Consider the following 57,671-nt stretch of genomic DNA (forward strand, 5'->3'; position numbering starts at 1 on the left):
AACGTCTACGCCCAGGACAACGAGACCTCCTGGATCGACTGGGGCCTCGACGCCGACCAGCGCGGGCTGTTGGAGTTCACCTCCGGCGCCATCGCCCTGCGCAAGGCCCACCCGGTGCTGCGGCGACGCCGCTTCTTCGCCGGCGACGCGAGCCACGGCGGGCAGAGCGCGCTCGGCGACATCGTCTGGCTCAAGCCGGACGGCACCGAGATGAACGACGCGGACTGGCAGACCGGCTACTCGCAGTCGCTGATGGTCTTCCTGAACGGTGACGCGATCCCCGAGCCGGACAACCTCGGGCGGCGGATCAGCGACGACCACTTCCTGCTGATGTTCAACGCCAGCGCCGACGAGATCGAGTTCACGACCCCGGCGGACGTGTACGGCGACAGCTGGACCGTGCGGCTCGACACCGCGACCGGCGGCGTGGACCCCGGCGTCGAGCCGTGGACCTCGCGCACCCGGCACGCCGTCCCCGGGCACTCGATGGTCGTGCTCTCCACCGCGGCGGTGCCCGAGTCGGCGCGCCAGGAGGCCGAGCGGCGGGCCGACGAGGTGCGCCCGACGTTCGCGAAGGTGTCCGGCCAGGCCTGACCCGGTCGTCGCCGGGGCGAGTGCGCCCTCCCTTCGGGGAGGGTGCACCCGCCGACTACGTTGGGTTGCTGCTGCGCGCCGAGGACCGGCGCCGCGCTTCCCGACGCTAGGAGCCACGCATGACCGACGTCCCCGACGTCTCCCTGAACGACGGCCGCACCATCCCGCAGCTCGGCTTCGGGGTGTTCCAGATCGACCCGTCCGAGACCGCGCAGGCCGTGCGCACCGCGCTCGAGATCGGCTACCGCCACATCGACACCGCCGAGATGTACGGCAACGAGGCCGAGGTCGGCGAGGGCATCCGCACCTCCGGGCTCGACCGTGACGACGTCTTCGTCACCAGCAAGCTGAACAACGGCTTCCACGCGCCCGACGACGCCCGTCGCGCCTTCGACGAGACCCTGTCCAAGCTGGGCACCGACCACGTCGACCTGTTCCTCATCCACTGGCCGCTGCCGACCCGCTACGACGGCGACTTCGTGTCCACGTGGAAGGTGCTCGAGGAGTTCTACCGCGACGGCCGCGCCCGCTCGATCGGCGTCTCCAACTTCACCCCGCACCACCTGCGCCGCCTGGCCCGCGAGACCGACGTCGTCCCGGCGGTCAACCAGGTCGAGGTGCACCCGTTCTTCACCAACGACGAGGTGCGCGCGTACGGCGCCGAGCACGGCATCGCCACCGAGGCCTGGTCGCCGATCGCCCAGGGCGGGGTGCTCAAGGACCCGACCATCTCCACCATCGCCGAGCGCGTCGGCAAGAGCACGGCCCAGGTCACGCTGCGCTGGCACGTCCAGCTCGGCCACGTCGTCTTCCCCAAGTCGGTGACGCCGGAGCGGATCCAGGCCAACTACGACATCTTCGACTTCGAGCTCACCGACGAGGACCTCGCGCTGATCAGCGCCCTCGACCAGGGCGAGAAGGGGCGTACGGGCCCGAACCCGGACGTCTTCGACTACATCCCGGACTGACGCGGCGACCGCGGGAGCACCGCGGCGCGTCCACGAGGCGTACCCACCTCCGTCGCGCGCACCCTGCAGGGTGCGCGTCGCGGAGCAGGGTGCGCCTCGTGCCGTCTAGCGGTGCCCCCTGTGAGACCCGGCTGCTCGTGCGGAACCTGAAACAATCCTGAACACCGCTGGAACCTGCTCGGAACAGCCCCTCGACAGGCTCGTGCGCGACCACCTCTAGTCAGGAGCGCGCATGACCCAGGAGCTCACCCCCCGGCTGACCGAGACGCCGCCCGGCGAGACGGCGCACACGCCGGGCAGCGCCACCCGGGAAACGCTGGAGGACTACACCCTCCGCTTCGCCCCGCGGCACTACCGCCGCTGGTCGACCGGCGTCGTCGCCGTCTCCGCGCTCGGCGGGATCGCGTACCTCGCCGACTTCGCCATCGGCGCGAACATCGGCATCTCGTACGGGACCACGAACGCGCTCTGGGGCATCGCCGTCTTCGCGGTGGTGATCTTCCTGACCGGGTTCCCCGTCGCGTACTACGCGGCGCGCTACAACCTCGACCTCGACCTGATCACGCGGGGGAGCGGTTTCGGCTACTACGGCTCGGTGGTCAGCAACGTCATCTTCGCGACGTTCACCTTCATCTTCTTCGCCCTCGAGGGCTCGATCATGGCCCAGGGCCTCGAGCTCGGGCTCGGGGTGCCTCTGTGGGCCGGCTACGCGGTCTCGACGTTGATCATCTTCCCGCTCGTCGTCTACGGGATGAAGGTGCTCTCCAAGCTGCAGCTGTGGACGACGCCGCTCTGGCTCGTGCTCATGGTGCTGCCGTTCGCGTACCTGCTGATCAGCCACCCGGAGTCGGTCGGCTCGTTCTTCGCCTACCAGGGCGAGGACGGTGCGGGGACGCCGAACATCGGTTCGGTGATGCTGGCCGCCGGCGTCTGCCTGTCGCTCATCGCGCAGATCGCCGAGCAGATCGACTACCTGCGGTTCATGCCGGCGCGCACGCCGGAGAACTCCGGCAGGTGGTGGCGCGCCATGATCATCGCCGGTCCGGGCTGGGTCGTCTTCGGGGCGATCAAGCAGGTCATCGGTCTCTTCCTCGCCGTGTACATCATCGCGAACGTCGCCGACGGCGCGGCCGTGGCCAACCAGCCGGTGCACCAGTTCCTCGAGATCTACCGCGACATCATGCCGGCGCCGGTCGCCCTCGGCCTCGCGGTCGTCCTCGTCGTGATCAGCCAGGTCAAGATCAACGTGACCAACGCGTACTCGGGCTCGCTCGCCTGGACGAACTCGTTCACCCGCGTCACCAAGCGCTACCCGGGCCGGCTCGTCTTCGTCGGCGTCAACCTGCTCGTCGCGCTCGTGCTGATGGAGGCGAACATGTTCGACTTCCTCAACACGATCCTCGGCTTCTACGCCAACTGCGGCATGGCCTGGATCGTGACCGTCGCCTCGGACATCACGTTCAACAAGTACCTGCTCAAGCTCTCGCCCAAGCAGCCGGAGTTCCGTCGCGGGATGCTGCACGCGGTCAACCCGGTCGGGTTCGGCTCGATGCTCGTTGCCGCCGGCGTCTCGATCGTCTGCTTCTTCGGCGGCCTCGGCGCCGGCCTGCAGCCGTTCTCGCCGCTCGTGGCGATCGCGCTCGCGCTCGTGCTCCCGCCGGTGCTCGCCCTCGCGACGAAGGGGCGGTGGTACCTGCGCCGCACCGACGACGGGGTCGCACTGCCGATGCTCGACGACTTCGGCAACCCCTCGGACGTGATGCTCGACTGCCACGTCTGCGGCCAGGCGTACGAGCGCCCGGACATGTGCGCCTGCGAGGCGCACGACGCCTTCGTCTGCTCGCTCTGCCTGAGCACCGACGCGCGGGCCGAGCACGTCCTGCCGGCGCAGACGGCGATGGAGGCGGCGCCAGGCCGATAGAGTGGGCCCTCGCCGGTCGACGACTCCTCGCGGGGTCGTCGGCTGTGCCGGGGCGTAGCGTAGTGGCTAGCGCGTCTGCTTTGGGAGCAGAAGATCGCAGGTTCGAGTCCTGTCGCCCCGACCGGTAGAGTTCCGGCTCGGCCACCGGTCGTGCGGATGTAGCTCAATGGTAGAGCCCCAGTCTTCCAAACTGGCTACGCGGGTTCGATTCCCGTCATCCGCTCCAGGCCCCTCGTCATCGGGGCCTGAGCCACTCAGGCCAGCGCCCGCTCCAGGGCGGCGTACGTCTCCTCGACCGCTCCGGCGGTGCTGCGCAGGACGACGGCGCCGGGCCGGGCGGCGAGGACCTCGAGCAGCGCGTCGTACATCGCCCCGAGGAAGTCCGCCCCGCCGAGGGCGGCGACGACCTCGCGGTTGTGGCGGTTCCAGGCCGAGTCGTCGGTGCGCGTCTCGAAGCGGGCGAGCGCGGCGTCGCGGTCGTCGAGGAGGACGACCTCCCGGAAGTCCGCACCCCGGGCGTGCGCGATCTCCTCGAACGCCTCGACCTCGCTCAGCCGGGTGATGTTCTGGGGCATGACGACGTCGTGCCCCGAGCCGAGGTGGCTGGCGGCGAGCGCCTTGCCCAGCGGCCGGGCCAGCGCGTGCGTGTCCTGCCCCGGGTCCCGCCACCCGCCGATCAGGGGGTGCAGCTGGTCGATGTCCAGGTCGAGCGTGCCCGGGTGCCGATCGGCCCAGAGGCTGGCGAGCGTCGACTTGCCGATGCCGGGCGGCCCGTTGAGGTGGAGGAGCGTCGCCACCCGGCGACCGTAGCGGCAGGTTCGCGTACGCCGCCTGCGCGGACCCGTCCTGCCCCTACGATGCGCACTCGGGCGGATACGCCTGACGCGCGCACGAAGGAGGTGGCCGGCATGACGCTCTTCCTCGTCCTGGGCGTGGTCGGCCTCGTCCTGCTCGGCGTCTCGCTCCTGCTCGGCGACCTGTTCGACGGGATCTTCGACGCCCTGCCCTCCGACGTCTTCTCCAGCGCCGTCATCGGCGGCTTCGTGTCGGCCTTCGGCTTCGGCGCGGCGCTGAGCGACGGCCTGGGCACCCCGACCTGGCTCGCCGTGGTCGTCGGCGGCCTCGTCGGGGTGGTCTTCGCCTGGTTCGCCGGCTGGCTCACACGCGTGGTGCGTGGCGGCGGCAGCGACGACACCGTGACCACCGAGGACACCGTCGGTCGCGACGCCAAGGTCGTGACGGGCATCCCCGAGGGCGGGTTCGGCGTCGTCCGCGTGCTCGTCGGGGGCCACTCCCTGCAGCTGAACGCGCGCGCCGACGGTCCCGTCGAGCCGGGCACGGAGGTCTACGTCACCGCCGTGCTCTCGCCGACCGCGGTCGCGGTCGCCCCTGTCCACCGCGAGCTCGGATGAGCGCCCCGACCGTCGTCGCGGTGACCCTCCCGCACGCGACCCTGGACCCCAGCACCGCCACCTCCGCCACCTGAGCGGACCCACCCCGAGAGGCCCCACCCGTGCCCGTGCCCGACCTGCTGCTCCCCATCGGCGGCCTCGTCGTCCTGGTGATCCTCCTCGTGCTGCTGGTCACCAGCCGCTACAAGGTCGCCGGGCCCAACCAGGCCTTCATCGTCACCGGACGCAAGGGCAAGGCGGTGCTCAACCCGGAGACGGGCCAGCTCACCACCGACCTGTCGGGGCAGAAGGTCGTGCTGGGCGGCGGCTCCTTTGTAGTCCCGTTCGTGCAGCGGCTGGCGACCATGGACCTGTCGAGCCGGCGGATCTCGGTGCAGATCCGCGGCGCCGTCTCGGGTCAGGGCATCAAGCTCAACGTCGAGGGCGTGGCCATCGTCAAGGTGGGCGGCAACGCCGACCAGATCCGCCTGGCGGCCCAGCGCTTCCTGTCCCAGCAGAACGAGATCGAGCCCTTCACCCAGGAGGTGCTCGCCGGTGCGCTGCGCTCAATCGTGGGCGGGCTGACCGTCGAGCAGATCATCCGCGACCGCGCGGCCTTCGCCCAGCGCGTGGCCGACGAGAGCGAGAACTCCCTCACCGGCCAGGGCCTGATCCTCGACACGTTCCAGATCCAGGACGTCACCGACGACGGCAGCTACCTCGCCGACCTCGGCCGGCCCGAGGCCGCGCGCATCGGCCAGACCGCTGCGATCGCCGAGGCGAACGCCCGCCAGGCCGCCGAGCAGGCGCGCATCAAGTCGGAGGAGGAGATCGCGGTGGCCCAGCGCCAGCTCGCGCTGCGGCAGGCCGAGATCAGGTCCGAGACCGACGCGGCGTCCGCCCGCGCCGCCTCGGCCGGTCCGCTCGCGCAGGCCGACCGGGACCAGGCGATCCTGCTTGAGCAGGAGAAGGTGGCCGTCCGCCAGGCCGCGCTCACCGAGCGCCAGCTGGAGACGCAGGTCCGCAAGCCCGCCGACGCCAACCGCTACAAGGTGGAGCAGGAGGCCGCGGCCGCACGCAACGCGCAGATCGCCGCCGCCGAGGCGCGCAAGGCCTCGACCATCGCCGCCGCCCAGGCCAAGTCCGAGGAGGACCGCCTGACCGGTGAGGCCGAGCGGGCGCGGCGCTCCTCGCTCGCCGAGGCCGAGGCCATCGAGGGCGCCAAGCGCGGTGAGGCGGCCAAGGCCCGACGCGTCGCGGAGGCGGAGGCGACCCGGGCCGAGGGCGAGGCGAACGCCGCGGCCACGCTGGCCGTCGGCAACGCCGAGGCCGAGGCGATGAACAAGCGCGCGGAGGCCTTCGCGCAGTACAACGAGGCCGCCGTGCTGCAGATGCTCATCGAGGTCCTGCCACAGATCGCGAAGGAGGTCGCCGCGCCGATCAGCGCCATCGACCAGCTGACCGTCATCTCCACCGACGGCGCCGGCGCCCTGCCCCGCCAGGTCACCGACAACGTGACCCAGACGCTGCAGATGCTCAAGTCGGCGACGGGCCTCGACCTCGAGACGCTGATCGAGCGCTCGGCCGGACGTGTGAGCCAGAGCCTGGCCGGCCCGGCGGGTCACGTCAGCGGCAACGGGACGGGCGGCTCGCAGGCCTGACGGGGCGCCTGCCGCAGGCGGATTGGTGCGCCTGCGGCAGGCCCCCGTACGCTGGACCGTCGAGCCGGAGCGCGACGCGTACCGATCCGTCGGTCCGACGCGCCGTCCCGCCAGCCAGCCACAGACCTTCCAGGAGTCCCAGCACCGTGCCCAGCACCGTCGAGCAGCTCAGCCCCACGCGGGTCAAGATCACCGTCGAGATCCCCTTCAGGGACCTCAAGCCCAGCCTGGACAAGGCGTACGCCGACATCGCCCGCACGATCACCGTGCCCGGCTTCCGCAAGGGCAAGGTCCCCCCGATGGTCATCGACCAGCGCTTCGGGCGCGGAGTCGTCATCCAGGAGGCGTTCAACGACTCCTGGTCGCGCTTCTACGGCGCGGCGGTCACCGAGAACTCCCTGACGCCGCTGGCCCAGCCCGACGTCGAGGTCACCAAGCTCGAGGACGGCGACCTCATCGAGTTCACCGCCGAGGTCGACGTCCGTCCCGAGTTCGAGGTGCCGGACACCTCGGCGATCTCGGTCCAGGTGGGCGCCCTCGAGGTGGCCGACGGCATCGTCGACTCCCAGATCGACGTCCTGCGCAGCCGCTTCGGCAGCCGGACGACCGTCGAGCGCGGTGCCGCCGAGGGTGACCTCGTCACGCTGAGCCTCACCGCCAGCAACGACGGCGAGGCCCTGCCCGACGCCACCGCCGAGGACCTCGAGTACACCGTCGGCTCCGGCCAGATGCTCGACGGCCTGGACGAGGCCATCACCGGTCTGTCGGCGGGGGAGTCGGCGACGTTCCGCTCGACCCTGGTCGGCGGCCCGCTGAAGGACGAGGAGGCCGACATCGAGGTCACCGTCGCCAAGGTGCAGAGCCAGGAGCTCCCCGAGGCCGACGACGACTTCGCCCAGGAGGCGTCGGAGTTCGACACCATCGAGGAGCTGCGCGCCAGCATCGAGACGATGGCCACCAACGCGGCGCGGCTCGAGCAGGCCACGCAGGCCCGCGACGCCGTGCTCGAGGCGCTCGTCGACTCGATCGACGTCGCCGTGCCCGAGAACCTCCTCACCAACGAGCTCGAGGGTCGCCGCCAGCAGATCACCGGCCAGCTCGCGCAGGCCGGCCTCACCCTCGAGCAGTACCTCGCCGACAGCGAGGAGGACCAGACCGAGGAGGAGTTCTGGGCCGACGTCGAGCGTCGGGCGAACCAGTCGCTCAAGGCCCAGATGGTCCTCGACAAGGTCGCGGAGACCTCCGAGATCGGCGTCGACCAGAACGACCTGACGCAGCACATCCTGCGTCGCGCGCAGGCCGAGGGCACCGCGCCGCAGCAGATCGCGGAGCACCTGCAGGAGCACCCGCACCACATCGAGGAGTACATGGTCGAGATCCGGCGCGGCAAGGCGCTGGCGAGCATCGTCGAGGCCGCGACCGTGACCGACTCCAACGGCGGCACCGTCGACCTGAGCTCGATCCGTGAGGACGGCTCGCTCGGCTCGCCCGAGGACGACGCGCAGGACGAGGCCGCCGCGGCGGCCGTCCTCGCCGACGCCGAGTCCGCGCAGGACGAGCAGCAGGACGAGGACGCGCAGCAGTCCTGACCAGGACGCAGGGCGGTGCTCGCCGAGGCAGACTTGAGACAGTTCTGACGCCTCGTAGAGCCGAAGACGAGTTTCGCCCTGCACACTGGTGAGACCCAGGCACGACGGTCGGGGAGCGGCTCGGGGGAGCACCACCGTTCGTCGTCGCACGGGAGCGGAGGGCGGTTCCGGTCATCTGACCGGGCCGTCCTCCGGCCTTTCCGGGCCCTGCTGCCCGAGCACCCGGCGGTGGTCGACGGCTCATGAGGTCCGTCCCGGTCCTTGCAGGACCGTGCAGCCGTACGAGCGGTGCGGGTGGTGCGTGCACGACCGCTCAGGCGGTGCGTCCGGCCACTGCGCCGACAGCGAACAGCAGCGACGGCCCACCCGAAACGTCGGTGGCGCCGGGTAGGTTCGGCTCCGTGAACGCCTCCTTCAACTCACCCCTCGGCGCGGTCGAAGCCCCTCGCGCGGCGGCGCGTGGCGGGATCGGGCTGGACGACAACGTCTACCAGTCGCTCCTGGCCAACCGCATCATCTTCCTCGGCTCCGAGGTGCGCGACGAGAACGCGAACGCGATCTGCGCGCAGATGCTGCTGCTGAACGCCGAGGACCCGCACAAGGACATCTACCTCTACATCAACAGCCCCGGCGGTTCCGTCGACTCGGGCATGGCGATCTACGACACGATGAACTGGATCTCCAACGACGTCGCGACCGTGGCCATGGGCCTCGCGGCCTCGATGGGGCAGTTCCTGCTCTGCGCCGGCACCAAGGGCAAGCGCTACGCCCTGCCGCACAGCCGGATCATGATGCACCAGCCCTCCGGCGGCCTCGGCGGCACGGCGAGCGACATCCGCATCCAGGCCGAGCAGTCGCTGCACATCAAGAACGTCATGCAGAAGCTGATCGCCGAGCACACCGGTCAGACGCTCGAGCAGATCGAGTCGGACTCCGACCGCGACCGCTGGTTCACCGCCGACGAGGCCCTCAAGTACGGGCTGATCGACCGGGTCTACACCTCGGCCGCGCAGATCCCCGACGCCGCCGACGCGCCTAACTCCTGACCGCCCCGACACGTACGAAGGAACACCGATGAGCAGCAAGTTCGGAGCGCCGTTCGCCGAGGGGCAGCCGTTCGCCCCCCAGATGGACTACTACATCCCGCAGTGGGAGGAGCGCACGTCCTACGGGATGCGGCGCATCGACCCCTACACCAAGCTGTTCGAGGACCGCATCATCTTCCTCGGCACCCCGATCAGCGACGAGATCGCCAACGCGGTCATGGCCCAGCTCCTCTGCCTGCAGCAGATGGACGCCGACCGTGACATCGAGATCTACATCAACAGCCCCGGTGGCTCGTTCACCGCGCTGACGGCGATCTACGACACGATGCGCTACATCAAGCCCGACGTGCGTACGGTCTGCCTCGGGCAGGCCGCGTCGGCCGCCGCGGTGATCCTCGCCGCCGGCACCAAGGGCAAGCGTCTCGCGCTGCCGAACAGCCGGATCCTGATCCACCAGCCGGCGACCGAGGGCGGTTACGGCCAGTCCTCCGACATCGAGATCCAGGCCCGCGAGATCCTCCGGATCCGATCCCTGATGGAGGACATGCTCTCCACGGACACGGGCAAGTCCACCGACGAGGTCAGCCGCGACATCGAGCGCGACAAGTACCTCACCGCCGAGCAGGCGCTCGAGTACGGGATCATCGACGAGATCCTGACCTCGCTCAAGGCCGTCCCGGCCTGACGACCGCTGGGTCCCGGCTGCGGTGCGCCGCAGCCGGGACTCGCGATTTATCCCCCCATCCTCGAGGCTCGGGGCTTAGGGTGTGGGGACCACGAAAGCCCCCGACCGGGCACGGACGTGCCGTGTGTGTGCAGCAATGTGAGGAGATGGCGTGGCCCGGATCGGTGAGAGCGGCGACCTCCTCAAGTGCTCGTTCTGCGGCAAGAGCCAGAAGCAGGTCAAGAAGCTGATCGCAGGCCCCGGGGTCTACATCTGCGACGAGTGCATCGACCTGTGCAACGAGATCATCGAGGAGGAGTTTTCCGAGACCGGTGAGGTCGGGCTCCTCGACGAGCTGCCCAAGCCGCACCAGATCAGGCAGTTCCTCGACGGCTACGTCATCGGCCAGGGCAACGCCAAGAAGGCCCTCGCGGTCGCGGTCTACAACCACTACAAGCGGGTGCAGGCGCAGGCCAACGCGCCCGCCCGTCGCGGTGAGGACGACACCGTCGAGCTCGGCAAGAGCAACATCCTCCTGATCGGCCCGACCGGCTGCGGCAAGACCTACCTGGCCCAGACGCTGGCCAAGATGCTGAACGTCCCCTTCGCGATCGCCGACGCCACGGCGCTGACCGAGGCCGGTTACGTGGGCGAGGACGTCGAGAACATCCTCCTCAAGCTCATCCAGGCCGCCGACTTCGACGTCAAGAAGGCCGAGACCGGCATCATCTACATCGACGAGGTCGACAAGATCGCCCGCAAGAGCGAAAACCCGTCGATCACCCGCGACGTCTCCGGCGAGGGCGTGCAGCAGGCGCTGCTCAAGATCCTCGAGGGCACGTCGGCCTCGGTGCCGCCGCAGGGCGGGCGCAAGCACCCGCACCAGGACTTCATCCAGATCGACACGACGAACGTGCTGTTCATCGTCGGCGGCGCTTTCGCCGGCCTGGAGCACATCGTGTCCTCGCGGGTGGGCAAGCGGCCGCTCGGCTTCAACAACAGCGTCGACTCGCGCAAGCCCGACAGCGAGGACCCGTACGCCGACGTGCGTCCGGAGGACCTGGTGAAGTTCGGGCTGATCCCCGAGTTCATCGGGCGCCTGCCGATGATCTCCTCGGTCGCCCCGCTCGACCGCGACGCGCTGATCCGCATCCTCGTCGAGCCGAAGAACGCGCTCATCAAGCAGTTCCGCAAGCTCTTCGAGCTCGACGGCGTCGACCTCGAGTTCACCCCGGACGCCGTCGAGGCCGTCGCCGACCTCGCGCTGCTGCGCGGGACGGGCGCCCGCGGTCTCCGCGCGATCCTCGAAGAGGTCCTGCTCAACGTCATGTACGACGTCCCGAGCCGCGAGGACGTCGCCCAGGTCGTCATCACCGGCGAGGTCGTCCGCGACGCGGTCAACCCGACCCTCGTCCCCCGCGAGAAGTTCGCCAAGCGCGAGCGTCGCGAGAAGTCCGCCTGACCCTCCTTACGCCTCTCTGCGGGGAGGCCTGACGCTGCGGGTTCCGTGAGTGACCACTGGTCACTTGTGGTCGTTCTTGAGGCTCGCTAGCGACCCCTAATGACCACTGGTCTCCCGGACGACACGGGCAGATCGGCGTTGAGTACGGCTACACCTCAGGCCAGGCCCCAGCGTCGGAGGACTCGCTGTCGTCCGGCGGGTCTGAGCATCGAGGCGTTGAGCAGGCCCTCCCAGGCCTGCAGCCGGCAGACGTCCCAGGGCCGCCCGAGCAACTCGTCGCTCGCCCGGACGATCGAGGCGCCCTCGTGGAGCAGGTGCCGCTTGGTGAAGCCGTGTCGCTCCCAACCCGCGAGGGCCATGGCACGGTCGCGGCTCAAGTCCGAGGCGTGAGTCAGCGGCTCGCGGTGGATGCCACCGTCGTACTCGTGGACGCGTCGCGTGCCGCAGATCCAGAGATCAGCGCGAGCCACGAAGCGTCCGTGCTTGTCCGTCAGCTCGTGCTGCGGCTCCACGGGGATGTCCGCAGCGTCGTGAAGCATGCGCATCACGGACTCCCAGGCCGACTCGCTCCGCGGGTCGATCAGCGGGATCAACGCCCTCAGCGCAGGCGCACCGCGGCGGCGGGTGCCAGACGACACCTGGGCCAGTTCCTCGACGGTCACGTCGCCCTGGCGGACCGCTGAGTCCGCGAGCACGATCACGTCCAGCGGCGTGAGGTCGCGAGCGAGGGCGAGCAGGGTCTCGGCCGGTGTGGTCAGACGTAGCCCGCGAAGGTCACGCATCTCCGGAGGGTGCGGATGGCGGTAGACGAGTGCTCCGGGCCGCCGCGGTCGGGGTTCCGAGGAGGGCATAGCCGCGAAGACCGGGTGCGGTGGCGCCTCCGGCAGCCACCAGCCGTACGCATTGGCGGCGGTCAGATGGGTGAAGCCCGCCGTCGCCGGCAGGACGAGCGTCCATGCACGAAGCAGGTCGTCGCCGGCGAGCGTCGTGCCGCGCGGAGTCCACAGCCCGCGCGCCACGCGGTCCCAGGTCCGCCGCGGAGCCTTGCCGAGTACGAGATCCACACCAAGGTCGTAAGGAGGACGCGCGGATCGTGCCGGTCCGACGGCGGACTGTGGACGAGGCCGCCGGCCGCCTGTGGAGAAGCCCCGCTCGTCGACCGACCACTGGTCAGTAGAGGGCGGTTTCGCCACTCAGGAGCGACCACAGATGACCAGTGGTCGTTCCAGGGAGGCGAAGTGACGAGCGGGCAGGGCGCGGACGCGAGGTGGCGGGGGACCAGGGTCAGGGACCCAACGGTCAGGCGCGCAGGGCCTTCTCGACGTCGGGCTCGAGCTTGTCCGGGGTGGTGGTCGGGGCGAAGCGGTCGAGGACCTGGCCGTCGCGGCCGACGAGGAACTTGGTGAAGTTCCACTTGATGGCGCCGCCGAGCAGGCCGGAACGCTCGTCCTTGAGCCAGCGGAAGAGCGGGTGGGCGTCCTCGCCGTTGACGTCGACCTTGGCGAACATCGGAAAGCTGACGCCGTAGTTCATCGTGCAGAAGTCGGAGATCTCCTCCGCCGAGCCCGGCTCCTGGTGCGCGAACTGGTCGCAGGGGAAGCCGAGCACGACCAGGCCCTCGTCCTTGTGCTCTCGGTAGAGCTGCTCGAGGCCCTCGTACTGCGGCGTGAGCCCGCACTTGGAGGCGGTGTTGACGACGAGCACGACCTGCCCGTCGTACGTGGAGAGCGGGGTCTCGACGCCGGTGAGCGAGGTGGCGGTGAAGTCGGAGAGGGGCACGTACCGATCGTAGGTCGGGACTAACCAGCGCGGGCGACGCCTTGTCACCAGCATGAAGAGCATCGTCTACCGCACCACCGGCGACCCGTCCGTCCTCGAGCTCGTCGAGCGTCCCGTGCCCGAGCCCGGTCCGGGCGAGGTCCGCGTGAACATCGCGGTCTCCGGGGTCAACCCGACCGACTGGAAGTCGCGCGTGGGCAGCAAGCCGGGCGAGGACCTGCCGTTCGCCGAAGTGACGCCCAACCAGGACGGCGCCGGCACCGTCGAGGCCATCAGCCCCGAGGCCGCCGAGCTCAACCCGCAGCTCGAGGTCGGCGACCGGGTCTGGATCTTCCTGGCCCAGCATCAGCGCCCGACGGGCACGGCGCAGGAGTACGTGACCGTCCCCGTCGAGCACGTCGTGCGTCTGCCCGACGGCATCTCCTTCGACGTCGGCGCCTCGCTGGGCGTCCCGGCGATGACCGCCCACCGCGCGCTGACCGTCGCCGAGGGGGGCCCGACCCGCCTCCACCCGGGTGCGCTGGAGGGCCGTACGGTCCTCGTCGCCGGGGGAGCGGGCGCCGTCGGCCACGCTGCCATCCAGCTGGCCCGCTGGGCGGGCGCGACGGTGGTCACCACCATCAGCAGCGACGAGAAGGCCGCGCTGGCCACGGCCGCCGGCGCGCACCACGTCGTGAACTACCGCACCTCCGACGCCGCCGCCGAGATCCAGCGCGTGGCGCCCGACGGCATCGACCTCGTCGCCGAGGTGGCGCCGGGCCCGAACGCCCAGCTCGACCTCGCGGTCCTGAACAACCACGGCACGATCGCGGTGTACGCGAACGACGGTGGCGAGAGCGTCACCTTCGACATCATCCCGTTCTTCGCGCGCAACCTGCGCTTCCAGGGCCTGCTGCTCTACACCGTCGGTGAGGACGCGCTCCAGGTCGCCGCCGAGGACATCACGGCCGCGCTCGTCGACGGCGTGCTCGGCGTCGGCGAGGAGCACGGCCTGCCGCTGCTGCGCTTCCCGCTCGAGGAGACCGCCGCCGCGCACGAGGCGGTGCAGTCCGGGGCCGTCGGCAAGGTCCTCATCTACGTCGCCTGAGCCACTGACTGACCCGGTCGGCGGGCAACCCGCCTGGCACGATGAAGGCCACGATCCGTACGACCCGAGGAGCAGCCGTGACGAACCCCGACCCCCGCGAGGGCCTCGACCATGATCACCCGGGCGGTCTGATCGAGGGCGGCCAGGCCGACGTCCCCGGCGTGCAGGACCGCGGGCCGGCCGACGCCGACGAGGAGGCCGAGACGGGCGCGCAGAGCACGACGGGCGGGACGGCCGAGGCCGCTCCGCCCGCCGACGAGGAGTAGGGCCCCACGGGGCCGGGTGTCCGTGGAGGCTCAGCCCTCCGCGGGCACCAGCTCCACGTCCAGCACCAGCGGCGCCTCGCCGGCGGTCCAGACGACGTCGCCGGTGACCCGGCCGACGGCCCGGAGGTCGGCCTCGACGCCACGGAGCCGCTCCAGCGAACCCTCCGGCCCGCGCAGCTCGACCCGGGCGACCTCGGTCTTCATCGAGACCTTGGCCGAGGACTTGGCCCCCCGCAGCCCGGCGAGCGCCGTCGCGACGTCGGCCATCAGCGCGGCGTCGCCCTCGACGGCGAGCTCGCCGGCGCTCGGCCAGGCCGCGTGGTGGATCGAACCGTCCTGCCACCACGACCACACCTCCTCGGTCGCGAAGGGCATGATCGGCGCGAGCAGCCGCAGCAGCGTGTGCAGCGCCAGCCCGAGGGCCGCACGGGCCGAGGCCGCGGGCTGCTCGCCCTGCGCCCCGTACGCGCGCTCCTTGACCACCTCGAGGAAGTCGTCGCAGAAGGCCCAGAAGAAGGTCTCGGTCACCTCGAGCGCACCGGTGTAGTCGTACGCCTCGAAGGCCGCGGTCGCCTGCTCCACCACCTGCGCCAGCCCGACGAGCAGCGCCCGGTCGACCGGCTCGGTGACCAGCGAGCGGTCCAGGGTCTCGGGGCCGACGCCGAAGCCGAGCACGAACTTGCTCGCGTTCAGCACCTTCAGCGCCAGCCGGCGCCCGACCTTCATCTCCCGCTCGTCGAAGGGGGAGTCCATGCCCGGCCGGGCCTTGGCCGCGCGCCAGCGGACCGCGTCCGAGCCGTAGCGGTCGAGGATCTCGGTCGGCACGACGACGTTGCCCTTGGACTTGCTCATCTTCTTGCGGTCGGGGTCCATGACGAACCCGCTGACCATCGAGCGCGCCCAGGGCAGCGAGTGGTTCTCGTAGTGCGCCCGCACGACCCGCGAGAACAGCCAGGTGCGGATGATCTCGTGGGCGTGGGTGTTCAGGTCCATCGGGAAGGTCATCGCGAACAGCTCCGGGTCGCGCTCCCAGCCGCACACGATCTGCGGCGTGAGCGAGGAGACCGCCCAGGTGTCCATCACGTCGGGGTCGGCGACGAACCCGCCGGTCTGCCCGCGCTGGTCCTCGGTGTAGCCGTCGGGCACGTCGCTGCTGGGGTCGACCGGCAGACGGTCCTCGGCCGGCAGCAGGGGGTGCGCGTAGTCCGGCTCGCCGTCGGCGTCGACCGGGTACCAGACCGGGAACGGCACGCCGAAGAAGCGCTGGCGCGAGACGAGCCAGTCGCCGTTGAGCCCGTTGACCCAGTTGTCGTAGCGGTACTTCATGTGCTGCGGCACCCAGGCGAGCTCCTCGCCGCGGGCCACGAACGTCGCCTTGAGGTCGGCGTCGCGCCCGCCGTTGCGGATGTACCACTGCCGCGTCGAGACGATCTCGAGCGGCTTCTCGCCGCGCTCGTAGAAGTTCGCCTTGCGCTGCGTCGGGGTCGGCTCGCCGTCGAGGGCACCCGACTCGCGGAGGGCGGCGACCACGGCCTCGCGCGCCGAGAAGGTCGTCTTGCCCGCGATCGCCTCCCACGTGGCCGGGTCGGCGATCCACTCCGGCTGCTCGCGCAGGATCCGGCCGTCGCGACCGATGATCACGCGGGTGGGCAGCTGCAGCTCGCGCCACCAGGTGACGTCGGTCAGGTCGCCGAACGTGCAGCACATGACCAGGCCCGAGCCCTTGTCCGGCTCGGCCGCCTCGTGCGCGACCACCGGCAGCTCCACGCCGTAGAGCGGCGAGGTCACGGTCTGCCCGAACAGGTCGGCGTAGCGCTCGTCGTCGGGGTGGGCGATCAGGGCGACGCAGGCGGCGATCAGCTCGGGGCGCGTCGTCTCGATGTACGCCGGGTTGCCGTCGGCCTTGGTGAACGCGACCTTGTGGTACGCGCCGGGGTAGTCGCGGGCCTCCAGCTCGGCCTGCGCGACCGCGGTCTGGAAGGTCACGTCCCACAGCGTCGGCGCCTCCGACAGGTACGCCTCGCCGCGCTGCACGTTGCGCAGGAACGCCGTCTGCGCGACGGCCTGGGAGTCGTCGGAGATGGTCGTGTAGAGGCTCGACCAGTCCACGCTCAGGCCCACGCGGCGCCACATGTCCTCGAAGACCTGCTCGTCGAGGTTCGTCAGCTCGTGGCACAGCGCGACGAAGTTGCGCCGGCTGATCGGCACCTGGTTCTTCGGGTCGGGCTTGGCCGGCGGGGTGAAGTCCGGGTCGTACGCGACGCTCGGGTCGCAGCGCACGCCGTAGTAGTTCTGCACGCGGCGCTCGGTCGGAAGGCCGTTGTCGTCCCAGCCGATCGGGTAGAAGACGTGCTTGCCGGTCATCCGCTGGTAGCGGGCGACCAGGTCGGTGTGGGTGTAGGAGAAGACGTGGCCCACGTGGAGCGAGCCCGAGACCGTGGGCGGCGGGGTGTCGATGCTGTAGACCTGCGCGCGAGCCGCGGCCGGGTCGCCCTGCGGGCGGACGAAGGCGTACGTGCCGTCGGCGCGCCAGCGCTCGAGCCAGCGCCCCTCGAGGCCCTCCAGCGCCGGGCGGTCCGGGACCAACGAGATCGTGCGGGGGTCCGTGGCGGTGGTGGTCACGAGCGTCGATCTTAGTGGTGGCGGTGGGCAGAACTAGACTCGTGAGGCCATGCCTGACACCGCCCTGACCGCGCCCGGAACCGACGAGACCCGCACCCACGCCGACGTCGTCCGCGACCTCACGAGCCGGTGGCCCGAGCACCGCGTCGCGCCGTCGCTGGGCCGCATCACCGCGCTGACCGAGCTGCTCGGCGACCCGCAGCGCGCGTACCCCGTGATCCACGTGACCGGCACCAACGGCAAGGGCAGCACGGCGGCGATGACCGAGTCGCTGCTGCGCGCCGCCGGCCTGCGCACCGGGCGCTTCACCAGCCCGCACCTGACCGCGCTCACCGAGCGGATCAGCATCGACGGCGAGCCGATCTCCGACGAGCGCTTCGACGAGGTCTGGGCCGAGCTCGAGCCGTACGTGGCGATCGTCGACGAGCAGCGTATCGACGGCGTCGTGTGCACCTTCTTCGAGATCATGACGGCGATGGCCTTCGCGGCCTTCGCCGACGCCCCCGTCGACGTCGCCGTGATCGAGGTCGGGCTCGGCGGCACCTGGGACGCGACGAACGTCGCCGACGGCGGGGTCGCCGTGATCACCCCGATCGACCTCGACCACACCCACCTGCTCGGCTCGACGGTCGCCGAGATCGCGCGCGAGAAGGCCGGGATCATCAAGCCCGGCGCGCACGCCATCCTGGCCGGCCAGCCCCTGGAGGCCGCGCAGGTGCTGCTCGAGCGCTGCGCCGAGGTCGGCGCGCTGCCGCAGCGGGAGGGCATCGACTTCGGCGTCCTCGGCCGCCAGCTCGCGGTCGACGGCCAGCTGGTCCGTCTCAACGGGGCTGAGGGCCCGGTCGAGGACGTGTTCGTGCCGCTCCACGGGGCGCACCAGGCGTCGAACGCCGGCCTCGCCCTCGCCGCGGTCGAGGCGTTCCTCGGCCTCAAGGCGCTCAACCCCGACGTCGCCCGCGAGGGCTTCGCGCAGGTCACCGTGCCCGGCCGGCTGGAGGTCGTCCGCCGCTCGCCGACCGTCCTGCTCGACGCGGCGCACAACCCGCACGGCGCCGCCGCGGCCGTCGCCGCCCTGGACGAGGCCTTCGACCTCACCCCGCTCGTCGGCGTCCTCGGTGTGATGGCCGACAAGGACGTCCGCGGCCTGCTCGAGACGTTCGAGCCCGCGCTCACCCACGTGGTCGTCACCCAGGTCGCGTCCAGCGGCCGGGGGATGCCGGCCGAGGAGCTCGGCGAGCTCGCGGCCGAGGTCTTCGGCGCCGAGCGCGTCACCGTCGCCCCGCGCCTCGACGACGCGCTCGAGACGGCCGTCGGGCTCGCCGAGGGCGACGGCGCCGGTTCGTCGGGCGTGATCGTCAGCGGTTCCGTGGTGCTCGTGGGCGAGGCGAGGGGCCTCCTGGTCGGGAACGGCCAGGCCGGCGCCGGCTCGCCGAACCCGGGCGAGGAGGCCGACGGCGACGACGACTGGGACCCGCTCGAGGCCGACCTCGGCGGCGACGAGCCCACCGACGAGGAGCGGGAGAGCTGGACGTGACGTCCTCCACCCCGGCCGTCCCGCCGAACGCGTCGCCGGTCACGCTGAGCCCCAAGAACCCGATGCGGGTCGTCCTGTTGTCGGTCCTGCTGTTCGAGGTCATCGTGTTCGCGCTCGCGATCCCGGTGATGATCCTCGTCTCCGACGTCGACCCCCTGCCCGCCGCGCTGCTCGGCAGCGGTTCGGCGGTGCTCGCGCTCGTGGCCGCGGGGCTGCTGCGCAAGCCGCTCGGCTACCCGATCGGCTGGCTCGCCCAGCTCGCCGGGCTGCTGCTCGGCCTGCTCACGCCCTCGATGTTCATCGTCGGCGGCATGTTCGCCGCGCTCTGGGTCGTCTCCTTCGTCCTCGGCAAGCGACTCGACGCACGTCAGGCGCCCGCGGCGTCCTGAGAGGCCGCTGAAGGAGGACGTAGCGGAGCCGTAACTCCGAGGTGCTCCCGTCGGCGGCGGACGAGCACTACGGTGCTGCCACCGGACCGCGGGCACAGGCCCGCGCAACGCTCCGGCGGGCGGGAGAGAGCCGGATGATCGACTGGTCGACCGAGTGGTACCGCACGCTGCTCTGGCTCGCGGGCGCCTACCTCCTCTGCGCCATCGGGGCCTTCGTCCTCGGGGTCGTCCTCTGCCGCAGGACGCGCTTCGGACGGCAGTTCTGGCGGTTGGCCGGGCCCTACTTCACGCCCCGGCGAGGCGACCGCAGCAGCGTCAGGCCGCTGCTCACCGTCCTGCTGCTGCTGTTCTTCACGGTCTTCGGCGTGCGGCTCAGCGTGCTGGCCTCCAACAACGGCAACGCGCTCTACACGGCCCTGCAGGAGAAGGACCCGCCCACCTTCTGGAGGGCCATCGCCGCGTACGCGGTGCTCGCCCTCATCGCGGTGGCTCAGGCGGTCGTCGTCTACTACGTGAGCTACCTGCAGACGATCCGCTGGCGCCAGTGGACCAACCGCCAGGTCGTCACCGACTGGTTGAGCGGCACCGCGTACCACCGCGGGCGGTTCATCGCCGAGCCGGTCGACAACCCCGAGCAGCGCATCCAGGCCGACGTGTCGTCCTTCACCAGCGACACCCAGACCCTCGTGCTCGGTCTCATCGGCGCGATGCTGACGCTCGTCTCCTTCACCGCCATCCTGTGGCGCCTGTCGGGGCCGGTCGACGTCGGCGGGATCACCGTGCCGAAGGCGCTCGTGATCATCGCCTACGCCTTCATCCTGGTCGCGACCTGGTTCGCCATCAGGATCGGCCGTCCGCTGATCAGGCTGAACTTCCTCGCCGAGCGGCTCAACGCCTCCTACCGCTACTCGCTGACGCGGGTGCGCGACAACTCCGAGGCGATCGCGCTCTACGGCGGCGAGGGCGTCGAGGAGGGCGGGCTGCAGACGCGGTTCTCCGCCGTCATCGCCAACCAGTGGGCGCTGGTCTGGCGGAACCTCAAGTTCCAGGGCTACAACGTCCTCATCAGCCAGGTCGTCGGGATCATCGCCGTCCTGGTGCAGGCCCCGCGCTACTTCGCGGGCCAGATCACCTTCGGCGACCTCACCCAGTCCGACACCGCCTTCGGCAACGTCGCCGGCTCGCTCTCCTTCTTCCGCAACGCGTACGACGACTTCGCCTCCTACCGCGCCACGCTCGACCGCCTCACCGGGCTGCTGGACGCGAACGCCCAGGCGAGGGCCCTGCCGGTGCCGCTGCGCTCGGGACGCTCGAACGGGCTGGAGGTCGAGGGCCTGGACGTCTTCCGCCCGGGCGGCGAGCCGCTGGTCAGCCGGCTCGACCTGAGCCTCGTACCGGGGGAGTGGCTGCTGGTGCGCGGCCGCTCGGGCAGCGGCAAGACGACGCTGCTGCGGGGCCTTGCCGGCCTGTGGCCCTACGTGCGTGGTGTCGTCTCCCGGCCCCAGGGCCAGGTCGTCTTCTGCGCGCAGCAGCCGTACCTGCCGCTGGGCACGCTGCGCTCGGCGATCACCTACCCGGCGCCGGAGGACGCCTTCCCCGACCACGCGGTGCGTCGCGTGCTGGCCGACGTCCAGCTCGGGCACCTCGCCGAGCACCTCGACGAGACGAAGGACTGGATGACCACGCTGTCGCCGGGCGAGCGTCAGCGGCTGGCGTTCGGGCGGGTGCTGCTCCTGCAGCCCGACCTCGTCTTCTTCGACGAGAGCACCTCGGCGCTCGACGAGGGCATGGAGCACGCGCTCTACGCCCTCGTCCGCGAACGGCTGCCGCGCACCTCGGTGGTTAGCGTGGGGCACCGCAGCAGCCTGGGCGCCTCGCACCGGCGCGAGCTGGTCCTGCTCGGGCAGGGCGCGTGGACCAGCGGCTCGCTGGTTCGCGACAGCGCGTCCTGACCCTGGTTGGCGGCGGTGCCCCCGGCGTCCGGCCGATAGGGTTCCGGCCATGACCACCACGCCGCCCGAGGCCCCGACGCAGCGCTCCTTCGTCCTCATCAAGCCCGACGCGGTGCGCCGCGGCCTCGTGGGTGCGGTGCTGGCGCGCTTCGAGGGCAAGGGCCTGCGGATCGTGACCATGGAGCTGCGCCAGGTGACCGGCGAGGAGTCCGACCAGCACTACGCCGAGCACGTCGACCGCCCGTTCTACCCGCCGCTGCGCGCGTTCATCACCTCCGGCCCGTCCGTCGCCCTGGTGCTCGAGGGCGACGAGGCGATCGAGGTCGTCCGCGCGCTGAACGGCGCCACCGACGGTCGCAAGGCCGCCCCGGGGACGATCCGCGGAGACTTCTCGCTGTCCAACCGCGAGAACCTCGTGCACGGCTCGGACTCGCCCGAGTCGGCCGCCCGGGAGATCGCGTTCTGGTTCCCCGGGCTGGGCTGACCGTCCGGGGGTAGAGATCTCGCGGTCCGGAGGGGTCCCTCGGGCCGGATAGGGTCTAGTGTCCCGCCGCCCACCGACGAGGACCCCTGTGACCCTGCTGCTCGCCGTGCACCTCGGTGTCGCCCTCGTGGCGCCGTGGCTCCTGCGCGCCCTGCGGTGCCGGGCCTTCTACGTCCTCGCGCTGGTGCCGGCGGCGACCGCGGTGTGGACCGCGCTGCAGGGCCCGACGGTGCTCGCCGGGGGCGTCGTCAGCGAACGCTTCGCCTGGATCCCCGCCCTCGGGATCGACGTCAGCTTCCGGATGGGGCTGCTGCAGTGGGTCCTGACCCTCGTGGTCAGCGGCATCGGCGCCCTGGTGCTCTTCTACTGCCGCTTCTACTTCTCCCACGACGAGCCGCCGCTGCGCACCGGGGCCGTGCTCCTGGCCTTCGCCGGCGCGATGACCGGGCTCGTCACCTCCGACGACCTGATCGGGCTCTACGTCTTCTGGGAGCTCACCACCGTCTTCAGCTACCTGCTGGTCGGCCACAACCCGCGGTTCGCGGCGAACCGCCGCGCCGCGCTCACCGCGCTGATCGTGACCACCTTCGGTGGCCTGGCCATGCTGACCGGCATCGTCCTGCTCGGCGTCCGCTACGACACCTTCTCGCTGTCGGGCGTCCTCGACGCGGCCGCCGCGGGCGGGGTCGGTTCGGCGTACGTGGTGACCGCGGTGATGCTGCTGCTCGTCGGCGCCCTGACGAAGTCGGCCCTGGTGCCCTTCCACTTCTGGCTGCCCGGCGCGATGGCCGCGCCGACGCCGGTCAGCGCCTACCTGCACGCCGCGGCCATGGTCAAGGCGGGCGTCTACCTCGTCGCCGTCCTCGCCCCGGTCTTCGCGCAGACCCCCGGGTGGCGGCCGGTCCTGCTCACGCTCGGCGCGGCCACGATGATCCTCGGCGGCTGGCGCTCGCTGCGGCAGTACGACATCAAGGTCCTGCTCGCGTACGGCACGGTGAGCCAGCTGGGCTTCCTGATGGTGCTGTGCGGCATCGGCACCCGCTCGGCCGCCCTGGGTGGGCTGGCCCTGCTGGTCGCCCACGCGCTGTTCAAGTCGACGCTCTTCCTCGTGGTGGGGATCGTCGACCACAGCACCGGCACCCGCGACCTGCGCCGCCTGAGCGGCGTCGGCCGGCGCATGCCAGTGGTGGCGGGAGCCGCGCTCCTGGCCGGGGCCTCGATGGCCGCGCTCCCGCCGACGCTGGGGTTCACGGCCAAGGAGGCCGGGTTCGAGAGCCTGACCTACCTGGTCGGCGGGGACGGCACGGCCGTGGCCCCGCTGCCCGCCGCGCTGCTCGCGGCGACGCTCGTCGCCGGCTCGGCGCTGACGGTGGCCTACACGCTGCGCTTCTGGTGGGGCGCCTTCGTGGGCAAGCGCGACGCCTACTTCCTCGACGCCAGCGGCCAGGACCGGCCCGTCACCGCCTGCCACCCGGTGCCGGCCGGGTTCGCGGCCGCCCCGGTGCTGCTGGGACTGCTCTGCCTGGCCGGCGGCTTCGTCGGCCGCCAGCTGACCGAGGGCTTCGCCGGCTACGTCGACGCCTTCGCCGTCGGCGAGGAGAGCCACGGGATCGCGCTGTGGCACGGCTTCAGCGTCCCGCTGCTGATGTCCGCGCTCGCCGTCGCCGGCGGCGTCGTGCTCTTCTGGCAGCGCGCGTTCATCGCCCGCGCCCAGTCGACCTTCCCGGCGCCGTACGAGGCCGAGACCGCCTACCAGCGCATCATGCGCGGCCTGGACCGGCTCTCGGTCGAGACCACGGCAGTGACCCAGCGCGGTTCGGTGCCGGTCTACCTCACCTCGATCCTCGCGGTGCTCGTCGTCTTCCCCGGCGGTGCGCTGCTCCTGGTGCGGGACTGGCCGACCGTCCGCCTCTTCGACAGCCCGGCCCAGCTGCTGGCCGGTGCGGTGATGGCCGTCGCGGCGATCACCGCCGCCACGTCCCGCGGGCGGCTGCGCGCGGTCATGCTCGCCGGTGTCACGGGCTACGGCGTCGCGGTGCTGTTCCTGCTGCACGGAGCCCCCGACCTGGCGCTGACCCAGGTCCTCGTCGAGACCGTCACCCTGGTGATCTTCTCGCTGGTGCTGCGCAAGCTGCCGAAGTACTTCACCACCCGCCCGCTCTCGTCGAGCCGCTGGTGGCGCCTGGTCGTCGCGCTGCTCGTCGGCGGTGTGGTGGTCGGCATCGCCCTCGTCGCGGCGGGCGCGCGGGTCGCGGTGCCGGTCTCGATCACCTACCCCGAGGTCGCCTACACCTTCGGCTACGGCAAGAACGTCGTGAACGTGACGCTGGTCGACATCCGCTCCTGGGACACCATGGGCGAGGTCGCGGTGCTCGTGGTCGCGGCGACCGGCGTGGCCAGCCTGATCTTCCTCCGCAGCCGCTACTCCGCGCGCCCCGTGCGCCCGGAGGCGCCGACCGGGGGCGGCGCGGTGGGCCGTACGGTCTGGCTCCGCGGCGGGGAGACCCTGTCCCCGACGCGCCGCTCGATCGTCTTCGAGGTCGTGACCCGGGTGCTGTTCCCGGTGATGATCGTCGTCTCGGTCTACCTGCTCGTCGCGGGCCACAACGCACCCGGCGGCGGGTTCGCCGGCGGCCTGGTGGCCGGGATGGCGCTGATGGTCCGCTACCTCGCGGCCGGGAGCCGCGAGCTGGACGAGGCGGCGCCGGTGGACGCGGGCAAGGTGCTCGGCGGTGGGCTCGCCCTGGCTGCGCTGGGGTTGCTCGCGCCGGTGGTCATCGGCGGGCGCATCGGCCAGAGCTACGACATCTCCGTCGACTTCGGGGCGCTGGAGGCGGTCCGGACGCCGTTCGGCGAGCTGGCGGTCATGGGCTCCCCGCACCTGGTGACCTCGGTCTTCTTCGATATCGGCATCTACCTCATCGTCAACGGCGTCATGCTCGACCTCGCGCGCAGCCTCGGCTCGGGCATCGACACCCACGAGGCCGAGGACCGCGCGCCGGCCCCGCACCCCCACGAGACGACGGCCAGGCCGTCCCGGCGCGCGCCGATGCCGGAGCGCGGGTCGAGCCCGGTGGGTGCGCCGTGAGCCCGAACCTCACCCTCGCCCTCGTGGCCGGGGTCCTCGTCGCGGCCGGGGTCTACCTGGTGCTCGAGCGCTCGCTGACCCGCATCCTGGTCGGCGTCCTGCTCGCCTCGAACGGGGTCAACGTGCTCTTCCTCGTGGCCAGCGGAGCGGCCGGGGGCGCGCCGATCACCGGGGTCACCGAACCGCGGGACATGAGCGACCCGCTGCCGCAGGCCTTCGTGCTCACCGCGATCGTCATCACCCTGGCCGTCACCGCCTTCCTGCTGACCCTGGCCTACCGGAGCTTCCAGATCGCCGGCAACGACGAGGTCTCCGACGACGTCGAGGACTCCGCGATCCGGCGCCTGGCGCTCGACGACGAGACCTCCGGCAGCTACGAGCCCGACGACGAGGGCCACCCCGACGAGGAGGGCCAGGCCACCGGCGAGCAGGAGGGGGAGCGGGTCACCGCCGATCCGGAGTCCTCCGACGCAGACCCGGCCGGCTTCGAGAACAGCACCGAGGGCGAGACCGACCAGGAGCCCGAGCCGGAGACGCCCGCCGAGACGCCCAAGGCGCCGGTCGCGGTCCGCGCCCCCGGCGAACCACCGCCCGGCTACCTGTCCGGCGCCCGACGCACCCCCGAGGAGGACGGCTCGTGAACAACCTGCTCCCGCTGCCGGTCCTGCTGCCGCTGCTCGGCGCCGGGCTGGCGCTCGCCCTGAACCGCCGCCCCCGCGTTCAGCGCGTCGTCGCCGCGACGGCGCTGGCCAGCGTGACCACGGTCGCCGCCCTGCTCGTGTGGCTGACCGACGCGCACGGCCCGATCGTGCTCTGGGTCGGCAACTGGCCGCAGCCGCTGGGCATCGCGCTCGTCGCCGACCGGCTGAGCGCTCTGATGCTGCTCGTGTCCTCGGTGGTCACGCTGTCGGTGCTGCTCTTCTCGATGGGTGCGCCCGAGGCGGAGCGCCGGCGCGAGACGCCGATCTCGATCTTCTACCCGACCTTCCTCGTGCTCTCCGCGGGCGTGTCCAACGCCTTCCTCGCCGGTGACCTGTTCAACCTCTTCGTCGGCTTCGAGATGCTGCTCTTCGCCTCGTACGTGCTGCTGACGCTGGGCGGCACGGGGGAGCGGGTGCGCGCCGGCAGCACGTACGTGCTGGTCAGCCTGCTGTCCTCGACGCTGTTCCTGGTGGCGATCGCCGCCGTGTACGCCGCGACGGGCACGGTGAACTTCGCCCAGCTCCAGGGCCGGCTCGCCGAGCTGCCGCCGGAGGTGTCGCTGGTGCTGCAGCTGCTGCTGCTCACCGTCTTCTCGATCAAGGCCGCGGTCTTCCCGATGTCGGCCTGGCTGCCGGACTCCTACCCGACCGCGCCCGCGCCGGTGACGGCGGTGTTCGCGGGCCTGCTGACCAAGGTCGGCGTCTACGCGATCATCCGGACGCAGTCGGTGCTCTTCCCCGACAGCCCGCTCACCCGCCTGCTGATGTGGGCCGCGCTCATCACCATGGTCGTGGGCATCCTCGGCGCGATCGCCCAGACCGAGGTCAAGCGGATGCTGTCGTTCACCCTGGTCAGCCACATCGGTTACATGGTGTTCGGCGTCGCGCTGGCGACCACGGCGGGCTACGCCGGCGCGATCTTCTACACCGCGCACCACATCACCATCCAGACGACGCTGTTCCTCGTGCTCGGGCTGGTCGAGGTGCGCGCGGGCAGCACGTCGCTGACCAAGCTCGGCGGGCTCGCCGCGCTGTCGCCCGTGCTCGGCATCCTCTTCTTCGTCCCCGCCATGAACCTGGCCGGGATCCCGCCGTTCTCCGGCTTCATCGGCAAGGTCGGCCTGCTCGACGCGGGTGTGCAGCACGGTGGCTTCCTGGCCTACCTGCTCGTCGGCGGGGGCGTCGTGACCAGCCTGCTCACCCTCTACGCGATGGCCAAGGTCTGGAACCGCGCCTTCTGGCGCCCGCTGCAGACCGAGGCCGACGAGCTGGAGACGGTCGGGGTCGAGACGGTGGAGCAGGTCGCCGAGCAGCCGGCGGGGACGGCCTCCGGGACGAGCGCGACCGAGGCCGCCTCGGGCGACCTCGAGGAGGAGCCCGGCACGACGATGCAGCAGGACGAGGGCGCCGAGGAGCTCTCCACCGGTCGGCGGATGCCGTGGCCGATGGTCGCGACGACCGTGGTGCTCGTGCTGGTCGGCGTCGGGATCACCGTCGTCGCCGGCCCGCTCTACGGCTACTCCGAGCGCGCCGCCACCGACCTGCTCGGCGGCGCGGCGTACGTGCGCGCGGTCCTGCCCGAGGGCGTGCGATGAGGGCGCGACGCCGGCCGAGCCTGGCGGCCGTCGTGGTCCTGACGGTGACCTGGGTGCTGCTGTGGGAGCGCATCTCGCTGTTCGTCGTGCTGACGGGCGTGCTGCTGGCGCTGCTGGTGTCCCTCGTCTTCCCGCTGCCGCGGATCGAGCGCGCCGGGCGGGTCCGCCCGGTCGCGCTGGCCCGGCTGGTCGGCCGGCTGGCGCAGGACCTCGTGGTGTCCAGCGTCCGGGTCGTCGCGCTGTCCTTCGCCCGCCGGACGCCGCGCAGCGCCATCATCCGGGTCCGGCTGCGCACCCGCTCCGACCTGATCCTGACCCTGACCACGGAGCTGGTGTCCCTGGTGCCCGGCAGCCTCGTGGTCGAGGTGCGGCGGGCCGAGAGCACCCTCTACATCCACGCCCTCGACACCGTCGACCCCGACAAGCTGCGCCGGGCCGAGCAGGACGTGCTCGACTCCGAGGAGCGGGTGCTGCGCGCCTTCGGCAGCGACGAGGAGATCGCCGCGCTCGACGCCGAGGCCGCGCGCCCGACCGACCGGAGAGCGGGGGTGGGGCGCCGATGAGCCCCGTGCAGGTGGCCGTGCTGGTGATGGTCGGGATCGGCGCCGTGCTGCTCGTCGCGGCCGCGTCGATGACCGTGGCCCGGATGGCGCGCGGGCCGAGCAGCCTCGACCGTGTCGTCGCGGCCGACGTGCTCGTCGCCGTCGTCATCGCGACCCTCGCCGCCGAGGCGATCGTGAACGACCACACGACGACCCTGCCGATCATGCTCGTGCTGTCGCTGCTGGGCTTCGCCGGCGCGGTCAGCATCGCGCGCTTCGTCGCCGAGCGGGACAAGGCGGTCCGCTGGGAGGACCCGGGCACCCGGCCGAAGGACGGTGCCCAGTGACCGGGTCGTCCGTCGCCGACGTCCTGGACCTGCTGGGCGCGTTCCTCGTCCTGGTCGGCTGCTTCCTCTGCTTCGCCGCCGCGCTCGGCCTGCTGCGCTTCCCCGACGTCGTCTCGCGCATGCACGCGGCGACCAAGCCGCAGACCCTCGGGCTGATCGTCCTGGCCGCGGGGGTCGAGGTGTCGCTGCGCAGCTGGGCGTCCTTCGGCACGCTCGTGCTGGTCGCCGCGTTCCAGCTGGCGACGGCGCCGGTCTCGGCCCACCTGGTGGGCCGCACGGTCTACCGGACCGACCAGGTCCGCCACGAGCTGCTGGTCCGCGACGACCTCGCCCGGGACCTGGAGGCGGCCGGCTTCCGCCTCGGGCCGGCGCCCGAGGACGAGCAGGACCCGGATGCCGCCGAGGGCGACGACCGCCGCCTCAGCTAGACCCCTCTCGTCCGGCGGTCCCGCCCGAGGCCCGCAGCCCCTCGTCGAGGAGCCGGACGAGCCAGGCGAAGCTGGCGTCCACGTCCGTGGCGAAGCGGAACCCGCCCTCGGCCTCCAGCACCGCGAAGCCGTGCAGCGTGCTGCGTACGGTCCGCAGGGCGTGCGTCTCCTGCTCGCGCGGCAGCGCGTAGCCGCGCAGCACCGCCGAGAAGGAGCGGAGCACCCGGTCCACGGCGACGGTGAGGGGGTCCTCGGGCCCGGTCGGAGGGACCGCGTTGCCGGCGGCGTAGCGCCCGGGGTGCTGGGTCACGTACGCCCGCATCGCCTGCGCCGCCGCCTCGAGGGCGTCGGTCCCGGCCCGGCCCTGGGTCGCGTCGCGCAGGGCGTCGCCGAGCTCCACCGCCGCCAGCACGGCGACCCGGTGGAGGAGGTCGGCCTGGTTGGCGACGTGCTTGTAGAGCGACGGCGTCCGGACCCCCAGCCGCTCGGCCAGCAGCCCCATGCTCAGCCCGCCGAGCCCGACCTCGTCGGCCAGCGCCGCCGCCGCGGCGGTGACCGCGGCGGTGTCGAGCCCCGCCCTAGGCACGCGGCAGCACGCGGTCGAGGAAGGGCAGGACGGCCTCGAGCAGCGCCTCGGGCGCCTGGGCGTGCGGGTAGTGGCCGACACCGGGCAGGACCACGAGCTCGCCCAGACCGTCCGGCAGGTCCGCGAGGACCGCCCGGCCCTCGGCCCGCGGGTCGACGAAGTCGGGGTCGAGGTCGCCCTCGACGACCAGGACGGGGCAGCGGACCTCGCCCAACCGCGCCGCGGCGTCCGACGGGTTGGCCCGGCACATCGCCTGCAGCACCTTCATCCGCGCGGGGTCGGTGAGCCTGGCATCGATGCGGCCCAGCTCGGCGTCCCAGTCGGCCGGCTTGGTGGGGTAGGCGAGATCGAGGTAGCCCTCCCAGGCCGACCGGCTGCCGAGGAGCGTGCGGGCCAGCAGCACGAAGCCGCGGCGGTAGCGCGGGACCCGCAGCAGCCCGCCGAGGGAGTAGGAGACCTTGCGCGTGAAGGGAGCGAGCTCGACCGCACCGACGACCAGCTCCGGCGCGCTCGCCGCGGCGATCGTCACCGCGCCGCCGCTGATCGACTGCCCGACCAGCACGGCCGGGCCGCCGAGGTGGCGGACCAGGACCACCAGGTCGTCCGCGATGTCGGTGCGGCTGTAGCCGTCCCAGCCGGTGCTCGAGTCGCCGCACCCGCGGAGGTCGAGGTTCGCGACGCGGTAGCCCGCCTCGACGAGCGCCGGGACCACGAAGCGGTAGGAGTGCCGGCTGTCGCCGAGCCCGTGGGCGAGCACGACGAGGGGTCCCTCGCCGGCGACCTCGTAGGCGAGGGTCCGGGTGCCGATGGTCAGGGTGTCGTGCACGGTGCTCCGATCGTGTGGCTCACGTTGTTAGAGCAAGGGCTAATAGTATTAGCCAACCGAGGTCAAGGCCCTCCCGGCCGAGCGCCGTTAGGCTGGGTCGCACCATGACCGTCCTCGAGCACGCACCCAGCCCGGAATCGCTCTTCGAGCGCATCGAGCCCCTGCTCGCGCGCGTCAGCAAGCCCGTCCAGTACGTCGGCGGCGAGCTGAACAGCGTCGTCAAGGACTGGGGGTCGACCGACGTGCGCTGGTGCCTGTCCTACCCGGACGCGTACGAGGTCGGCCTGCCCAACCAGGGCGTCGCGATCCTCTACGAGGTGCTCAACGAGCGCGACTGGATCCTGGCCGAGCGCACGTACGCGGTGTGGGGCGACATGGAGGCCCTGATGCGCGAGCGCGGCGTGCCGCAGTTCACCCTCGACGGGCACCGGCCCGTCGGTGCGTTCGACGTCTTCGGCCTGAGCTTCGCCACCGAGCTCGGCTACACGAACATGCTCACCGAGCTCGACCTGGCCGGCATCCCGCTGCACGCGGTCGACCGCCGCGAGCACGACCCGATCGTCCTGGCCGGCGGGCACGCGGCGTTCAACCCCGAGCCGATCGCCGACTTCGTCGACGCCGCGGTGCTGGGCGACGGGGAGGAGATCGCGCTCGCGATCTCGGAGGTCATCCGCGAGTGGAAGGCCGAGGGCCGTCCGGAGGGCCGCGACGGGCTGCTGATGCGGCTCGCGGCGAGCGGCGGCGTCTACGTCCCGAAGTTCTACGACACCGACTACCTGCCCGACGGCCGGATCCGGCGCATCGCGCCCAACCGCAGCGGCGTCCCGTACACGGTCCGCAAGCACACGCTCATGGACCTCGACGCGTGGCCCTACCCCAAGAAGCCGCTCGTGCCGATGGCCGAGACGGTGCACGAGCGCTACTCGGTGGAGATCTTCCGCGGGTGCACGCGCGGCTGCCGCTTCTGCCAGGCCGGGATGATCACCCGCCCGGTCCGCGAGCGCAGCATCGAGACGATCGGCTCCATGGTCGCCGCCGGGATCGAGGCGACCGGGCTGGAGGAGGTGGGCCTGCTCAGCCTCTCCAGCGCCGACCACTCCGAGATCGGCGAGGTCGCCCACCAGCTCGCCGACCGCTACGACGGCACCAACGTCTCGCTCTCGCTCCCGAGCACCCGGGTCGACGCCTTCAACATCGACCTGGCCAACGAGCTCTCACGCAACGGGCGGCGCTCCGGGCTGACCTTCGCGCCCGAGGGCGGTTCGCAGCGGCTGCGCCAGGTGATCAACAAGATGGTCACCGACGAGGACCTGATCCGCACCGTCTCCGCCGCGTACGCGAGCGGCTGGCGCCAGGTCAAGCTCTACTTCATGTGCGGCCTCCCGACCGAGACCGACGAGGACGTGCTCGCCATCGGGGAGCTGGTGCGCCGGGTGATCGACACCGGCCGCAAGGTCAGCGGGCGGCGCGACATCCGCTGCACGGTGAGCATCGGCGGCTTCGTGCCCAAGCCGCACACCCCCTTCCAGTGGGCCGCGCAGTGCGACGCCGACGTGATCGACGACCGGCTGCGCCAGCTGCGGGCCTCGGTGCAGTCCGACCGCCAGTACGGCAAGGCGATCGGCTTCCGCTACCACGACGGCAAGCCCGGCGTGGTCGAGGGGCTGCTCAGCCGCGGCGACCGGCGGGTGGGCAGGATCATCGAGACGGTGTGGCGCGACGGCGGCCGCTTCGACGGCTGGAGCGAGCACTTCTCCTACGAGCGCTGGATGCGCTGCGCGGACGAGGCGCTGGCCGGCACCGGGGTCGACGTCGGCTGGTACACGACCCGCGAGCGCGACCACAACGAGGTCCTGCCCTGGGACCACCTCGACTCCGGCCTCGACCGGGAGTGGCTGTGGGAGGACTGGCAGGACGCCCTCGACGAGCGCGAGGTCGAGGACTGCCGCTGGACGCCGTGCTTCGACTGCGGGGTCTGCCCGCAGATGGACACCTCGATCCAGATCGGCCCGACGGGCCGCACGCTGCTGCCCATCGCCGGGGTGCGGCAGGGCGTGACGCTGGAGACAACTCCCTCGGCCGCCGGGGCCTCCACGCCCTAGGCTGCGGGCATGGTCGCCGTCGCCCCGCCCGGTCCCGCCGCCGAGACCCCCGTCCGCACGCTCGACGAGCTCGTCGCGGTGGTGGGGGAGCCCAACGAGGTCGCGGCGCACAAGGTCCAGGACCGGCTGCACGAGCTGCACCGCCAGTGGCTGGAGGCGTCGCCCTTCTGCGTGCTCGCGACCTCCGACGCCGACGGCAACCTGGACGCCTCGCCGAAGGGTGACCCGGCCGGACAGCTCGTGCACGTGATCGACGAGGTGACCATCGCCATCGCCGAGCGGCCGGGCAACCGGCGCGTCGACGGCTACAGGAACGTCCTGTCCAACCCGCACGTCGGGCTGCTGTTCATGGTCCCCGGCCGCGACGACACGCTCCGGGTCAACGGCCGCGCCCGGCTGGTGTCCGACGCCCCCTGGTTCGACGAGGTGGCCGTCAAGGGACGCCGTCCGATCCTCGGGCTCGTCGTCGACGTCGACGAGGTCTTCACGCACTGCTCCAAGGCGTTCCTGCGCTCCCGGCTGTGGCACCCCGAGACCTGGGAGCCCGACGCGGTCCCGAGCCGCGCGGTCTTCTCGCACACCTTCGAGCGCAAGGACCAGACCCTCGCCGAGGTCGAGGCCCACTACGGCCCCGCGTACGCCGAGCAGCTCTACTGAGGAGCGTGCCCGTCCGGCGTCAGGACGTCCGCGCGTCGTAGGCGTCGCGGTTCGTCAGGACCTCGCCCATGTTCGCCTGGGCCCACACCCGCAACCCCTGGGCGACCTCACGCAGCGACAGGCCGAGGTCGGTCAACGCGTACGCCACGGTCACCGGCACGGTGGGGGTCACGTCGCGCGTGACGAGCCCGTCCCGCTCGAGCGAGCGCAGCGTCTGGGTGAGCATCTTCTGGCTGACCCCGGCCAGCCGACGGGCGAGCTCGGAGTAGCGCAGGGGCGCCGGCCCGGCCGCGGGGGTCCCCTCGGTCCTGCCGCCCTCGCCGCCGAGGGCGCAGAGGACCAGCACGACCCACTTGTCCGAGATCCGGTCGAGCAGGGCCCGGCTGGGGCACTGGGCCAGGAAGGCGTCGTACTCGACCTTCGCCTGTTCCCGGCGCTGGGCTGCCGTCTGCGTCACCATCGCGTCCTCGCTCACCTCTGAGGGGTCTACGCACTTCCAGGTGCCTGCTTCCCCGTGGAGAGCGCGTCGAGAACCATGGTGCACGAGCCGCCCGGCTCCGCGCAGCACCTCTCGGAAGGCCAGTCCCATGAGCACCACCACGTCCACGCTCCCCGGCGGCACGACCTCGCTCGGCGACCTCACCGTCACCCGGTTCGGCTACGGGGCGATGCAGCTCGCCGGCCCGGGGGTGATGGGGCCGCCCGCCGACCCGGCCGGGGCCGTGGCCGTCCTCCGCGCGGCCGTGGAGGCGGGGATCACGCACATCGACACGAGCGCGGCGTACGGGCCGCTGGTGACCAACGAGCTCATCAGGGAGGCGCTGCACCCCTACCCGGACCCGGTCCACGTCGTCACGAAGGTCGGCGCGCGCAGGGACGCGCAGGGCGGCTGGCCGACGGCCCGGACCCCCGAGGAGCTGCGCCGCCAGGTCCACGACAACCTCGACAGCCTCGGGCTCGACGTCCTCGACCTCGTCAACCTGCGGGTGGGTGACGCGCAAGGACCGCGTGACGGTTCGCTGGCCGCGGCGTTCGAGACGCTCGCGGAGCTCCAGCAGCAGGGGCTCGTCCGTCACCTCGGCGTGAGCAACGCGACCGGCGCCCAGGTGGCGGAGGCCCGCGTGATCGCCCCCGTCGTGTGCGTGCAGAACCTCTACAACCTCGCGCACCGCGAGGACGACGTCCTCGTCGACCACCTCGCGGCGGAGGGGATCGCGTACGTGCCGTTCTTCCCGCTCGGCGGCTTCAGCCCGCTGCAGTCGGCAACCCTCGCAGGGGTCGCCGCCCGGCTGGGTGCCACCCCGATGGCCGTCGCCCTCGCCTGGCTCCTGCAGCGCTCGCCCAACGTCCTGCTCATCCCCGGGACCTCGTCGGTCGAGCACCTGCACGCGAACATCGCCGGAGCCGGCCTGACGCTCTCCGCCTCTGACGTCGAGGAGCTCGACCACCTCTGAGCCGCGGTCTCGGGGTGCTGCCACCGGTCGGGCCCACGTAGGGTCGCGGCCATGGCCCGACAGCAGCCGGAGCAGCAGGCGCCACCCGTGCAGCGGCTGCGCATCCGCTACGCCAAGCGCGGCCGTGCCCGCTTCACCAGCAGTCGGGACTTCAGCCGGGCCTTCGAGCGGGCGCTGCGCCGGGCGGAGGTCCCGATGGCCTACTCCTCCGGCTTCTCGCCGCACCCGCGGATCTCGTACGCCAACGCGGCCCCGACGGGCGCGGCGAGCGAGGCCGAGTACTGCGAGATCGGCCTGACCACGCCGTGCGACGCGGACCGGGTGCGCGACGCGCTGAACGCCGCACTGCCCTCCGGGCTCGACGTCGTCGAGGTCTGGGAGGCCCCGACGGGCGCGCTGGCCGACCGGCTCACCGGGTCGCACTGGTCCGTACGGCTGCCCGGCGCCGACCCCGATGAGCTCGCCGCGGCCCTGGCCACCTTCCTCGGCCGCACCGAGGTCGAGGTGCAGCGGATGACCAAGAACGGGCTGCGGACGTTCGACGCCCGGGGCTGCGTGGTCTCGGCCACCGCCTCCGGCGACGGGCTGGACCTCGTCATGCACCACACGACACCGCTCGTGCGCCCCGACGACGTGCTCACCGCCCTGGTCGCGGTGCGCGAGAGCCTGGTGCTGCCGGACCCGCCGGTGCTCACGCGGCTGAGCCAGGGCGTCCTCGACCCGGGCTCCGGCGAGATCGCCGACCCGCGTCACCACGCCGCGTCCGTCTGAGCGCCGTCCCCACGGCGCGCAGCCGAGCAGTCCGGGCCCTTGGGGCCCGTGTGGGATACTTGCCTCGACCGGGAGGCCTCAGCAGGCGCCCTGGTCGTGGCGACACCAGGTCGCGGGGTGACAGCCCGTGACCCCGCGAGACCACGGAGCTCCACCGCGACGGGCGGCCACACCGGCCCGGCCTGACCGCGGGTCCTTCGTGCGCGGCGCCGTCCCACGCAGGCTTCCGTCCCTCCCGGCTACGCCGGAGGGCGACCGACACCGACGCGCGCGAGCGCGTCGCGAATGGAGATCGAGTGCTCGACAACGAGCCCGACGCACAGCAGACCACCCCCACGGACGGGCAGCAGGCCTCGCCCGCGCCCCGCCGCCGTCGCGCCGCGAGCCGCCCCGCGGGCCCGCCGGCCGCGCCGGTCGCCGCCACCCCGGCCCCGGACGCCGAGCCGCCGGCCGGCGGCCTCGAGCCCGCCACCAGCACCAGCCCCGACCCCGTCTCGAACCCGGTCGCCGACCGCCTCGACGCCCTGCTCGACCAGGGTGCGGGCAGCGAGCGCGCGGCCGACGCGCCGGGCCCCGTCACGCCGGCCGAGCCCGTCGCGGAGACCGCACCGGAGCCCGAGGCGCGACCGGCTCGCCGCCGTACCCGCAAGGCCGCTCAGTCCCCGGTGGCCGAGGCTCCGGCCGAGGAGGCACCCGCCGCCGAGGCGCAGGCCGAGCCGCCGGCCCGCCCGGCCCGCCGTCGTGCGCGCAAGGCCGCCCCGGCTCCGGCCGCCGAGACCGACGCCGACGACCTCCTCGCCGAGGCCGTCCAGCCGACGGTGCCCGACGAGGCGCCGAGCGCGGCCGGCACCGCCGCGACCGAAGCCCCGAGCGCCCTCGAGGGCGACACCGCCACGGTCGTGACTGCGCCCGTGGACGAGGTCCCGGTCGTGACCGAGGGCGAGCAGGCCGAGGACGAGCAGGCCGAGGACGACGAGACCGCTGCCGCGCTCGACGCGGTGGGCGAGACCGACGACACCGACGAGCCCGGCGCCCAGCCCGACGGGGTCGAGCAGGCCGACGGGGCCGAGCAGCCCGACGAGGACGAGGACGCCGCGGACGACACCGACGCCAGCAGCGAGGGCGACGACGGCAGCCGCCGTCGCCGGCGCCGCCGCGGTGGCCGGCGCCGCCGCCGTACGGGTGACTCCGACGGGCCGGACGGTGCCGAGGGCACGGACGGCTCCGACGAGGCCGACGATGACTCCGACGAGCCGGCGGCCGCGGCCACCGGTCCCGACGACGCGGCGGGCGAGCAGTCCGACGCCGGGGACGACGACAACGGTGCGGACGAGTCCGGCGAGGAGGGCGACGGCACCCGTCGTCGCCGCCGCCGTCGTCGTCGCCGTGGCGAGGACACCGGCTCGGCGCCCGACGACCCCACCGAGGTGGTCGTCCGGGTGCGCGAGCCGCGCAAGTCGTCCCGCGCGGAGAAGTCGGCCGAGGACCAGGTCACCGGCATCTCCGGGTCGACCCGCATGGAGGCCAAGCGCCAGCGCCGCCGCGAGGGCCGCGAGGCCGGCCGGCGCCGCGCGCCGATCCTCAGCGAGGCCGAGTTCCTGGCCCGCCGCGAGGCCGTCACGCGTCGGATGATCATCCGCCAGCGTCAGGACTCGGCGGGTGACACGCTCACCCAGATCGCCGTGCTCGAGGACGACATCCTCGTGGAGCACTACGTCGACCGCGAGTCGGCCACGTCGCTGATCGGCAACGTCTACCTCGGCCGCGTGCAGAACGTCCTGCCGAGCATGGAGGCGGCGTTCGTCGACATCGGTCGCGGCCGCAACGCCGTGATCTACGCCGGCGAGGTCGACTGGGACTCCTTCGGCGCCCAGGGCCAGAACCGCAAGGTCGAGAAGGTCCTCAAGTCGGGCCAGACCGTCCTCGTGCAGGTCACCAAGGACCCGGTCGGGGCCAAGGGCGCCCGCCTCACGAACCACGTCTCGATCCCGGGGCGCTACATCGTCTACGCCCCCGCCGGGCACCTGTCGGGCATCTCCCGCAAGCTGCCGGAGAACGAGCGCAAGCGCCTCAAGGACATCCTCTCGGGGCTCGTCGGCGAGGCCAGCGTCATCGTCCGCACGGCTGCCGAGGGCGCGAGCGAGGAGGAGCTGGTCCGCGACGTCAACCGGCTCAAGGCGCAGTGGTCCGACATCGAGGCCAAGGTCTCCAAGGGCCAGGCCCCGCAGCTGCTGTACGGCGAGCCGGACCTCACCCTGCGCATCGTCCGCGACCTCTTCACCGAGGACTTCTCCGAGCTGATCGTGTCGGGCAGCTCGGGTCCCGACGACGCGTACGAGGCGATCGACGCCTACGTCCAGCACGTCGCGCCGCACCTGGCCGACCGGCTCCGGCGCTACGAGCCGGCCCACGAGGACGACGACGCCTTCGCGCGCTACCGGATCGACGAGCAGATCGCCAAGGCGCTCGAGCGCAAGGTCTTCCTGCCCTCGGGCGGCTCGCTGGTGATCGACCGCACCGAGGCCATGACGGTCGTCGACGTCAACACCGGCAAGTTCACCGGCAGCGGCGGCAACCTCGAGGCGACGGTCACGAGCAACAACCTCGAGGCGGCCGAGGAGATCGTGCGGCAGCTCCGGCTCCGTGACATCGGCGGCATCATCGTCATCGACTTCATCGACATGGTGCTCCCGGCCAACCGCGAGCTCCTGCTGCGCCGCCTCGTCGAGTGCCTCGGCCGCGACCGCACACGGCACCAGGTGGCCGAGGTGACGAGCCTCGGGCTGGTGCAGATGACCCGCAAGAAGATCGGCACCGGGCTCCTCGAGGCGTTCGGCATGGAGTGCCCGCACTGCCACGGCCGCGGCTACGAGATCCACGACGAGCCGGTCGAGAGCCAGCGTCAGGCCGACGGAGGAGCCCGCGAGCAGCGCGGTTCGCGCCGCGGCGGCGGCAACGGCGGCAACGGGCACCACGACCACGGTTCCCACGACCACAGCTCCGACGACCGCAGCTCCGGCGCCGCGAACGGCTCGGGCAACGGCTCCGGCGGCAGCCGCTCCGGTGGCAACGGCTCGGGTGGCAACGGCTCCGGTGACAACGGCTCGGGCGGCAACGGCTCGGGTCGCTCCGGGCGTGGCCGTGGCCGCGGTCGGCGCGGGAACGACGAGCCGGTGGTCGAGGAGACCCCGTCGGGCGGCACCGACCCGGCCATCCGGGCCGCGGTCCAGCACGCCATCGCCGAGGTCGCCGCCGGCTCACGGGTGGTCGTCGACGACGCACCGGCCGTCGAGGCGGAGGTCCAGGAGGCGCTCGTGGTGACGGCCGAGACGGAGGCTCCGGCCGGCCCCGACGAGGAGCACGGCACGTCCGTGCCCGAGGAGGCGCCGACGACGCTCGACGAGCAGGCCGACGGGCAGGCCGACGTGCCGGCGGAGGAGCCGGTCGAGGAGCACGGCGAGGACGCCCAGACCGACGAGGCACGACAGGTCGACGCGGGCGGCGAGCCCGTGCAGCCCGACGAGCCCGTCCCGGCCGACGAGCCCGTGCCGGCCGACGAGCCCGTGCCGGCCGACGAGGCGCAGCCGGCCCTGACCGGCGAGTCCGACCGCTGACCTGAGGCGGGTCGGAGGTGCACCTGGTCGTCGCGGTCGTGGGTGCCGGTCCGTCCGGCGTCTACGCCGCGGAGGCGCTGACCCGCCGGTCCCGGTCCGAGGACCTCGACGTGCGCGTCGCGGTCCTCGACCGGCTCCCGGTGCCCTTCGGCCTCGTGCGCTACGGCGTGGCGCCCGACCACCCCTCGATCCGCTCGATCCGCGGCACGCTCGAGCGCACCCTCGACGCGGCCGGCGTCACCTTCTACGGCGACGTCCAGGTCGGTCGTGACCTGAGCGTCGAGGAGCTCCGGGCGAGCGTGGACGCGGTCGTCTACGCGTACGGCGCCGGCAGCGACCGCCGCCTCGGCATCCCCGGGGAGGACCTGCCCGGCAGCGTCGCGGCACCCGAGCTGGTGACCTGGTACACCGGGCACCCCGACGTCCACCCCGACGACGGGAGCGCCGCAGCCGGGCACCCCTGGGTGCCGGGCCTGCTCTCCACGGCGCGCGAGGTCGTCGTCGTGGGCGCCGGCAACGTCGCGCTCGACGTCGTGCGGGTGCTCGTCCGCGGCGTCGACGAGCTGGCGGCCACCGACATGCCCGACGAGGTCCTCGCCGCGCTGGGCTCCCGCACCGTCACCGACGTGCACGTGCTCGCCCGGCGGGGGCCCGCGTACACGGCCTTCACGACCAAGGAGCTGCGCGAGCTCGGGGAGCTCGACGACCTCGACGTCGTGCTCGACCCGGCCGACCTGGTCCTCGACGAGTCGAGCCGGCTCGTCGCCGAGACCGACCGGGTCGCCGCGCGCAACCTCGCCGTGATGGCCGAGTGGGCGCAGCGCCCGACCGGCGGGGCGCGGCACCGCGTGCACCTGCACTTCTGGACCAGCCCGCTCGGGGTGGCCGGGACCGACCGGGTCGAGGGCGTGCAGGTGACGCGCTCGGCGATCGACGCCGAGGGCCTCGTCCGCCCCGTCGGGGACGCCTGGACGATTCCGGCGCAGCTCGTGGTCCGCGCCGTCGGCTACCGCGGCCTGCGGCTCGCGGGCGTCCCGTACGACGAGCGGACCGGGCGGATCCCGCACTCCGAGGGCCGGGTGATCCGCGACGGCGCCTTCTCGACGGGGGAGTACGTGACGGGCTGGATCAAGCGCGGCCCGACCGGCGTGATCGGCACGAACCGCTCCGACGCGGTCGAGACCGTCGCGTCGCTGCTCGACGACGTGGAGGTGGGGACGCTGCAGCCGTCGGCGTCGCCGGAGGCGTTGTCGGGGCTGCTCGCCGGGCGCGGCCTGCACCCGCTCGGCATGCCCGAGTGGCACCGCATCGACGCGGCCGAGATCGCGCGCGGCCAGGAGCACGGTCGCCCGCGCACCACGCTCGCCCACCGGGGAGAGCTGCTCGCCGCGGCCGACGAGCAGCCACCGGGCTGACGCGGCGGCGCCTCAGCGGGAGGCCGGGGCCGTCGAGGCGCGGACGACCAGGCTCGACGCGAGCCGTGAGTCGGGGGCGACCTCGCGGTCCTCGAGCAGGGCGAGCACGGTCGTGAGCGCCTCGGTGCCGAGCCGGTGGAAGTCCTGCCGCACCGTGGTCAGCGGCGGGGCGAAGTGGGCGGCCTCGGGATGTCGTCGAAGCCGACCACGCTGACGTCGTCCGGGACGCGGATCCCCAGCTCGGAGAGCGCGTGGACGCACCCGAGCGCCATCTGGTCGTTCGCGACGAACAGCGCGGTGAGCGTCGGGCGCTGGCGCGCCAGCACCTGACCGATGCGGTAGCCGGACCCCGGCGTCCAGTCGCCCTCGAGGGGAGGTCGCGCGACGAGCCCGTGCTCGGCCATGGCGTCGCGCCAGCCGCGGGTGCGCTCGGTCGCGTCCATCGCGTCGACCGGTCCGGCCACGTGGGCGATCTCGCGGTGGCCGAGACCGATCAGGTGCTCCGTCGCGGTCCGTGCGCCCGCGTGCTGGTCGATCGAGAGGGAGGGGTGCGTCGTGCGTCCGCCGGACTCGACGACGACCACGGGGACCCGGAGGTTGAGCGCGGCGACGGCGTCGAGGGTGCGCACGCGCGAGGCGACCACCACGAGCGCCTCCACGTGCTGGGCCAGCACGAGGTCCACCGCCGCGCGGATCGACTCGGGCTCGGTGTCGGCGGCCGTCGCGAGGGGGGTGGAGTAGTCGGCGGCCCGGGCGGCGGAGAGCAGCCCGAGGACGGTGCTCGTGGGCCCGTAGTCGGACGAACCGGTCGTGATCAGCCCGATGCTGCGCGACCGTCCGCCGACCATCGCCCGTGCGGCCGCGTTGGGCCGGTAGCCGAGCTGGTCGACCGCGAGCCGAACGCGTTCGCGGGTGCTGGCCCGGACGCTGACGTGGTTGTTGATCACGCGCGAGACGGTCTGGTGGGAGACGCCGGCGAGCCGGGCGACGTCGAAGATCGTCGGGGACGACACCCGGGCGTCGGTGCGCGCCATGCTGCCCCCTCCCGACGACCGCCCTGGTCGATGCGCCTGGATGTTATCGCAAACATCCGGTGTACCCTCGTCCGGCGCCGGGCAGGAGCGGTCGGGCCAGCCGACTTGACACCGTTCCCGCGCGGTGTCATGTTATCGCTCACATCGACGTCGATGCCGAGGGTGACGACGGTCGAGCGGGCCCACGGCAAGCAGGACGAGCAGCAGGAGACGTCGAGATGGTGCAGGTGCAGAGCAGCGCGCCGACCGCAGGTGGAGCGTCGGGCGTCGGACCCGAGGCCCGTGCGGCGGTCGACGCCGCCCGTGCCGAGGTCGCGGCGCTGCACGCCGAGCTGCCGCGCAACGAGCTGGTCGTGTGGACCGCGGGCAACGTGTCCGCGCGCGTCCCCGGCCACGACCTGCTGGTGATCAAGCCGTCCGGCGTCGGCTACGACGACCTCACCCCCGAGAACATGGTCGTCTGCGACCTCGAGGGCCGCCTCGTCGAGGGGGAGCGCTCCCCGTCCTCCGACACCGCCGCCCACGCCTACGTCTACGCGCACATGCCCGAGGTCCACGGCGTCGTGCACACCCACTCGACCTACGCGACGGCGTGGGCCGCGCGCGGCGAGGCCATCCCCTGCGTGCTGACGATGATGGCCGACGAGTTCGGCGGCGAGGTGCCGATCGGGCCATTCGCGATCATCGGCGACGACTCCATCGGGCGGGGGATCGTGGACACCCTCCGCGGGCACCGCTCCAAGGCCGTGCTCATGCAGAACCACGGGCCCTTCACGATCGGCGCGTCGGCGAAGGCGGCGGTCAAGGCCGCCGTGCTGGTCGAGGAGGTCGCCCGCACGGTGCACGTGTCGCGCCAGCTCGGCGACCCGCTGCCCATCGAGCAGTCCAAGATCGACGCCCTCTACGACCGCTACCAGAACGTCTACGGCCAGCGCTGAGCCTCGGCCCGCCGACAGCCCGACCCGGTCCCCACCACCGCACGAACCCCTCCAAGGAGCACCGTTGCCCGCCCCCTCGTCCACGTCCGCCCCCGTCGTCTGGTTCCTCACCGGCAGCCAGGGCCTCTACGGCCCCGAGATCGTCGCGCAGGTCGAGCAGCAGTCGCAGGAGGTCGTGCGCCAGCTGAACGAGTCGGGCGCGCTCCCGGTCCGGGTCGAGTGGAAGCCGGTGCTCACCGACTCGGGCTCGATCCACCGCACCGTCCTCGCCGCCAACGCCGACCCCGACTGCGTCGGGCTCGTGGCGTGGATGCACACCTTCTCCCCGGCGAAGATGTGGATCACCGGCCTCGACGCCCTGCAGACCCCGTTGCTGCACCTGCACACGCAGGCCAACGAGTCGCTGCCGTGGTCCGAGATCGACATGGACTTCATGAACCTCAACCAGGCCGCCCACGGCGACCGGGAGTTCGGCTACGTCCAGACCCGCCTCGGCGTGCGCCGCAAGACCGTCGTCGGCCACGTGCGCAACCCCGACGTGCAGCGCAAGGTCGCCGACTGGCAGCGCGCCGCCCTCGGCGTCGCCGCCGTGCGCTCGCTCAAGCTGGCCCGCTTCGGCGACAACATGCGCGACGTCGCCGTCACCGAGGGCGACAAGGTCGAGGCCGAGCGCGTCTTCGGGGTCTCGGTCAACGCGTACGGGGTGAACGCCCTGGTCGCGGCGGTCGACGAGGCCAGCGACGCCGAGGTCGACCAGCTCGTGCAGGCGTACGGCGACGAGTACGAGATCGCCCCCGAGCTGCTCCCGGGCGGGGACCGCCACGAGTCGCTGCGCTACGGCGCGCGCATCGAGGCCGGCATGCGCAACTTCCTCACCGCCGGCGGCTTCGGCGCCTTCGTGACCAACTTCGAGGACCTCGGCGGGCTGCGCCAGCTCCCCGGCCTCGCCGTGCAGCGGCTGATGGCCGAGGGCTACGGCTTCGGCGGCGAGGGCGACTGGAAGACCTCGGTCATGCTGCACACGATGAAGGCCATGGCCGGCGGCGCGGTGCCCGCGACCGGGGGCACGTCCTTCATGGAGGACTACACCTACCACCTGGCCCCGGGGACGCAGAAGATCCTCGGCTCGCACATGCTCGAGGTCTGCCCGAGCATCGCGGCGGCCAAGCCGCGCGTGGAGATCCACCCGCTGGGCATCGGCGACCGCGAGGACCCGGTCCGCCTGGTCTTCGACGCCGCGGCCGGCCCGGCCGTGGTGGTCGGCATCTGCGACCTCGGAGACCGTTTCCGCCTCGTGCTCAACGAGATCGACGTGACGGCTCCCGACGAGCCGCTGCCGAAGCTGCCCGTCGCCCGCGCGGTCTGGGAGCCCAAGCCCGACCTGCCGACCTCGGCCGAGTGCTGGATCATGGCCGGCGGCCCGCACCACAGCGTGCTGTCCCTCGCCGTCGGCACCGCGGTGATGGACGACTTCGCCGAGGCCCTCGGCGTCGAGCTCGTCGTCATCGACGGCGAGACCAGCCCCCGCCGGTTCCGCGACGAGCTGCGCTGGAACAACGCCTACCACCGCCTCGCGGCGGGCTTCTGAGCACGACGGCGCCGCACCAGCGGCGCCGCCGGCACCACCCAGGGAAAACACGGAAGGAACCTCAGAGATGAGTGCACGCAAGTTCATGGCGATCGCGGCCGCCACGGCCGCCTTCGCGCTGACCGCCGCCGGGTGCGGCGGCGGCCGCGCCGGCGTCGAGGGCGCGGGCGACACCCCGGCCGCCGGCTCCAACAAGGGCGCCCTCATCGGCGTCGCGATGCCGACGAAGACCTCCGAGCGCTGGATCGACGACGGCGACAACGTCAAGGCCAAGCTCGAGTCCCTCGGCTACAAGGTCGACCTGCAGTACGCCAACGACTCCGTCCCGCAGCAGCAGCAGCAGATCGAGTCGATGCTGAACAACGGCGCCAAGGCCCTCATCGTGGCCTCGATCGACGGCACCGCGCTGACCCAGCAGCTGGCCGACGCCAGCGGCGACAACGTCAAGGTCATCGCCTACGACCGCCTGATCAACGGTTCGCCGAACGTCGACTACTACGTCACCTTCGACAACGAGAAGGTCGGCGTCCAGCAGGGCACCTCGCTCCTCACCGGTCTCGGCATCCTCGGCGCCGACGGCAAGGAGACCGGCGAGAAGGGCCCGTTCAACATCGAGCTCTTCGCCGGCAGCCCGGACGACAACAACGCGCAGTTCTTCTTCAAGGGTGCGATGAGCGTCGTCCAGCCCTACATCGACAACGGCACCCTGAAGGTCGTCTCGGGCCAGACCGACTTCAGCCAGGTCGCCATCCAGCAGTGGAAGCTCGAGACCGCGCAGGCCCGCATGGAGAACCTGCTCAACAAGTCGTACGCCTCCGGCACCAAGCTCGACGGCGTCCTCTCGCCGTACGACGGCCTCTCGCGCGGCATCCTGAACGCGACCAAGGCCGCGGGCATCCCCAACCCGGTGGTGACCGGCCAGGACGCCGAGAAGCCCTCGGACAAGCTGATCCTCGACGGCGTGCAGTACTCGACGATCTTCAAGGACACCCGCAAGCTCGGTGACACCGCCGCCTCGATGGTCGACGACGTGCTGAACGGTCGTACGCCGGAGACCAACGACACGACGACCTACGACAACAAGGTCAAGGTCGTCCCGGCCTACCTGCACCAGCCGGTCGTGGTGACCAAGGACAACCTCATGAAGGAGGTCGTCGATACCGGCTACTACACCAAGGACGAGGTCGAGAAGGGCGAGTAGTCCTCCTTCCCGGGGGCTCGGGGGTCGTCCCCCGCACGATGTGAAGAGCCCTCTCGCCTGACTCGACACCCGCCCTCGGACGGGTGACGTGACCGGCGTCCGGGGTCCGTCCGGGGACCCCGGACGCCGGTCCACCCCCAGCAGCACGCACCACCCGCCGCGGAGCACCAGCGCGGCAGCACCGAAGCAGCACCGAGGAGTCGAGCGACATGAGCAACGACGCCATCCTGGAGATGGTGGGCATCACCAAGACGTTCCCGGGGGTCAAGGCCCTCACCGACGTCACCCTGACCGTCGAGCGCGGTGAGGTCCACGCCATCTGCGGCGAGAACGGCGCCGGCAAGTCGACGCTGATGAAGGTCCTGTCGGGGGTCTACCCGCACGGCACCTACGAGGGCGACATCGTCTTCGAGGGCCAGGTCGCCTCGTTCGCCGGCATCCGGGACTCCGAGGCCGCGGGCATCGTGATCATCCACCAGGAGCTCGCGCTCAGCCCCTACCTGTCGATCGCGGAGAACATCTTCCTCGGCAACGAGCAGGCTCGGGGCGGTCGGATCGACTGGAACGCCACGAACCTCAAGGCCGCAGAGCTGCTGCGCCGGGTCGGGCTGGCCGAGAACCCGGTGACCAAGATCGTCGACCTCGGCGTGGGCAAGCAGCAGCTGGTGGAGATCGCCAAGGCGCTGTCCAAGGAGGTCAAGCTCCTCATCCTGGACGAGCCGACCGCGGCGCTGAACGACACCGACTCCGCGCACCTGCTCGGGCTGATCGACGGCCTCCGCAAGGAGGGCATCACCTCGATCATCATCAGCCACAAGCTGAACGAGATCAAAGCCATCGCCGACCGCGTGACGATCATCCGCGACGGCCGCACGATCGAGACCCTCGACCTGCACGCCGACCCGGACGGGGAAGGCGTCTCCGAGGAGCGCATCATCCGCGGCATGGTCGGGCGCGACCTCGACAGCCGCTACCCCGAGCGCCACGTCGAGATCGGCGAGGAGGTGCTGCGCATCGAGGACTGGACCGTGCACCACCCGCTGGAGCCGTCCCGCGTCGTGGTCGACCACGCGAACCTCTACGTGCGCGCCGGCGAGGTCGTCGGCATCGCCGGACTGATGGGCGCGGGCCGCACCGAGCTGGCGATGAGCGTCTTCGGGCGCTCGTACGGCCGCGACATCTCCGGGCGGCTCTACAAGGACGGCCAGCCGATCCAGGCGAACACGGTCAAGCAGGCGATCGCGCACGGGATCGCGTACGCGACCGAGGACCGCAAGCGCTACGGGCTCAACCTGATCGACGACATCAAGCGGAACATCTCCGGCTCGGCGCTCGGCAAGCTCGCCACCTGGGGCCGCGTCGACGCCAACCGCGAGACGGTGGTGGCCAACGGCTACCGCCAGAGCATGCGCATCAAGGCCCCCGACGTCGGCGTCGTCACCGGCAAGCTGTCGGGCGGCAACCAGCAGAAGGTCGTGCTGAGCAAGTGGATGTTCACCGACCCCGACGTGCTGATCCTCGACGAGCCCACCCGCGGCATCGACGTCGGGGCCAAGTACGAGATCTACACGATCATCAACCAGATGGCTGCGCAGGGGAAGGCGATCATCGTCATCTCCTCCGAGCTCCCCGAGCTCCTCGGGATCTGCGACCGCATCTACGCGCTCTCGGCCGGCCGCATCACCGGTGAGGTCGACGTCGCCGAGGCGCACCCCGAGAAGCTCATGCAGTACATGACCAGCGAGAAGGAGTAGCGGCATGTCCGCGTCCACCGAGACCCTCACGACCGACCCGCCGCCGATCGTCCCGCCCAACCCCGAGCCCCAGGGCGCGGGCCTCGGGGCGCTGCTCAGCGGCCGGCTCCGCCAGGTCGGCATCTTCCTGGCCCTGATCGCCATCGTGATCCTGTTCCAGGTCCTCACCGGCGGCACCCTGCTCACGCCGCGCAACGTCAGCAGCATCGTCGGGCAGAACGCCTACGTCCTGATCCTCGCCATCGGCATGGTGATGATCATCATCGCCGGGCACATCGACCTGTCGGTCGGCTCGGTCGTCGCCTTCGTCGGCGCGATCAGCGGCATCTTCATCGTCAACTGGGGCTGGCCCTGGTGGATCGGCGTGATCGCGGCCGTCCTGGTCGGCGGCCTGATCGGCGCGTGGCAGGGCTTCTGGATCGCCTACGTCGGCATCCCGGCCTTCATCGTCACCCTCGCCGGCATGCTGACATTCCGCGGGCTGACGCAGATGGTGCTGCAGAACGTCCCGATCACGCCGTTCCCGGACTCCTACGTCGCCATCGGTTCGGGCTACCTGCCCGACCTCGGCGGCGGCACCTCGGCCTTCGAGCCGCTGACCCTGGTGCTCGGCATCCTGGCCACGATCGGTCTCGTCGGCACGCAGGTCCGTGAGCGGGCCAAGCGGGTCAAGCTCGGCCTGGAGGACGAGCCCCGCTCGTGGTTCCTCGCCCAGGCGATCTTCACCGCCGTCTTCATCCTGGCGATCACCTTCACCCTCGCCAGCTACCGCGGCACCCCGATCGTGCTGGTCATCCTCGCCGCGCTGATCCTGATCTACACCGCCGTGATGAACCAGTTCGTCTTCGGGCGCCACATCTACGCCCGGGGCGGCAACCTGCACGCCGCGCAGCTCTCCGGCGTCGACACCAAGAAGGTCGACTTCGCGCTGTTCGTGAACATGGGCCTGCTGGCGGGCATCGCCGGCATCGCCTTCACCGCGCGCAGCAACTCGGCGCTGCCCGGCGCCGGCACCGGCTTCGAGCTCGACGCCATCGCGGCCGCCTTCATCGGTGGTGCGGCGGTGACCGGCGGCATCGGCACGGTGACGGGGGCCATCATCGGCGGTCTGATCATGGGCGTGCTCAACAACGGCATGTCCCTGCTCGGCCTCGGCACCGAGGTGCAGTCCTTCATCAAGGGCTTCGTCCTGCTGCTCGCCGTGGCCTTCGACATTTTCAACAAGCGCCGCGCGGCGAACGCGTCCAAGTAGAGATCGTCCACCGAGGAACTAGGGGGAGCAGCTCGTGACCATCGACCTGGACCGGTGCGCGCTCGGCGTCGAGCTCGGCTCGACGAGGATCAAGGCGGTCCTCGTCGACGGCGAGAACGCGCCGGTCGCGGTCGGTGGGCACGACTGGGAGAACTCCTTCACCGACCGCCTGTGGACCTACCCGCTCGGGTCGGCGTGGGAGGGTCTGCAGGCGGCGGTGGGCGAGCTGGCCGCCGACCTCCGCGACCGCCACGACGTGGCGCTCGACCGGATCGGGGCGCTCGGCGTCTCGGCGATGATGCACGGCTACCTGGCCTTCGACGCCGACGGCGAGCTGCTCGTGCCGTTCCGCACCTGGCGCAACACCAACACCGGTCGTGCGTCGGAGGAGCTCAGCACGCTCTTCGGGCAGAACGTCCCGCACCGCTGGAGCGTCGCGCACCTCTACCAGGCGCTGCTCGACCACGAGGAGCACGTCGGGCGGGTCGCGTACGTGACGACCCTCGCCGGCTACGTGCACTGGCGGCTGACCGGCGAGAAGGTCATCGGGGTCGGCGACGCCAGCGGGATGTTCCCGATCGACCCGGCCACGCACGGCTACGACGAGCGGATGCTGGCGCAGTTCGACGAGCTCGCCGGCCCGCTCGGGCTCGGGGCACCGCTGGTCGAGCTGCTGCCGCGGGTGCTGAGCGCCGGTGACCACGCCGGTTCGCTGACGTCGGACGGGGCGGCGCTGCTCGACCCCAGCGGCGCGCTGGGCGCGGGCGTCCCGCTCTGCCCGCCCGAGGGCGACGCCGGCACCGGCATGGTCGCCACCAACTCGGTGGCCGCGCGCACGGGCAACGTCAGCGCCGGCACCAGCATCTTCGCGATGGTCGTGCTCGACCGCGGCCTCAGCCGCCCGCACCGCGAGCTCGACCTCGTCACCACCCCCGCCGGCGACCCGGTGGCGATGGTCCACTGCAACAACGGCGCCAGCGAGCTCGCGGCCTGGGTGTCGCTGTTCCGGGAGTTCGCCGGGGCCGCCGGCAGCCCGGTGCCGAGCGCGACCGCGTACGAGGCCCTGTTCGGGGCGGCGCTGGAGGGCGAGGCCGACGGCGGGGGACTGGTCGCCTACAACTACCTCGCCGGTGAGCCGATCACCGAGACCGAGGAGGGCCGCCCGCTGTTCGTGCGGACGCCGGGCAGCAGCCTGCGCCTCGGCACCTTCATGCGCACCCAGCTCTACAGCGCCTTCGCGACGCTGCGGGTCGGCATGGACGTGCTGCAGCACGACGAGGACGTGGCGATCGACGCCATGTTCGCCCACGGCGGCGTCTTCAAGACCGCCGGCGTCGCGCAGCGCTTCCTGGCCGCGGCCGTCCGCGTCCCCGTCGCCGTGGGCGACGTGGCGGGCGAGGGCGGGGCCTGGGGGATCGCGGTGCTGGCCGCCTACCTGCGCGACAAGCAGGACGGCCAGAGCCTGGCCGCCTACCTCGACGATGTGGTCTTCGCCGACGCCTCGCTGAGCACGGTCGAGCCCGACCCGGGCGACGTCGCCGGCTTCGACGCCTTCATGGAGCGCTGGACCGGCGCACTCGACGTGCAGCGCGCCGCGGTCGAGCACCTGCGCTGAGCGCGTCCACGCATCCGCCAGCCCCGCGCGGGCTGGTGGTGGCTCGTAGGATCTGGCGGTGATCTACTCGCTGGCCTACGAGAGCCAGGCCTCGGTCCCCTTCACCGAGCCCGACCTGCTGGACCTGCTCGACCAGAGCCGGACGAATAACGCCGGGCGCGGCGTCACCGGGATCCTGCTGTACCGCCAGGGGACCTTCCTGCAGGTCCTCGAGGGCCCGCGGGAGAAGGTCGAGGAGCTCTACGCCACGATCTCCGCCGACACCCGGCACCACGCGGTCGACACGGTTCTCGTCGAGGACCGGCAGGAGCGCCGCTTCCCGGACTGGACGATGGGCTTCGCCGACGTCGACGGCCACCTCGGCGACGTCGACGGCTTCAACGACGTGCTGAGCTCGGTGCAGGGTCCCGACGGCGAGGACAGCCCGCAGTTCCGCCAGCTCCTCGCCCTCTTCGGCAACGAGGACGACTGACCCCGACGCGCGGCAACGCCTCCTGAGCTTGTCGAAGGGCCACGAGGCGACGCTCCCTGAGCTTGTCGAAGGGCCACGAGGCGACGCTCCCTGAGCTTGTCGAAGGGCCACGAGGCGACGCTCCCTGAGCTTGTCGAAGGGCCACGAGGCGACGCTCCCTGAGCTTGTCGAAGGGCCACGAGGCGACGCTCCCTGAGCTTGTCGAAGGGCCACGAGGCGACGCTCCCTGAGCTTGTCGAAGGGCCACGAAGTGGTTGGCGTCGATGCGCTCACGCCAACCTCTGACGAGGCCCGTCGAGGCTCAGGGAGCGTAGTCGGGCCCTTCGACAGGCTCAGGGAGCGTGATCAGCCGCGGGCGATCGTCCAGGAGGCCGAGTGCTCCTGTCCGGGCTCCAGGACGACCAGGTCCTCCCCGGTGCTGAACGCGTCCGGCGGGCAGGTCATCGGCTCCACCGCGAGGCCCGCGCGGTCCAGCTCGGGCTCCGGCCGGTCGGCCGTGTGCACCTGCACCCAGCCGAGCCCGGCGCCCCAGGTCATCTCGACCGCGAAGCCGTCCGGCGCCTCGAGGCGTACGCGCGCGGTGCCGTCAGCCTCGCGCCGCAGCCCGGTGAAGGCGTGGTCGACCTGCGCCTCGCCGATGAGCGTCGGCTCCCGGAAGTCGGGCCAGGGCGCCGCGGTGACGTCCTGCTCGCCCGCCGGCAGCAGCCGCTCGCCCTCGGTCTCGACGTAGCGGTCGGCGGGCAGCGTCAGCGTGCAGGTGTCGAGGCGCGCGCCGCCGGCGGTCAGGTAGGGGTGGGCCGACGTGCCGTACGGGGCGCGGTCGAAGAGGGTGCGCGCCGTCACCGTCTGGGTGAGGCCGGCGTCGGAGAGCGCGTAGGTGCAGCTCAGCGCCAGGCGGTGCGGGTAGCCGGCGGCCGGGGCGAGCTCGGCGGTGAGCACGACGCTCGAGCCGGTGGTCTCGCCCACCTGCCAGTCGGTCCAGACCAGCAGCCCGTGCAGCGCGTGGCCGCGGTCCGGCTCGGTGAGCGCGAGCTGCTGCTCGGCCCCGTCGAAGGTGTAGCGGCCGTCGACGACGCGGTTGGGCCACGGCGCGAGCGTCGCGCCCCGGAAGGCCGGCCGGAGCCGGTCGGCGTGGAAGGGCACGACGAGGGGCCGGCCCTCGTGCTCGAGCGAGCGCAGGCTGGCGCCGACGGAGACGACGGAGGCGGTGTAGGAGCCGTGCGAGAGCTGGACCTCGTGGCCCGTCAGGGGGTGCGACACGCGGGCAAGCCTCCCATCCGCCCCGCCCACCCCACGGCCAGGTCTAGACCGGTGGGGCGACGAGCCGGGTGAGCAGCTGCGTCATCGTCTGCCCAGGATCGGTGGTGAGCCCGGCGTGCACGGGTGACGGCTGGACGACGGTGCTCTTGGGCGCGGTGAGCATCCCGAACCGCACGGCCAGGCCCTCGTTCTCGCGCGCCGAACCCACCGGCGTCCGGGAGGCCAGCACGACCGCCTCCGCCGCGGTGCGGACCGCGTCGAGGTCGACGTCGGGGGCGATGGCCCGCAGGCGCACCGGGTCGACGGCGACCGCTGCGGCGAGGTGGTCGAGCGCCTGGCAGTAGAGGACGACGCCGACGTTGACGAACTCGCCCCGGTCGACGCGCGGGACCGCCCGCAGCACCGCGTACACGAAGGGGTGCCGCGTCACGGTGCGCGCGTCCGGCCCGCTCACGGCAGCCACCGGTCGGCCTCGGCCAGGCGCAGCAGCAGCTGGTCCACGTACGCCGTCCGCGCGGCCGCCGCGTCCGGCGGGGCCTGCGGGTCGGGCCGGCGCGGGTCGGGCAGCAGCCAGGCGTCGGGCACGAGGTCGAGCACGTCGGACAGCAGCGCGCGGTCGACCTGGGCGGACAGCTCGGCGTGGACCGAGCGCGGGTCGCCGCGCTCGGCCAGGACGTGGTCGTCGTAGCGGTAGGCCGAGCGCGCGAACGCCTCGGGCCGGCCCCACGCGTGGTGGAAGCGCAGGCACGCGCCGTGGTCGATGGCCCACAGGGTCTTGTGCCAGACCAGCAGGTTGGTGTTCCGGGCGCTGCGGTCGACGTTGGCGACGAAGGCGTCGAGCCAGACGATCCGCGCGGCCTGGTCGGGGTCCACCTCGAAGCTCGGGTCGTAGCCGACCGAGCCGGGCAGGAAGTCGACGGCGAGGTTGAGCCCGGCGCTCGCGGTGACGAGCTCCTGCACCTCCTCGTCGGGCTCGCGGCGCCCCAGCTCGGCGTCGACCTCGATGAGGGCGAGGTCGGGGATGTCGACCCCGAGGGCCCGACCCAGCTCGCCGACGACGATCTCGGCGACCAGCGCCTTGGGCCCCTGGCCGGCCGCCGTGAACTTCACGACGTAGGTCCCCAGGTCGTCGGCCTCGACCAGCCCCGGCAGCGAACCGCCCTCGCGCAGCGCGGTCAGGTACGCGGTCGCGGTGACGTGCGGCAGGCCGACCACGCCGCCCAGGTCCTCCGGCGCGCTCACTCGTCAGCCTCTGCCTCGGTGGCCCACGCGTCGTCCACGGGCATGTAGCCGATCGCGCGCCGGGTCTCCTCGAGCTCGGCGACCCGGTGCCGGTTGGCCGAGGTGCCGTTGGCGACCACGAAGCCCTCCACGCCGGTCGGCAGGTCGGCCTCGACCGCGGCGCGGACCAGCTCGGCGGCGTCGCGGCCGCTGAGCCAGGCCGAACGCTCCATCAGGTCACCGCCGGCGGCGGGACGGTCGACGTGGAAGTAGCCGATCCGGAGGGCCACGACGCTCGTGGCGGTGGTCGCCGCAATCATCGCCCCGACGGCCTCGCTCCACGCCTTGCTCGCGCCGTAGAGGTTCGCCGGGCGCGGGGCGTTGGAGGGCCGCCGCTGCAGGGTCATGGGCAGGCCGGACACCGCGTGCAGGCTGCTGGCCAGCACCAGACGGCGTACGCCGACCTCCGCGGCGGCCCGCGCGACCGCGTACGGGCCGACGAGGTTGGGGGAGAGCAGGTCGTCGAAGGTCGCGTCGGGCGAGGGGTCGGCGGCCAGGTGCACGACGGCGTCCGCGCCGGCGAAGGCGGTCCGGCACGCGTCGAGGTCGCTCACGTCGAGCACTGCGAGCCCCTCGACGCCCTCGACGGTGCGGGTGTCGGTGAGCCGCAGGTCCCAGCGGCCCTCCAGCTCCCGGGCCACGGTCCGGCCGATGCGCCCCGCGGCCCCGGTCAGCACGACCGTGCGGAGGCCGGCGGGCGACGTCTGGTCTGGCATGCTCGACACCGTAGCGGGGCGACGACGAGCCGATCGGTCACGCGTACGTCCGCACGGGTGTCGCGGTTTGACCGCCCTTGGAGGCGCACGTAACCTTGACCCTCGGTGCGCGCACGAGAGCGCGTGCACCCGGCACGTGCCCTCTCAGCTCGATGAGCTCGACGGGGCCGTGCGCACCACCAAGACATGAAGTCAGCAACACCAAGAGAGTGGGTCAGGCGTGTACGCGATCGTGCGTAGTGGCGGCCGCCAGCACAAGGTCGCCGTCGGCGACGTCCTCGAGATCGACCGCGTGCACAGCGCGGCCGGTGCCTCGGTGGCGTTGACGCCGCTCCTGCTGGTCGACGGCAGCTCGGTGACCTCGGACGCCTCGGCGCTCGCCAACGCCTCGGTCACCGCCGAGGTCGTGGCCGAGACCAAGGGTCCGAAGATCCGGATCATGAAGTTCAAGAACAAGACCGGCTACCGCAAGCGCCAGGGGCACCGTCAGAAGTACACCCAGGTCCGCGTCACCGGCATCGAGAGCTGAGGCAGGCAGATGGCACACAAGAAGGGCGCGAGTTCGACCCGCAACGGTCGTGACTCCAACTCCCAGCGGCTCGGCGTCAAGCGCTTCGGCGGCCAGCTAGTCAACGCCGGCGAGATCATCATCCGCCAGCGCGGCACGCACTTCCACCCCGGCGAGGGCGTCGGCCGCGGAGGGGACGACACCCTGTTCGCGCTGGTCCCGGGCCACGTGGAGTTCGGCACCCGTCGTGGGCGTCGCGTGATCAACATCGCGCCCGTCCAGGTCGAGGCCGCCACCCCCGAGGTCGCGGCGGTCTGACGCCGTCGGTCCTCGGACCGGCACCAAGAACGGCTCGTCGAGAGGGTGGCCCGTCCGGGCCACCCTCTCGTCGTCTCTCCACCCCTGCACCGGGCCACCGGCGCCAGGAGCCCCACCCGTCCTCCTGAGAGGAGGCGCCCATCATGGCCATCCCCAGCTTCGTCGACCAGGTCACGCTGCACACCTTCGGCGGCAACGGAGGCCACGGCTGCGCCTCCGTGCACCGTGAGAAGTTCAAGCCGCTCGGCGGCCCCGACGGCGGCAACGGTGGACGTGGCGGTTCGGTGATCCTCCGGGTCGACCCGGACGTCACCACCCTCGTCGACTACCACCGGCAGTCCTACCGCCGTGCCACCAGCGGCGAGCCCGGCCGCGGCGACCACCAGAACGGGTCGAACGGCGAGGACATCGTCCTGCCCGTACCCGACGGCACGGTCGTCACCGACGCCGACACCGGTGAGCGCCTCGCCGACCTGACCGGCCCCGACGCCGAGCTCGTCGTCGCGCAGGGCGGTCGGGGCGGCCTCGGCAACGCCGCGCTCGCGTCCTCCAGCCGCAAGGCCCCCGGCTTCGCCCTCCTCGGCGAGGAGGGGCTGGAGCGCACCGTCCTGCTCGAGCTCAAGGTCGTCGCCGACGTCGGCCTGGTCGGCTACCCGAGCGCCGGCAAGTCCTCGCTGATCGCCGCGATCTCCGCGGCGCGGCCCAAGATCGCCGACTACCCGTTCACCACCCTCGTGCCCAACCTCGGCGTCGTCGTCGGCGGGGACGTGACCTTCACCGTCGCCGACGTCCCCGGCCTGATCGAGGGCGCCAGCGAGGGCCGCGGGCTCGGCTTCGACTTCCTGCGCCACGTCGAGCGCTGCGCGGCGCTCGTCCACGTCGTCGACTGCGCGACCTTCGAGCCGGGCCGCGACCCCGTCACCGACCTGGCCGTGATCGAGTCCGAGCTCACCGCCCACGGCGGCCTCGAGGACCGGCCCCGCCTCGTCGCCCTCAACAAGGTCGACGTCCCCGACGCCTCCGACCTGGCCGAGATCGCCCGCGCCGACATCGAGGCCCAGGGCTACCGCGTCTTCGGCGTCTCCACCAAGACCGGCGAGGGCCTGCGCGCCCTGACGTACGCGATGGCCGACCTGGTCGCCCAGCGGCGCGCCGCGCAGCCCGCCCCCGAGCCGCGGGTCGTGCTCCGGCCCGAGCCCGTGCGACGCGGCCGCAGCGACGCCGAGTTCACGATCGCCCGGCAGGGCGACCTGTGGCGCGTCCGCGGCGACAAGCCCGAGCGCTGGGTCCGGCAGACCGACTTCGGCAACCCGGAGGCCGTCGGCTACCTCGCCGACCGGCTCAACCGCATCGGCGTCGAGACCAAGCTGCTGGACCTCGGTGCCCGCGCCGGCGACGGGGTGGCCATCGGGGGAGCGCCGGACGGCACCGGCGCGGTCGTGTTCGACTTCGCCCCGCAGGTCGACGTGGGCGCGGAGATCCTCAGCCGCCGCGGGGAGGACGTGCGGCTCGAGGAGCCGCAGCGTCCGGCCGTCGCCCGGCGCCGCGAGCTCGACCGGGAGTACCACGAGGCCCGCGAGGGCGAGGAGCAGGACGGCGGCTACCACGGTGTCCGCCGCCGCTGACGGCGCACCGCCGGGCGACGGGACCGACGACCGCTCGGCGGTCGCCACCGCCCACCGGGTCGTGGTCAAGGTCGGCTCGTCGTCGCTGACCACCCCGACCGGCGGCATCGACCCGGAGCGCATCGGCGCCCTGGTCGACGCGCTCGTCGCCGTACGCCTGTCTGGCCGTGAGGTCGTGCTCGTCTCCTCGGGCGCGATCGCGGCGGGGCTCGCGCCGCTCGGCATGAAGACCCGCCCCCGCGACCTGGCCAACCAGCAGGCCGCGGCCTCGGTCGGGCAGAGCCTGCTGATGGAGCACTACGGCCGGCTCTTCGCCCGGGCCGGGCTCGGCGTCGGGCAGGTCCTGCTGACCGTCGACGACGTGACGCGGCGCGGCAACTACCGCAACGCGTTCCGCACGTTCGGCCGGCTGCTCGAGCTGGGCGTCGTGCCCGTCGTCAACGAGAACGACACCGTCGCGACGCAGGAGATCCGCTTCGGCGACAACGACCGGCTCGCGGCCCTCGTCGCCCACCTGGTCCACGCCGACGCGCTGGTCCTGCTCAGCGACGTCGACGCCCTGTGGACCGCGCACCCCGCCACCCCGGGCGCCGAGCGGATCAGCCGGGTGGCCTCGGCGGCCGAGCTCGCCGACGTCGACGTGACCCGGCGCGGTTCGGCGGTCGGCACCGGCGGCATGCAGACCAAGATCGAGGCCGCCGGCATCGCCACGTCCGCCGGCATCCCGGTCGTCCTGACGTCCGCCCCGCACGCCGGCGAGGCACTGGCCGGCGCGGAGGTCGGCACCCTGTTCGCGCCCACGGGCAAGCGCCGCCCGACCCGCCTGCTCTGGTTGCGCCACGCCAGCGAGACCAAGGGCCGCCTCGTCCTCGACGCCGGCGCGGTGCGCGCGGTCGTGCAGCGCAAGGCCTCCCTCCTGCCCGCCGGCGTCACCGGGGTCGAGGGCACCTTCACCGCCGGCGAGCCCGTCGACCTCGTCGGCCCCGACGACGTCGTCGTCGCCCGCGGCCTCGTCGCGTACGACTCCGAGGAGCTCCCGGCCCTCCTCGGCCGCACGACCCAGGACCTCACGGCGGAGCTGGGCAGCGGTTACGAGCGCACCGTCGTGCACCGCGACGCCCTGGTCGTCCTCTCCGACTAGGCCACTGTCCCGGTCGTGGCGCCGCCGGTCCCTGCTGCGCTCCTCCTGACGTGAAGTGGTCCGTGCAGAGCCCGACGGGGCCCTCCGGCGGCCGCTTTCGGACCACTTACCGCCGAGCCGGTGCCTCTGCTTCGCTGCTGCTCGTCCTTCTCGTCCGCTGCGGTCCGCCCGCATCGACCACTGGTCACTCCTCGTCGGCGGTACGCCGCGTACGCGACCACTGGTGACCAGTGGTCGTGACCACGGTCGGCTTGGGAGGATGAGCCCGTGAGCGAGGCGATCAGGTTCTCCGCGACGGTGGAGCTGCACGGCAAGAGCGCGACCGGGATCGAGGTGCCGGCCGAGGTCGTCGAACGGCTCGGTGCGGGCAGGCGGCCCGTCGTGCGCACCACCCTGAACCAGCACACGTACGCGACCACGCTCGGCGTGATGGGCGGGCGGACGCTGCTGCCGGTCAGCGCCGAGCAGCGGACGGCGGCCGGGATCGCCGCCGGTGACGAGGTCGAGGTCGCGCTCGTCGCCGACGACGCACCGCGGACGGTCGAGGTGCCCGACGACCTCGCGGCGGCGGTCGCGGCGGAGCCGGCGGCGCAGGCGACGTTCGACGGGTCCACGCCGAGCCAGCGCAAGGAGTGGGTCCGCTGGGTCACCGAGGCCAAGCGGGACCAGACGCGGACCGACCGGCTCGCCAGGACCGTCGAGGCGCTCGTGGCGGGACGGCGTACGCGATGAGCGGGCTGTTCTTCGACCAGTACGACACCCAGGTCGGGGTCGTCGGGCTCCTGGCCGGACCGGCCGGTCTGCGACGGCTGGGCTGGGGCCTCGAGACGGGAGACGCCTCCCTCGAGCCGGACGAGACCGTGCAGCTCGTGCTCGGCCAGCTGCGGGAGTACTTCGCCGGCCAGCGGCTCGACTTCGACCTGCCGCTCGACCTGGCGCCGCTGGAGCCGACGACGCTCGCCGTCCTCACCGCGCTGCAGGGCGTGCACGCGGGGGAGACCGTCACCTACGCCGAGCTGGCCCGGCGCAGCGGCACGGGCGTGCCGGCGCGGGCCGTCGGGTCAATCATGGCCGCGAACCCGGTGCCCCTCGTGATCCCGTGCCACCGGGTCGTCGCCGCGGACGGGCTCGGCGGCTACTCGGGCGGCGAGCCGGGCCACGAGCTGGAGACGAAGCGGTGGCTCCTGGAGCACGAGGGGGCGCTGCCACCCGCGCTCCTCTGAGGACGCCTGGCAGTCTGAGCCCGTGGACATCTGCGAGCTGATCCTGTCCGACCACCACGAGCAGCGGCGCATGTTCGCCATGCTCGACGACGTGGCCAAGGAGGACACGAAGACCCTCGGTGCCCTGTGGAAGCGCCTCTCGACGATGCTCGAGGTGCACGCGCAGGCCGAGGAGGAGCTGTTCTACCCCGAGCTGCTCAAGCTCGGCGA

52 protein-coding genes, 2 tRNA genes and 1 pseudogene (2 of these 55 only partly in view) are annotated in these 57,671 nt (G+C 72.3%); 43 read left to right on the forward strand and 12 right to left on the reverse strand.

Annotation, left to right across the window (positions count from 1 at the left end; all coding sequences use genetic code 11):
* The 5 genes from glgX to BLU42_RS02890 form a co-directional block, all read left to right on the forward strand.
* A protein-coding gene (glgX, locus tag BLU42_RS02870; RefSeq protein WP_091073179.1) for a glycogen debranching protein GlgX crosses the window boundary here: on the forward strand, positions 1-594 show its end. It extends 1,605 nt beyond the left edge of the window; 594 of the gene's 2,199 nt are visible here — the last part of the coding sequence; its start codon lies off the left edge, out of view; the stop codon is at positions 592-594.
* A gap of 119 nt (positions 595-713) precedes the next feature.
* On the forward strand, positions 714-1,562 hold the full coding sequence (locus BLU42_RS02875; RefSeq protein ID WP_091073180.1) for an aldo/keto reductase: 849 nt from the start codon (positions 714-716) through the stop codon (positions 1,560-1,562).
* A gap of 232 nt (positions 1,563-1,794) precedes the next feature.
* Positions 1,795-3,483, forward strand: coding sequence for a purine-cytosine permease family protein (locus tag BLU42_RS02880; RefSeq protein WP_231918411.1), 1,689 nt, complete (start codon positions 1,795-1,797; stop codon positions 3,481-3,483).
* A gap of 48 nt (positions 3,484-3,531) precedes the next feature.
* Positions 3,532-3,604, forward strand: a tRNA-Pro gene (locus BLU42_RS02885).
* A 31-nt stretch (positions 3,605-3,635) separates the two neighbouring features.
* Positions 3,636-3,709: transfer RNA gene (locus BLU42_RS02890), tRNA-Gly, on the forward strand.
* Positions 3,710-3,737: 28 nt separating this feature from the next.
* Here the strand turns inward: BLU42_RS02890 and BLU42_RS02895 are convergent.
* Positions 3,738-4,280, reverse strand: coding sequence for an AAA family ATPase (locus tag BLU42_RS02895; RefSeq protein WP_091073181.1), 543 nt, complete (start codon positions 4,278-4,280; stop codon positions 3,738-3,740).
* Positions 4,281-4,391: 111 nt separating this feature from the next.
* Here BLU42_RS02895 and BLU42_RS02900 point away from each other — a divergent pair, with 111 nt between their 5' ends.
* The 6 genes from BLU42_RS02900 (at position 4,392) to clpX (ending at position 11,296) form a co-directional block, all read left to right on the forward strand.
* A complete protein-coding gene (locus BLU42_RS02900) occupies positions 4,392-4,895 on the forward strand; it encodes an NfeD family protein (protein ID WP_157719737.1) in 504 nt (167 codons plus the stop codon).
* A gap of 101 nt (positions 4,896-4,996) precedes the next feature.
* Positions 4,997-6,535 carry a flotillin family protein gene (locus tag BLU42_RS02905; RefSeq protein WP_197680588.1) on the forward strand — a complete coding sequence of 513 codons (1,539 nt, stop codon included), beginning with the start codon at positions 4,997-4,999 and terminating at the stop codon, positions 6,533-6,535.
* A 146-nt stretch (positions 6,536-6,681) separates the two neighbouring features.
* Positions 6,682-8,124: a trigger factor gene (gene tig, locus BLU42_RS02910; protein ID WP_091073183.1), complete on the forward strand. Its 1,443-nt coding sequence runs from the start codon at positions 6,682-6,684 to the stop codon at positions 8,122-8,124.
* 401 nt (positions 8,125-8,525) lie between these two features.
* Positions 8,526-9,170 carry an ATP-dependent Clp protease proteolytic subunit gene (locus tag BLU42_RS02915; protein ID WP_091073184.1) on the forward strand — a complete coding sequence of 215 codons (645 nt, stop codon included), beginning with the start codon at positions 8,526-8,528 and terminating at the stop codon, positions 9,168-9,170.
* Positions 9,171-9,252: 82 nt separating this feature from the next.
* Positions 9,253-9,855 carry an ATP-dependent Clp protease proteolytic subunit gene (locus BLU42_RS02920; protein WP_091079189.1) on the forward strand — a complete coding sequence of 201 codons (603 nt, stop codon included), beginning with the start codon at positions 9,253-9,255 and terminating at the stop codon, positions 9,853-9,855.
* Between the two features lie 151 nt (positions 9,856-10,006).
* On the forward strand, positions 10,007-11,296 hold the full coding sequence (gene clpX / locus BLU42_RS02925) for an ATP-dependent Clp protease ATP-binding subunit ClpX (RefSeq protein WP_091073185.1): 1,290 nt from the start codon (positions 10,007-10,009) through the stop codon (positions 11,294-11,296).
* 155 nt (positions 11,297-11,451) lie between these two features.
* On the opposite strand, the gene BLU42_RS02930 is transcribed toward clpX, so the two are convergent.
* Together BLU42_RS02930 and BLU42_RS02935 are read right to left on the reverse strand one after the other, a co-directional pair.
* Positions 11,452-12,315 carry a hypothetical protein gene (locus tag BLU42_RS02930; protein WP_157719738.1) on the reverse strand — a complete coding sequence of 288 codons (864 nt, stop codon included), beginning with the start codon at positions 12,313-12,315 and terminating at the stop codon, positions 11,452-11,454.
* Between the two features lie 280 nt (positions 12,316-12,595).
* Positions 12,596-13,075, reverse strand: a complete 480-nt coding sequence (locus tag BLU42_RS02935; RefSeq protein WP_172825740.1) for a glutathione peroxidase — start codon at positions 13,073-13,075, stop codon at positions 12,596-12,598.
* Positions 13,076-13,127: 52 nt separating this feature from the next.
* Here BLU42_RS02935 and BLU42_RS02940 point away from each other — a divergent pair, with 52 nt between their 5' ends.
* Together BLU42_RS02940 and BLU42_RS02945 are read left to right on the forward strand one after the other, a co-directional pair.
* A complete protein-coding gene (locus tag BLU42_RS02940; RefSeq protein ID WP_091073187.1) occupies positions 13,128-14,162 on the forward strand; it encodes an NADPH:quinone reductase in 1,035 nt (344 codons plus the stop codon).
* 77 nt (positions 14,163-14,239) lie between these two features.
* The gene (locus tag BLU42_RS02945) at positions 14,240-14,428 is read left to right on the forward strand and encodes a hypothetical protein (protein ID WP_091073188.1); all 189 of its coding nucleotides are present in this window, start codon (positions 14,240-14,242) and stop codon (positions 14,426-14,428) included.
* Between the two features lie 30 nt (positions 14,429-14,458).
* On the opposite strand, the gene valS is transcribed toward BLU42_RS02945, so the two are convergent.
* A complete protein-coding gene (valS, locus tag BLU42_RS02950) occupies positions 14,459-17,050 on the reverse strand; it encodes a valine--tRNA ligase (protein WP_091073189.1) in 2,592 nt (863 codons plus the stop codon).
* Positions 17,051-17,099: 49 nt separating this feature from the next.
* On the opposite strand from valS, the gene BLU42_RS02955 reads away from it, so the two are divergent.
* The 10 genes from BLU42_RS02955 to mnhG all read left to right on the forward strand — a co-directional run bounded on the left by BLU42_RS02955 (position 17,100) and on the right by mnhG (position 28,110).
* Positions 17,100-18,584: a bifunctional folylpolyglutamate synthase/dihydrofolate synthase gene (locus tag BLU42_RS02955; RefSeq protein ID WP_091073190.1), complete on the forward strand. Its 1,485-nt coding sequence runs from the start codon at positions 17,100-17,102 to the stop codon at positions 18,582-18,584.
* Positions 18,581-18,973, forward strand: coding sequence for a DUF4233 domain-containing protein (locus BLU42_RS02960; protein WP_231918412.1), 393 nt, complete (start codon positions 18,581-18,583; stop codon positions 18,971-18,973). The genes BLU42_RS02955 and BLU42_RS02960 overlap by 4 nt, the downstream gene beginning before the upstream one ends.
* A 134-nt stretch (positions 18,974-19,107) precedes the next feature.
* Positions 19,108-20,925, forward strand: coding sequence for an ABC transporter ATP-binding protein/permease (locus tag BLU42_RS02965; RefSeq protein ID WP_091073191.1), 1,818 nt, complete (start codon positions 19,108-19,110; stop codon positions 20,923-20,925).
* Positions 20,926-20,974: 49 nt separating this feature from the next.
* Positions 20,975-21,409, forward strand: coding sequence for a nucleoside-diphosphate kinase (gene ndk, locus BLU42_RS02970; RefSeq protein ID WP_091073192.1), 435 nt, complete (start codon positions 20,975-20,977; stop codon positions 21,407-21,409).
* A gap of 88 nt (positions 21,410-21,497) precedes the next feature.
* Positions 21,498-24,497 carry a Na+/H+ antiporter subunit A gene (locus BLU42_RS02975; RefSeq protein WP_091073193.1) on the forward strand — a complete coding sequence of 1,000 codons (3,000 nt, stop codon included), beginning with the start codon at positions 21,498-21,500 and terminating at the stop codon, positions 24,495-24,497.
* A complete protein-coding gene (locus tag BLU42_RS02980) occupies positions 24,494-25,138 on the forward strand; it encodes a Na(+)/H(+) antiporter subunit C (protein ID WP_091073194.1) in 645 nt (214 codons plus the stop codon). Before BLU42_RS02975 ends, BLU42_RS02980 begins: the two co-directional genes overlap by 4 nt.
* Complete coding sequence (locus tag BLU42_RS02985) at positions 25,135-26,793, forward strand: Na+/H+ antiporter subunit D (RefSeq protein WP_091073195.1); 1,659 nt, start codon at positions 25,135-25,137, stop codon at positions 26,791-26,793. Before BLU42_RS02980 ends, BLU42_RS02985 begins: the two co-directional genes overlap by 4 nt.
* The gene (locus BLU42_RS02990) at positions 26,790-27,356 is read left to right on the forward strand and encodes a Na+/H+ antiporter subunit E (RefSeq protein WP_091073196.1); all 567 of its coding nucleotides are present in this window, start codon (positions 26,790-26,792) and stop codon (positions 27,354-27,356) included. The genes BLU42_RS02985 and BLU42_RS02990 overlap by 4 nt, the downstream gene beginning before the upstream one ends.
* Positions 27,353-27,682 (forward strand): monovalent cation/H+ antiporter complex subunit F, encoded by a 330-nt coding sequence (locus BLU42_RS02995; RefSeq protein WP_172825741.1) that lies wholly within the window; start codon positions 27,353-27,355, stop codon positions 27,680-27,682. The genes BLU42_RS02990 and BLU42_RS02995 overlap by 4 nt, the downstream gene beginning before the upstream one ends.
* A complete protein-coding gene (mnhG, locus tag BLU42_RS03000) occupies positions 27,679-28,110 on the forward strand; it encodes a monovalent cation/H(+) antiporter subunit G (protein ID WP_091073197.1) in 432 nt (143 codons plus the stop codon). The genes BLU42_RS02995 and mnhG overlap by 4 nt, the downstream gene beginning before the upstream one ends.
* Here mnhG and BLU42_RS03005 read toward each other — a convergent pair.
* Both BLU42_RS03005 and BLU42_RS03010 read right to left on the reverse strand, forming a co-directional pair.
* On the reverse strand, positions 28,103-28,696 hold the full coding sequence (locus tag BLU42_RS03005) for a TetR-like C-terminal domain-containing protein (RefSeq protein ID WP_091073198.1): 594 nt from the start codon (positions 28,694-28,696) through the stop codon (positions 28,103-28,105). The two genes, mnhG and BLU42_RS03005, sit on opposite strands and share 8 nt — an antisense overlap.
* Complete coding sequence (locus BLU42_RS03010) at positions 28,689-29,522, reverse strand: alpha/beta fold hydrolase (RefSeq protein WP_091073199.1); 834 nt, start codon at positions 29,520-29,522, stop codon at positions 28,689-28,691. Before BLU42_RS03010 ends, BLU42_RS03005 begins: the two co-directional genes overlap by 8 nt.
* Before the next feature lie 104 nt (positions 29,523-29,626).
* Between BLU42_RS03010 and BLU42_RS03015 the strand changes: the two genes are divergently transcribed.
* Positions 29,627-31,624 carry a TIGR03960 family B12-binding radical SAM protein gene (locus BLU42_RS03015; protein WP_091073200.1) on the forward strand — a complete coding sequence of 666 codons (1,998 nt, stop codon included), beginning with the start codon at positions 29,627-29,629 and terminating at the stop codon, positions 31,622-31,624.
* 9 nt (positions 31,625-31,633) lie between these two features.
* A complete protein-coding gene (locus tag BLU42_RS03020) occupies positions 31,634-32,281 on the forward strand; it encodes a pyridoxamine 5'-phosphate oxidase family protein (RefSeq protein WP_091073201.1) in 648 nt (215 codons plus the stop codon).
* A 19-nt stretch (positions 32,282-32,300) separates the two neighbouring features.
* On the opposite strand, the gene BLU42_RS03025 is transcribed toward BLU42_RS03020, so the two are convergent.
* Complete coding sequence (locus BLU42_RS03025; protein ID WP_231918413.1) at positions 32,301-32,756, reverse strand: winged helix-turn-helix transcriptional regulator; 456 nt, start codon at positions 32,754-32,756, stop codon at positions 32,301-32,303.
* Positions 32,757-32,868: 112 nt separating this feature from the next.
* Between BLU42_RS03025 and BLU42_RS03030 the strand changes: the two genes are divergently transcribed.
* From BLU42_RS03030 to BLU42_RS03045, 4 genes are all read left to right on the forward strand, one after another.
* Complete coding sequence (locus BLU42_RS03030) at positions 32,869-33,735, forward strand: oxidoreductase (RefSeq protein WP_091073203.1); 867 nt, start codon at positions 32,869-32,871, stop codon at positions 33,733-33,735.
* A 51-nt stretch (positions 33,736-33,786) separates the two neighbouring features.
* A complete protein-coding gene (locus BLU42_RS03035) occupies positions 33,787-34,506 on the forward strand; it encodes a TIGR03936 family radical SAM-associated protein (protein ID WP_157719739.1) in 720 nt (239 codons plus the stop codon).
* Positions 34,507-34,802: 296 nt separating this feature from the next.
* Entirely contained in the window at positions 34,803-38,120 is a 3,318-nt protein-coding gene (locus BLU42_RS03040) for an Rne/Rng family ribonuclease (protein WP_197680589.1), read from the forward strand.
* Between the two features lie 17 nt (positions 38,121-38,137).
* Positions 38,138-39,535, forward strand: a complete 1,398-nt coding sequence (locus BLU42_RS03045; RefSeq protein ID WP_197680590.1) for an FAD-dependent oxidoreductase — start codon at positions 38,138-38,140, stop codon at positions 39,533-39,535.
* Between the two features lie 12 nt (positions 39,536-39,547).
* On the opposite strand, the pseudogene BLU42_RS03050 reads toward BLU42_RS03045, so the two are convergent.
* Positions 39,548-40,569 (reverse strand): annotated as a pseudogene (locus BLU42_RS03050) (LacI family DNA-binding transcriptional regulator).
* A gap of 218 nt (positions 40,570-40,787) precedes the next feature.
* Between BLU42_RS03050 and BLU42_RS03055 the strand changes: the two are divergent.
* From BLU42_RS03055 to BLU42_RS03085, 7 genes are all read left to right on the forward strand, one after another.
* A complete protein-coding gene (locus tag BLU42_RS03055) occupies positions 40,788-41,507 on the forward strand; it encodes an L-ribulose-5-phosphate 4-epimerase (protein ID WP_091073204.1) in 720 nt (239 codons plus the stop codon).
* A 64-nt stretch (positions 41,508-41,571) separates the two neighbouring features.
* A complete protein-coding gene (gene araA / locus BLU42_RS03060; RefSeq protein ID WP_091073205.1) occupies positions 41,572-43,095 on the forward strand; it encodes an L-arabinose isomerase in 1,524 nt (507 codons plus the stop codon).
* Between the two features lie 67 nt (positions 43,096-43,162).
* Positions 43,163-44,296 carry a multiple monosaccharide ABC transporter substrate-binding protein gene (gene chvE / locus BLU42_RS03065; protein ID WP_091073206.1) on the forward strand — a complete coding sequence of 378 codons (1,134 nt, stop codon included), beginning with the start codon at positions 43,163-43,165 and terminating at the stop codon, positions 44,294-44,296.
* Positions 44,297-44,532: 236 nt separating this feature from the next.
* Positions 44,533-46,050: a multiple monosaccharide ABC transporter ATP-binding protein gene (gene mmsA / locus BLU42_RS03070; RefSeq protein ID WP_407940264.1), complete on the forward strand. Its 1,518-nt coding sequence runs from the start codon at positions 44,533-44,535 to the stop codon at positions 46,048-46,050.
* A 4-nt stretch (positions 46,051-46,054) separates the two neighbouring features.
* The gene (gene mmsB, locus BLU42_RS03075) at positions 46,055-47,302 is read left to right on the forward strand and encodes a multiple monosaccharide ABC transporter permease (RefSeq protein WP_091073208.1); all 1,248 of its coding nucleotides are present in this window, start codon (positions 46,055-46,057) and stop codon (positions 47,300-47,302) included.
* A 34-nt stretch (positions 47,303-47,336) separates the two neighbouring features.
* On the forward strand, positions 47,337-48,917 hold the full coding sequence (locus BLU42_RS03080) for a xylulokinase (RefSeq protein ID WP_091073209.1): 1,581 nt from the start codon (positions 47,337-47,339) through the stop codon (positions 48,915-48,917).
* Between the two features lie 58 nt (positions 48,918-48,975).
* Positions 48,976-49,389 (forward strand): BLUF domain-containing protein, encoded by a 414-nt coding sequence (locus BLU42_RS03085; protein WP_157719740.1) that lies wholly within the window; start codon positions 48,976-48,978, stop codon positions 49,387-49,389.
* Positions 49,390-49,734: 345 nt separating this feature from the next.
* Here the strand turns inward: BLU42_RS03085 and BLU42_RS03090 are convergent, their stop codons facing one another.
* The 4 genes from BLU42_RS03090 to BLU42_RS03105 are packed head-to-tail and all read right to left on the reverse strand — an operon-like array spanning position 49,735 to position 52,646.
* On the reverse strand, positions 49,735-50,649 hold the full coding sequence (locus tag BLU42_RS03090; protein WP_091073211.1) for an aldose 1-epimerase family protein: 915 nt from the start codon (positions 50,647-50,649) through the stop codon (positions 49,735-49,737).
* A 43-nt stretch (positions 50,650-50,692) separates the two neighbouring features.
* On the reverse strand, positions 50,693-51,112 hold the full coding sequence (locus BLU42_RS03095; protein ID WP_231918414.1) for a DUF3037 domain-containing protein: 420 nt from the start codon (positions 51,110-51,112) through the stop codon (positions 50,693-50,695).
* Positions 51,100-51,891, reverse strand: coding sequence for a HipA family kinase (locus tag BLU42_RS03100; protein WP_231918415.1), 792 nt, complete (start codon positions 51,889-51,891; stop codon positions 51,100-51,102). Before BLU42_RS03100 ends, BLU42_RS03095 begins: the two co-directional genes overlap by 13 nt.
* A complete protein-coding gene (locus BLU42_RS03105; RefSeq protein ID WP_091073212.1) occupies positions 51,888-52,646 on the reverse strand; it encodes an NAD-dependent epimerase/dehydratase family protein in 759 nt (252 codons plus the stop codon). The genes BLU42_RS03100 and BLU42_RS03105 overlap by 4 nt, the downstream gene beginning before the upstream one ends.
* Before the next feature lie 220 nt (positions 52,647-52,866).
* Here BLU42_RS03105 and rplU point away from each other — a divergent pair, with 220 nt between their 5' ends.
* From rplU to BLU42_RS03140, 7 genes are all read left to right on the forward strand, one after another.
* Positions 52,867-53,175: a 50S ribosomal protein L21 gene (gene rplU, locus BLU42_RS03110; protein ID WP_091073213.1), complete on the forward strand. Its 309-nt coding sequence runs from the start codon at positions 52,867-52,869 to the stop codon at positions 53,173-53,175.
* A gap of 9 nt (positions 53,176-53,184) precedes the next feature.
* Entirely contained in the window at positions 53,185-53,472 is a 288-nt protein-coding gene (gene rpmA, locus BLU42_RS03115; protein ID WP_091073214.1) for a 50S ribosomal protein L27, read from the forward strand.
* Positions 53,473-53,615: 143 nt separating this feature from the next.
* Entirely contained in the window at positions 53,616-55,097 is a 1,482-nt protein-coding gene (obgE, locus tag BLU42_RS03120; RefSeq protein ID WP_091073215.1) for a GTPase ObgE, read from the forward strand.
* Positions 55,081-56,238: a glutamate 5-kinase gene (proB, locus tag BLU42_RS03125; RefSeq protein ID WP_091073216.1), complete on the forward strand. Its 1,158-nt coding sequence runs from the start codon at positions 55,081-55,083 to the stop codon at positions 56,236-56,238. The genes obgE and proB overlap by 17 nt, the downstream gene beginning before the upstream one ends.
* Before the next feature lie 267 nt (positions 56,239-56,505).
* The gene (locus tag BLU42_RS03130; RefSeq protein ID WP_231918416.1) at positions 56,506-56,970 is read left to right on the forward strand and encodes a YdeI/OmpD-associated family protein; all 465 of its coding nucleotides are present in this window, start codon (positions 56,506-56,508) and stop codon (positions 56,968-56,970) included.
* Positions 56,967-57,461, forward strand: a complete 495-nt coding sequence (locus tag BLU42_RS03135; protein ID WP_091073217.1) for a methylated-DNA--[protein]-cysteine S-methyltransferase — start codon at positions 56,967-56,969, stop codon at positions 57,459-57,461. The genes BLU42_RS03130 and BLU42_RS03135 overlap by 4 nt, the downstream gene beginning before the upstream one ends.
* A gap of 22 nt (positions 57,462-57,483) precedes the next feature.
* A protein-coding gene (locus BLU42_RS03140) for a hemerythrin domain-containing protein (RefSeq protein WP_091073218.1) crosses the window boundary here: on the forward strand, positions 57,484-57,671 show its start. Its footprint extends 322 nt past the window's final position; 188 of the gene's 510 nt are visible here — the first part of the coding sequence; the start codon lies at positions 57,484-57,486; its stop codon lies beyond the right edge, outside the window.

It is taken from the genome of Microlunatus sagamiharensis, from assembly GCF_900105785.1.
GTDB classification, from domain to species: domain Bacteria; phylum Actinomycetota; class Actinomycetes; order Propionibacteriales; family Propionibacteriaceae; genus Microlunatus; species Microlunatus sagamiharensis.

What these genes read in the sequence shown, in the direction of transcription:
- BLU42_RS02875 (WP_091073180.1), top strand. Translation starts at nt 714, where the DNA reads ATGACCGACGTCCCCGACGTCTCCCTGAACGACGGCCGCACCATCCCG.
- BLU42_RS02880 (WP_231918411.1), top strand. Translation starts at nt 1,795, where the DNA reads ATGACCCAGGAGCTCACCCCCCGGCTGACCGAGACGCCGCCCGGCGAG.
- BLU42_RS02900 (WP_157719737.1), top strand. Translation starts at nt 4,392, where the DNA reads ATGACGCTCTTCCTCGTCCTGGGCGTGGTCGGCCTCGTCCTGCTCGGC.
- BLU42_RS02920 (WP_091079189.1), top strand. Translation starts at nt 9,253, where the DNA reads ATGGACTACTACATCCCGCAGTGGGAGGAGCGCACGTCCTACGGGATG.
- BLU42_RS02940 (WP_091073187.1), top strand. Translation starts at nt 13,128, where the DNA reads ATGAAGAGCATCGTCTACCGCACCACCGGCGACCCGTCCGTCCTCGAG.
- BLU42_RS02955 (WP_091073190.1), top strand. Translation starts at nt 17,100, where the DNA reads ATGCCTGACACCGCCCTGACCGCGCCCGGAACCGACGAGACCCGCACC.
- BLU42_RS02965 (WP_091073191.1), top strand. Translation starts at nt 19,108, where the DNA reads ATGATCGACTGGTCGACCGAGTGGTACCGCACGCTGCTCTGGCTCGCG.
- ndk (WP_091073192.1), top strand. Translation starts at nt 20,975, where the DNA reads ATGACCACCACGCCGCCCGAGGCCCCGACGCAGCGCTCCTTCGTCCTC.
- BLU42_RS02990 (WP_091073196.1), top strand. Translation starts at nt 26,790, where the DNA reads ATGAGGGCGCGACGCCGGCCGAGCCTGGCGGCCGTCGTGGTCCTGACG.
- BLU42_RS02995 (WP_172825741.1), top strand. Translation starts at nt 27,353, where the DNA reads ATGAGCCCCGTGCAGGTGGCCGTGCTGGTGATGGTCGGGATCGGCGCC.
- BLU42_RS03015 (WP_091073200.1), top strand. Translation starts at nt 29,627, where the DNA reads ATGACCGTCCTCGAGCACGCACCCAGCCCGGAATCGCTCTTCGAGCGC.
- BLU42_RS03020 (WP_091073201.1), top strand. Translation starts at nt 31,634, where the DNA reads ATGGTCGCCGTCGCCCCGCCCGGTCCCGCCGCCGAGACCCCCGTCCGC.
- BLU42_RS03030 (WP_091073203.1), top strand. Translation starts at nt 32,869, where the DNA reads ATGAGCACCACCACGTCCACGCTCCCCGGCGGCACGACCTCGCTCGGC.
- BLU42_RS03035 (WP_157719739.1), top strand. Translation starts at nt 33,787, where the DNA reads ATGGCCCGACAGCAGCCGGAGCAGCAGGCGCCACCCGTGCAGCGGCTG.
- BLU42_RS03055 (WP_091073204.1), top strand. Translation starts at nt 40,788, where the DNA reads ATGGTGCAGGTGCAGAGCAGCGCGCCGACCGCAGGTGGAGCGTCGGGC.
- chvE (WP_091073206.1), top strand. Translation starts at nt 43,163, where the DNA reads ATGAGTGCACGCAAGTTCATGGCGATCGCGGCCGCCACGGCCGCCTTC.
- mmsB (WP_091073208.1), top strand. Translation starts at nt 46,055, where the DNA reads ATGTCCGCGTCCACCGAGACCCTCACGACCGACCCGCCGCCGATCGTC.
- BLU42_RS03105 (WP_091073212.1), bottom strand. Translation starts at nt 52,646, where the DNA reads ATGCCAGACCAGACGTCGCCCGCCGGCCTCCGCACGGTCGTGCTGACC.
- rpmA (WP_091073214.1), top strand. Translation starts at nt 53,185, where the DNA reads ATGGCACACAAGAAGGGCGCGAGTTCGACCCGCAACGGTCGTGACTCC.
- obgE (WP_091073215.1), top strand. Translation starts at nt 53,616, where the DNA reads ATGGCCATCCCCAGCTTCGTCGACCAGGTCACGCTGCACACCTTCGGC.
- BLU42_RS03135 (WP_091073217.1), top strand. Translation starts at nt 56,967, where the DNA reads ATGAGCGGGCTGTTCTTCGACCAGTACGACACCCAGGTCGGGGTCGTC.